General features: G+C 68.1%; 57 protein-coding genes and 2 riboswitches (1 of these 59 running past the window's edge). Of the genes, 6 read left to right on the forward strand and 51 right to left on the reverse strand.

Annotation, left to right across the window (positions count from 1 at the left end):
* The 15 genes from VGT00_11020 to cobU form a co-directional block, all read right to left on the reverse strand.
* Positions 1-204, reverse strand: a 204-nt coding sequence (locus VGT00_11020) for an ATP-dependent metallopeptidase FtsH/Yme1/Tma family protein (protein ID HEV8531938.1), incomplete at its 3' end; no start/stop codon positions are given.
* 57 nt (positions 205-261) lie between these two features.
* Positions 262-786: a hypoxanthine phosphoribosyltransferase gene (hpt, locus tag VGT00_11025; protein HEV8531939.1), complete on the reverse strand. Its 525-nt coding sequence runs from the start codon at positions 784-786 to the stop codon at positions 262-264.
* A 4-nt stretch (positions 787-790) separates the two neighbouring features.
* Positions 791-1,513 carry an SPOR domain-containing protein gene (locus tag VGT00_11030; GenBank protein HEV8531940.1) on the reverse strand — a complete coding sequence of 241 codons (723 nt, stop codon included), beginning with the start codon at positions 1,511-1,513 and terminating at the stop codon, positions 791-793.
* Complete coding sequence (gene argS / locus VGT00_11035) at positions 1,513-3,180, reverse strand: arginine--tRNA ligase (GenBank protein HEV8531941.1); 1,668 nt, start codon at positions 3,178-3,180, stop codon at positions 1,513-1,515. The genes VGT00_11030 and argS overlap by 1 nt, the downstream gene beginning before the upstream one ends.
* Positions 3,181-3,279: 99 nt before the next feature.
* Complete coding sequence (locus VGT00_11040) at positions 3,280-4,770, reverse strand: cobyric acid synthase (protein ID HEV8531942.1); 1,491 nt, start codon at positions 4,768-4,770, stop codon at positions 3,280-3,282.
* A gap of 24 nt (positions 4,771-4,794) precedes the next feature.
* Entirely contained in the window at positions 4,795-5,733 is a 939-nt protein-coding gene (gene cbiB, locus VGT00_11045; protein ID HEV8531943.1) for an adenosylcobinamide-phosphate synthase CbiB, read from the reverse strand.
* A gap of 11 nt (positions 5,734-5,744) precedes the next feature.
* Positions 5,745-6,563, reverse strand: a complete 819-nt coding sequence (locus tag VGT00_11050) for a TonB family protein (protein ID HEV8531944.1) — start codon at positions 6,561-6,563, stop codon at positions 5,745-5,747.
* Positions 6,560-7,213 (reverse strand): adenosylcobinamide amidohydrolase, encoded by a 654-nt coding sequence (locus VGT00_11055; protein ID HEV8531945.1) that lies wholly within the window; start codon positions 7,211-7,213, stop codon positions 6,560-6,562. The genes VGT00_11050 and VGT00_11055 overlap by 4 nt, the downstream gene beginning before the upstream one ends.
* Positions 7,214-7,223: 10 nt before the next feature.
* Complete coding sequence (locus VGT00_11060) at positions 7,224-9,023, reverse strand: TonB-dependent receptor (protein ID HEV8531946.1); 1,800 nt, start codon at positions 9,021-9,023, stop codon at positions 7,224-7,226.
* 182 nt (positions 9,024-9,205) lie between these two features.
* Positions 9,206-9,339: riboswitch (cobalamin riboswitch) on the reverse strand.
* Positions 9,340-9,374: 35 nt separating this feature from the next.
* Positions 9,375-10,184, reverse strand: a complete 810-nt coding sequence (locus VGT00_11065; GenBank protein ID HEV8531947.1) for an ABC transporter ATP-binding protein — start codon at positions 10,182-10,184, stop codon at positions 9,375-9,377.
* A complete protein-coding gene (locus VGT00_11070) occupies positions 10,181-11,200 on the reverse strand; it encodes an iron ABC transporter permease (protein ID HEV8531948.1) in 1,020 nt (339 codons plus the stop codon). The genes VGT00_11065 and VGT00_11070 overlap by 4 nt, the downstream gene beginning before the upstream one ends.
* Entirely contained in the window at positions 11,197-12,090 is an 894-nt protein-coding gene (locus tag VGT00_11075) for a cobalamin-binding protein (protein HEV8531949.1), read from the reverse strand. Before VGT00_11075 ends, VGT00_11070 begins: the two co-directional genes overlap by 4 nt.
* Positions 12,087-13,460, reverse strand: coding sequence for a cobyrinate a,c-diamide synthase (locus tag VGT00_11080; GenBank protein HEV8531950.1), 1,374 nt, complete (start codon positions 13,458-13,460; stop codon positions 12,087-12,089). Before VGT00_11080 ends, VGT00_11075 begins: the two co-directional genes overlap by 4 nt.
* Positions 13,457-14,515: a nicotinate-nucleotide--dimethylbenzimidazole phosphoribosyltransferase gene (gene cobT, locus VGT00_11085; protein ID HEV8531951.1), complete on the reverse strand. Its 1,059-nt coding sequence runs from the start codon at positions 14,513-14,515 to the stop codon at positions 13,457-13,459. Before cobT ends, VGT00_11080 begins: the two co-directional genes overlap by 4 nt.
* The gene (gene cobU / locus VGT00_11090; protein HEV8531952.1) at positions 14,490-15,086 is read right to left on the reverse strand and encodes a bifunctional adenosylcobinamide kinase/adenosylcobinamide-phosphate guanylyltransferase; all 597 of its coding nucleotides are present in this window, start codon (positions 15,084-15,086) and stop codon (positions 14,490-14,492) included. Before cobU ends, cobT begins: the two co-directional genes overlap by 26 nt.
* Positions 15,087-15,130: 44 nt before the next feature.
* A riboswitch (cobalamin riboswitch) is annotated at positions 15,131-15,262 on the reverse strand.
* 208 nt (positions 15,263-15,470) lie between these two features.
* Between cobU and VGT00_11095 the strand changes: the two genes are divergently transcribed.
* Entirely contained in the window at positions 15,471-15,890 is a 420-nt protein-coding gene (locus VGT00_11095; protein ID HEV8531953.1) for a hypothetical protein, read from the forward strand.
* A 226-nt stretch (positions 15,891-16,116) separates the two neighbouring features.
* On the opposite strand, the gene VGT00_11100 is transcribed toward VGT00_11095, so the two are convergent.
* Positions 16,117-16,614, reverse strand: coding sequence for a hypothetical protein (locus VGT00_11100; GenBank protein ID HEV8531954.1), 498 nt, complete (start codon positions 16,612-16,614; stop codon positions 16,117-16,119).
* A gap of 215 nt (positions 16,615-16,829) precedes the next feature.
* Positions 16,830-17,195 (reverse strand): RNA-binding S4 domain-containing protein, encoded by a 366-nt coding sequence (locus tag VGT00_11105; GenBank protein HEV8531955.1) that lies wholly within the window; start codon positions 17,193-17,195, stop codon positions 16,830-16,832.
* Between the two features lie 93 nt (positions 17,196-17,288).
* Between VGT00_11105 and VGT00_11110 the strand changes: the two genes are divergently transcribed.
* Together VGT00_11110 and VGT00_11115 are read left to right on the forward strand one after the other, a co-directional pair.
* The gene (locus VGT00_11110; protein ID HEV8531956.1) at positions 17,289-17,957 is read left to right on the forward strand and encodes a DUF3047 domain-containing protein; all 669 of its coding nucleotides are present in this window, start codon (positions 17,289-17,291) and stop codon (positions 17,955-17,957) included.
* Between the two features lie 28 nt (positions 17,958-17,985).
* Positions 17,986-18,387, forward strand: coding sequence for a DoxX family protein (locus tag VGT00_11115; protein HEV8531957.1), 402 nt, complete (start codon positions 17,986-17,988; stop codon positions 18,385-18,387).
* Positions 18,388-18,490: 103 nt separating this feature from the next.
* Here the strand turns inward: VGT00_11115 and VGT00_11120 are convergent, their stop codons facing one another.
* From VGT00_11120 to VGT00_11175, 12 genes are all read right to left on the reverse strand, one after another.
* Positions 18,491-19,255 (reverse strand): tetratricopeptide repeat protein, encoded by a 765-nt coding sequence (locus tag VGT00_11120; GenBank protein HEV8531958.1) that lies wholly within the window; start codon positions 19,253-19,255, stop codon positions 18,491-18,493.
* Positions 19,256-19,257: 2 nt separating this feature from the next.
* Entirely contained in the window at positions 19,258-20,757 is a 1,500-nt protein-coding gene (locus tag VGT00_11125; protein ID HEV8531959.1) for a hypothetical protein, read from the reverse strand.
* Between the two features lie 7 nt (positions 20,758-20,764).
* On the reverse strand, positions 20,765-21,421 hold the full coding sequence (locus tag VGT00_11130; protein ID HEV8531960.1) for a prepilin-type N-terminal cleavage/methylation domain-containing protein: 657 nt from the start codon (positions 21,419-21,421) through the stop codon (positions 20,765-20,767).
* On the reverse strand, positions 21,418-21,897 hold the full coding sequence (locus VGT00_11135) for a prepilin-type N-terminal cleavage/methylation domain-containing protein (GenBank protein HEV8531961.1): 480 nt from the start codon (positions 21,895-21,897) through the stop codon (positions 21,418-21,420). The genes VGT00_11130 and VGT00_11135 overlap by 4 nt, the downstream gene beginning before the upstream one ends.
* Positions 21,898-22,145: 248 nt before the next feature.
* A complete protein-coding gene (locus VGT00_11140) occupies positions 22,146-23,774 on the reverse strand; it encodes an ABC transporter substrate-binding protein (protein ID HEV8531962.1) in 1,629 nt (542 codons plus the stop codon).
* Between the two features lie 445 nt (positions 23,775-24,219).
* Positions 24,220-24,843, reverse strand: a complete 624-nt coding sequence (locus tag VGT00_11145; protein ID HEV8531963.1) for a histidine phosphatase family protein — start codon at positions 24,841-24,843, stop codon at positions 24,220-24,222.
* The gene (locus tag VGT00_11150; GenBank protein ID HEV8531964.1) at positions 24,840-25,619 is read right to left on the reverse strand and encodes a hypothetical protein; all 780 of its coding nucleotides are present in this window, start codon (positions 25,617-25,619) and stop codon (positions 24,840-24,842) included. Before VGT00_11150 ends, VGT00_11145 begins: the two co-directional genes overlap by 4 nt.
* 14 nt (positions 25,620-25,633) lie before the next feature.
* Positions 25,634-26,386, reverse strand: coding sequence for an adenosylcobinamide-GDP ribazoletransferase (locus tag VGT00_11155; GenBank protein HEV8531965.1), 753 nt, complete (start codon positions 26,384-26,386; stop codon positions 25,634-25,636).
* Positions 26,387-26,399: 13 nt separating this feature from the next.
* On the reverse strand, positions 26,400-27,923 hold the full coding sequence (locus tag VGT00_11160) for an acyl-CoA carboxylase subunit beta (protein HEV8531966.1): 1,524 nt from the start codon (positions 27,921-27,923) through the stop codon (positions 26,400-26,402).
* An 18-nt stretch (positions 27,924-27,941) separates the two neighbouring features.
* Complete coding sequence (locus VGT00_11165; GenBank protein ID HEV8531967.1) at positions 27,942-29,162, reverse strand: sigma-70 family RNA polymerase sigma factor; 1,221 nt, start codon at positions 29,160-29,162, stop codon at positions 27,942-27,944.
* Between the two features lie 62 nt (positions 29,163-29,224).
* Positions 29,225-29,701 (reverse strand): type II 3-dehydroquinate dehydratase, encoded by a 477-nt coding sequence (gene aroQ / locus VGT00_11170; protein ID HEV8531968.1) that lies wholly within the window; start codon positions 29,699-29,701, stop codon positions 29,225-29,227.
* 21 nt (positions 29,702-29,722) lie between these two features.
* Positions 29,723-30,361, reverse strand: a complete 639-nt coding sequence (locus tag VGT00_11175) for a lysophospholipid acyltransferase family protein (GenBank protein HEV8531969.1) — start codon at positions 30,359-30,361, stop codon at positions 29,723-29,725.
* Between the two features lie 35 nt (positions 30,362-30,396).
* Here VGT00_11175 and VGT00_11180 point away from each other — a divergent pair, with 35 nt between their 5' ends.
* Complete coding sequence (locus VGT00_11180; GenBank protein HEV8531970.1) at positions 30,397-31,134, forward strand: glycerophosphodiester phosphodiesterase family protein; 738 nt, start codon at positions 30,397-30,399, stop codon at positions 31,132-31,134.
* 4 nt (positions 31,135-31,138) lie between these two features.
* Here the strand turns inward: VGT00_11180 and VGT00_11185 are convergent, their stop codons facing one another.
* The 7 genes from VGT00_11185 to VGT00_11215 all read right to left on the reverse strand — a co-directional run bounded on the left by VGT00_11185 (position 31,139) and on the right by VGT00_11215 (position 40,616).
* The gene (locus tag VGT00_11185) at positions 31,139-31,546 is read right to left on the reverse strand and encodes a TraR/DksA family transcriptional regulator (GenBank protein ID HEV8531971.1); all 408 of its coding nucleotides are present in this window, start codon (positions 31,544-31,546) and stop codon (positions 31,139-31,141) included.
* A 320-nt stretch (positions 31,547-31,866) separates the two neighbouring features.
* Entirely contained in the window at positions 31,867-33,252 is a 1,386-nt protein-coding gene (locus tag VGT00_11190) for an MFS transporter (GenBank protein HEV8531972.1), read from the reverse strand.
* A 232-nt stretch (positions 33,253-33,484) separates the two neighbouring features.
* Entirely contained in the window at positions 33,485-35,437 is a 1,953-nt protein-coding gene (gene acs / locus VGT00_11195) for an acetate--CoA ligase (GenBank protein HEV8531973.1), read from the reverse strand.
* An 83-nt stretch (positions 35,438-35,520) separates the two neighbouring features.
* The gene (locus tag VGT00_11200; GenBank protein ID HEV8531974.1) at positions 35,521-36,924 is read right to left on the reverse strand and encodes a sigma-54 dependent transcriptional regulator; all 1,404 of its coding nucleotides are present in this window, start codon (positions 36,922-36,924) and stop codon (positions 35,521-35,523) included.
* On the reverse strand, positions 36,921-39,938 hold the full coding sequence (locus VGT00_11205; protein HEV8531975.1) for an ATP-binding protein: 3,018 nt from the start codon (positions 39,936-39,938) through the stop codon (positions 36,921-36,923). Before VGT00_11205 ends, VGT00_11200 begins: the two co-directional genes overlap by 4 nt.
* Positions 39,935-40,138, reverse strand: a complete 204-nt coding sequence (locus VGT00_11210) for a hypothetical protein (GenBank protein HEV8531976.1) — start codon at positions 40,136-40,138, stop codon at positions 39,935-39,937. The genes VGT00_11205 and VGT00_11210 overlap by 4 nt, the downstream gene beginning before the upstream one ends.
* 187 nt (positions 40,139-40,325) lie before the next feature.
* Entirely contained in the window at positions 40,326-40,616 is a 291-nt protein-coding gene (locus VGT00_11215; GenBank protein ID HEV8531977.1) for a virulence factor, read from the reverse strand.
* 88 nt (positions 40,617-40,704) lie between these two features.
* Here VGT00_11215 and VGT00_11220 point away from each other — a divergent pair, with 88 nt between their 5' ends.
* A complete protein-coding gene (locus VGT00_11220) occupies positions 40,705-42,549 on the forward strand; it encodes a uroporphyrinogen decarboxylase family protein (protein ID HEV8531978.1) in 1,845 nt (614 codons plus the stop codon).
* 86 nt (positions 42,550-42,635) lie between these two features.
* On the opposite strand, the gene VGT00_11225 is transcribed toward VGT00_11220, so the two are convergent.
* The 11 genes from VGT00_11225 to VGT00_11275 all read right to left on the reverse strand — a co-directional run bounded on the left by VGT00_11225 (position 42,636) and on the right by VGT00_11275 (position 53,016).
* A complete protein-coding gene (locus VGT00_11225; GenBank protein ID HEV8531979.1) occupies positions 42,636-43,028 on the reverse strand; it encodes an RNA-binding protein in 393 nt (130 codons plus the stop codon).
* 148 nt (positions 43,029-43,176) lie between these two features.
* Complete coding sequence (locus VGT00_11230) at positions 43,177-43,392, reverse strand: hypothetical protein (protein HEV8531980.1); 216 nt, start codon at positions 43,390-43,392, stop codon at positions 43,177-43,179.
* 5 nt (positions 43,393-43,397) lie between these two features.
* A complete protein-coding gene (locus tag VGT00_11235) occupies positions 43,398-43,808 on the reverse strand; it encodes a hypothetical protein (GenBank protein ID HEV8531981.1) in 411 nt (136 codons plus the stop codon).
* A gap of 96 nt (positions 43,809-43,904) precedes the next feature.
* Positions 43,905-45,491, reverse strand: a complete 1,587-nt coding sequence (locus VGT00_11240) for a D-aminoacylase (protein HEV8531982.1) — start codon at positions 45,489-45,491, stop codon at positions 43,905-43,907.
* A complete protein-coding gene (locus VGT00_11245; protein ID HEV8531983.1) occupies positions 45,484-46,830 on the reverse strand; it encodes an amidase in 1,347 nt (448 codons plus the stop codon). Before VGT00_11245 ends, VGT00_11240 begins: the two co-directional genes overlap by 8 nt.
* A 24-nt stretch (positions 46,831-46,854) precedes the next feature.
* Positions 46,855-48,696: a bifunctional homocysteine S-methyltransferase/methylenetetrahydrofolate reductase gene (locus VGT00_11250; GenBank protein ID HEV8531984.1), complete on the reverse strand. Its 1,842-nt coding sequence runs from the start codon at positions 48,694-48,696 to the stop codon at positions 46,855-46,857.
* A 1-nt stretch (position 48,697) separates the two neighbouring features.
* Positions 48,698-49,261 carry a shikimate kinase gene (locus tag VGT00_11255; protein ID HEV8531985.1) on the reverse strand — a complete coding sequence of 188 codons (564 nt, stop codon included), beginning with the start codon at positions 49,259-49,261 and terminating at the stop codon, positions 48,698-48,700.
* 38 nt (positions 49,262-49,299) lie between these two features.
* Positions 49,300-50,040 carry a vitamin B12 dependent-methionine synthase activation domain-containing protein gene (locus tag VGT00_11260; protein ID HEV8531986.1) on the reverse strand — a complete coding sequence of 247 codons (741 nt, stop codon included), beginning with the start codon at positions 50,038-50,040 and terminating at the stop codon, positions 49,300-49,302.
* Positions 50,037-50,963 (reverse strand): homocysteine S-methyltransferase family protein, encoded by a 927-nt coding sequence (locus tag VGT00_11265; GenBank protein HEV8531987.1) that lies wholly within the window; start codon positions 50,961-50,963, stop codon positions 50,037-50,039. Before VGT00_11265 ends, VGT00_11260 begins: the two co-directional genes overlap by 4 nt.
* A complete protein-coding gene (locus VGT00_11270; protein ID HEV8531988.1) occupies positions 50,963-51,625 on the reverse strand; it encodes a corrinoid protein in 663 nt (220 codons plus the stop codon). The genes VGT00_11265 and VGT00_11270 overlap by 1 nt, the downstream gene beginning before the upstream one ends.
* Positions 51,622-53,016, reverse strand: a complete 1,395-nt coding sequence (locus VGT00_11275; GenBank protein HEV8531989.1) for a rhodanese-like domain-containing protein — start codon at positions 53,014-53,016, stop codon at positions 51,622-51,624. Before VGT00_11275 ends, VGT00_11270 begins: the two co-directional genes overlap by 4 nt.
* A gap of 156 nt (positions 53,017-53,172) precedes the next feature.
* Here VGT00_11275 and VGT00_11280 point away from each other — a divergent pair, with 156 nt between their 5' ends.
* Entirely contained in the window at positions 53,173-53,937 is a 765-nt protein-coding gene (locus VGT00_11280; protein ID HEV8531990.1) for a 3',5'-cyclic-nucleotide phosphodiesterase, read from the forward strand.
* Between the two features lie 37 nt (positions 53,938-53,974).
* Here VGT00_11280 and VGT00_11285 read toward each other — a convergent pair whose 3' ends face one another.
* From VGT00_11285 to VGT00_11300, 4 genes are all read right to left on the reverse strand, one after another.
* Entirely contained in the window at positions 53,975-54,826 is an 852-nt protein-coding gene (locus VGT00_11285) for an alpha/beta fold hydrolase (protein HEV8531991.1), read from the reverse strand.
* A gap of 2 nt (positions 54,827-54,828) precedes the next feature.
* Positions 54,829-55,821, reverse strand: coding sequence for a D-cysteine desulfhydrase family protein (locus VGT00_11290; protein HEV8531992.1), 993 nt, complete (start codon positions 55,819-55,821; stop codon positions 54,829-54,831).
* A gap of 89 nt (positions 55,822-55,910) precedes the next feature.
* Entirely contained in the window at positions 55,911-56,753 is an 843-nt protein-coding gene (locus tag VGT00_11295) for an LLM class F420-dependent oxidoreductase (GenBank protein HEV8531993.1), read from the reverse strand.
* A gap of 4 nt (positions 56,754-56,757) precedes the next feature.
* Positions 56,758-56,831, reverse strand: the final stretch of a protein-coding gene (locus VGT00_11300; GenBank protein ID HEV8531994.1) for a TlpA disulfide reductase family protein. Its footprint extends 1,000 nt past the window's final position; only the last 74 of its 1,074 coding nucleotides appear in the window; its start codon lies beyond the right edge, outside the window; its stop codon occupies positions 56,758-56,760.

The following is a 56,831-nucleotide window of genomic DNA, read 5'->3' on the forward strand; positions in this document are numbered from 1 at the left end:
GTTGCCGTCGGCGAGCTTGCCGCTCACGGACTTGCCGCGAATCAGGACCTCTTTGACCTCGCCCGTCTCCACCTTCTTGAGAAACTCGGAGAAGACCATCTTGTCGCGCGAGGGCTGGCTGGCCTGAAAGACGTTGAAGAGGACGATGACGATGAGGCCGATCACCATCCAGAGGGCGAGATTCTTGTAAAACGGCGAATTCATCGTGCCCCGAAGTATATCATAGCGATCAATCGTCGTCGGTCGCCCCGCGGGGAGTTTTTAGCCCTCCAGATCGTGGATTTCGGGCAGGTTCCGATACAGGCCGTCGACGTCGAAACCATAGCCGACCACGAAGCGGTCAGGAATGGCGAAGCCCACGTAGTCCAGCGGCACCTCGACCTGGCGGCGCTCGACCTTGTCCAGCAGGGTGCAGACCTGGAGGCTCCGCGGATCCCGCGTCTCGAGGTTCCGGCGAAGGTAGTCCGCGGTCTTGCCCGAGTCCACGACGTCCTCGACGAGGATGACGTTCCGGCCCTCGATGGAGCTGGAGAGGTCCGCGGTGAGACGGACCACCCCGGTCGAGCGCGTCGCCGAGCCGTAGGAGGACACGCCCACGAAGTCTACGGCGACGGGAACGGGGATGGCCCGGATGAGATCGGCCATGAAGATGGCCGCGCCCTTGAGCACGCCGACCAGGAGCGGGGTGCGCTGGCCATGCTCACGCCCGATGGCCCGGCCAAGCTCGGCCACCCGGGCGGCGATCTCCGCGCGCGAGACAAGCACCCGGCCCGGGCGCTGCGCCATGAGCCTACTTGGGCGCGACGAAGGCAGCCACCGAGCGCTCGGCGCGCATCCGGTCGGCCATGCGCTGGGCCTCGGCTTTGCTCTTGAACGTGCCCACGCGAACCCTGAAGCGGATCTGTCCGTCCTCGCCCGAGATCTGCGTGACATAGGCGTCGAAGCCCGCCTGGCGGAGCTGCTTCTCGAGGCCATCGGCCTGCACGCGAGTCTTGAAGGCGCCCGCCTGGACGGACCAGGGCCCCGACGCCTCCGCCGCGGCTTTGGCCGTCTCCGCTCCGGATTTGGCCTCCGTCGGCGCGGGCTTCTCGACGAGAGTCTCTTCGTGACTCGTGGACCGGCTCGGGGGGGGCGGCGATGGGATGGGTTCGGCTTTCGGAGTCACCGGCGCGGCCACCGTCTTGGCCTTGTCCTCGTGGCGCGGCGAGGCATGGGCATCGGCCCCGCTCCGACCCAGGGGCGCGGTCAGCGTTTGGTAGAAGGTGAGCTTCTGATCCACCGACGGCACCGGCTCGACATCGGTGCTCGATAGTCCGCCGCGCTTGCCGGGCGGGATGGTTTTCCTGGCGCCCGCCTCGGCGCTGGCCGTCATGGCGGCGGGTCGACTCCACTGACGGCCCACCAGCACGCCCAGCGCGAAGGTCAGCCCCATGATGAGGGCGCTCGCCGTCAAGAGGGCGATCCACTGGGCCCGCCCCGGCCCGTGTCTCCCGCGTCCCCTCTCGCCTCGCATTACATGCTCTCCGGCGCGGAAACGCCGAGAAGACCGAGTCCGTTGCGGACCACCTGCCCCACCGCGGCGGCCAGGCCGAGACGCGCCAGGGTCAGCTCCCTGTCCTCGGTGATCACGCGGTGGGCCTTGTAGTACGGGTGATAGAGACCCGCGAGCTCGGTCAGGTAGTACGCGACGCGGTGGGGCTCGCGGGCATGCGCGGCCCCCGCCACGAGGCTCGGGTACTGGAGCAGGCGCTTGATGAGCCGCTGCTCCTCGGGCAGGCCCAGCCGCCGGAAATCGACGTGCTCCCACGGAGGAATCACGAGCGTCTGCTCGGCCGCGGTGCGGAAGAGGCTGGAGACGCGCGCGTGAGCATACTGGACGTAGAAGACCGGATTGTCCGCCGACTGCCTGGTGGCCACCGCGAGATCGAAGTCGAGCGGGCTGTCGTGGCGGCGCGTGAGAAAGGTGAAGCGCGCGGCGTCACGCCCCACCTCCTCGAGCAGCTCGTCCATCAGCACGAATTCGCCGCGACGCTTGGACATGCGCACGGGCTCGCCGTCGCGCAGAAGGGTGACGAGCTGGACGACGAGGAACTCGAGGCGGTCCGGCGGATGTCCCAGCGCCTGCATGGCCGCCTTCATCCGTGGGATATGGCCGTGGTGGTCGGGGCCGAGGAGATCGATGACGACGTCCGCCTGCCCAAACTTGATGAAGTGATGGAACCCGATATCCACCGCGAAATACGTCAACTCACCGTCAGACTTTCTCAGCACGCGGTCCTTGTCGTCTCCGAAAGAGGTCGAGCGGAACCAGAGGGCCCCGTCCTGCTCGTAGGTATGGCCGGCCGCCGTGAGGGCCGCGATGGCCCGCTCGGGCAGCCCGGCATTCCGCACATCGCCCTGCTCATGCCTCCAGCTCTCGAAGCGGGTGCCATAGGATTCGAGCACCTGACGCTGGCCCGCCACCATGCTGGCGACGGCCTGGCGCCCGAGGAGCTCGACACGCTCGGCCTCCGGCCGGTGCGCGACGGCACGCATCCCCGTGGCATCCGTGGCGAGCCAGTCCTTGACGAGATCCACGAGGTATTCGCCCGGATAGGCGTTCTCCGGCAGCTCGACGGTCTCGCCGAGGGCCTGGCGGAGCCGCACGTCCACGGAGCGCGCCAGGGCCTCGAACTGATTGCCGGCGTCGTTGACATAGAACTGGCACTCGACGGCCATGCCCTGTGAGCGCAGGATCCGCGCGAGGGCATCGCCCACCGCCGCCGCGCGGGCATTGACGATGACGAGCGGGCCCGTGGGATTGGCCGAGACGAACTCGAGGAGGCCGCGCCCGCTCGTGGCCGTCTGACTCGTGCCGTACCCATCCGCGGCGGCGAGGATCTCCTTGAGGGCCTCGGCGCACCAGTCCGACGCGAGCGACACGTTCAGGAATCCCGGGCCCGCCGCCTCGAGCTTGGAGACCATCGGGCTCACCGGGAAATTCTTTCTGATCGCCTCGGCGATCTCGCGCGGCGCCTTCCGGGCCGGGCGAGCCAGCGCCATGGCGACATTGGTGGCGTAGTCGCCGTGAGACTCCTCCCGCGGCACTTCCCAGATCATGTCGTCCGGCACGGGCAGCCCCGCTTTGACCAAGGCGTCTCTGAGCAGCTTCGACAAGAGTTCCGTGATTGAGTTCTGCATTCCCGGTCCGTTAAGATACGAATCGCCGCACGTGGCGGCGCCGATTCATCGTACAACGCGGGTCCAGCCGGGCGGCCAGAAATTAGAGGGCGAAAAACATCAAGAGACTCCCGAGAGCCTCAATAGCTGGTAGACCGCGCCCATGTCGAGCGCTTTCCGCAGGGTCTCGGCCAGGCGATCATATCCGGCTTCCCGCCGCGACCGGTGATCACGTCCTGTCGTCGTCCCGCCCGGAATCGCTCCCGCCCACTCGAGAATGCTCCGGCGAGCGGCGCCCACCTCGAGAAGGCCGTGAAGATAGGTCCCGCGCACTCGCCCGTCACGCGACACGGCCCCCTCCGGCACCCCGCCCACGACGCAGAAGGGCGCGACATCACTCTCGATGCGCGTTGCGCCCGCGTGGATCTCATACGCCTCGAAGTCGGGTCCATCGGGCAGGAGCCTGGCCTTAACGCGCCGCGTGACCTTGAGAGGCTCGAGCGTCGTACTGAGCGGGAGCAGCGCGAGACCCGCCTCCGTGCCACCGCTCTCGACGCCGTGCGGATCCGCGACCATCCGCCCCAGCATCTGGTAGCCGCCGCATATGCCGAGCAGCGCTCCGCCGCCACGGATATGCGCGGTCAGCGCATCACCGAAGCCGCGCGACTTGAGCCATCGCAGATCCGCGATGGTGTCCTTCGAGCCCGGCAGGATGACGAGCGCTGCGTCGGAGATCTCGACGGGACTCCGTGCATAGACCACGCGCACGTCCGGCTCGGATTCCAGGGGGGCGAAGTCCGTGAAGTTGGCGATGTGCGGCAGCCTGACTATGGCCACGGTGGGGATCACTGCCGGCCCCACGGCCCGCGGAAGCGAGCGTCCCTCCAGGGCGACGGAGTCCTCTTCCGGCAGGGCAAGGTCAGGGAGGTACGGGACTACGCCAAGGACGGGCCGGCGAGCTCGCCGCTCCAGGTCGCGCAGGGCGGGAGCCAGGAGCTTGGCATCGCCGCGGAACTTGTTGACGACGAAGCCCGCCACGCGCCGACGGTCGGGAGGCTTCAGGATGGCCATGGTCCCCACGAGGCTCGCGAAGGCCCCGCCCCGGTCGATATCGCCCACGAGAAGCACGGGCGCCTTCGCCATGGCCGCCACGCGCATATTGGCGAGGTCGCGACGCATGAGATTGGGCTCGGCGGGGCTTCCCGCGCCCTCGATGACGACGACGTCGGACTCGCGCGCGAGCGTCGCATAGCTCGAGCGGACGGCCGGCCAGAGCCGCCCCGCTTGACGGTAATACTCCCGGGCGGGCATGTCTCTGAGCGCCTTCCCGAGCAGAACGACCTGGCTCGTCGCGTCCGCGCGAGGCTTGAGGAGAATGGGGTTCATCTCGACCCGCGCGGGCACCCGGGCCGCCTCGGCCTGCATGGCCTGCGCCCAGCCCATCTCGCCGCCATCCATCGTCACGTGGGCATTGAGCGACATGTTCTGCGACTTGAAGGGCGCAACGCGAAGGCCATCCTGGGCCAGGAGCCGGCACAGGCCGGCCGCGAGCACCGTCTTGCCCACATGCGAGCCCGTGCCCTGGAGCATGATCGCCCGCGCGCGAGTCATCTTAGCCTTCTTGGGCTCGCCATCTCAGGATAGCCATCGCAGCATCAGGAGGCTCACGCACAGCCACACGCCCGCGGCGCCCGCGAAGACGCGCACCGCGCGGTCCATGGCCGCGACATCGGGAGGCGGGCCGTCGCCCAGCCGGTAGTGTCCGAGCTTCTCGAGGGTGACGCCGAGCGCGCCCGCCATGGCCGCTATGGTCTGCCCCGCATTGGGGCTCGCCGTGAGGCCACCATCTCGCCGCATCATTCTCCACGCTCCCCGCGCGGACTCGCGGCCGAGCCACGCCCCCGCGCAGAGGGCCAGCGCCCCCAGCCGCGCGGGAATCCAGTTGAGCATGTCGTCGAGGCGCGCGGAGGCGCCCCCCAGCTGCTCGAGCCGCCCTTCGCGATAGCCGATCATGGCATCAGCCGTGTTGACGGCGCGGTACAGCCACGCACCGGGCAGTCCCGCCACGAGATAGAAGCAGAGCGGCGCCGTCCAGCTATCGGTGAAATTCTCGGCCAGCGATTCGACGGCGGCGCCGGCCGTGGCGCCCGCATCAAGATCATCGGTCCGACGGCTGACCAGATGGACGCCGGCGGCGCCCCGGGCCGCGGCCAGCTCGCCCTCGGCGAGCGCGTCGCGCACCTGCCACACGGCGGCGACCAGACCGCGGATGGAGAAGGCGCATTTGAGCAGCCATGCCTGGGCGCCCAGGGCGAACGGCCACCACAGGAGATTCGTGAGCGCTTGGGCGAAGAGCGCTCCCATGATGGTCACGACGCTGACCGTGACGATGAGGAGGACGCCATAAAGGGCCAGGAAATCGCGCGGCAGGGGCTCGGCCCATGACCGTCCGAGCGAGATCAGCTTGCCTATCCACGAGACGGGATGGAGCCGGTTCGGCGGGTCGCCGAGCAGCAGATCAAAAGCCACCGCGAGCAGCAGGACGGCTATGGAATTGACGAACGGGAGACCCATGGCCGGGGCATTCAACGGAGCTCGAAGATCACGGGCAGCCGGACGCGGAGAGGGCGTCTGGGAAGGTGCTCGGGCATTGGCACCGACGGCACCCGGCGAACGGCCTCGATCGCGGCCTCGTCGAGCAGCGCATGGGCCGATGAGGTGACCAGGCTCACGGCACGAACTCGCCCCGTGGCATCGAGCAGCACCTCGAGCTCGACGCGGCCGGAAAGCCCCTGACGTCTGGCCGCCAGCGGATAGACGACATACTCCTGGATGAGCTGGCGGAAGCGCGCGAGGTATGGCCCGAACTCGGCGGGCGGATCACCACGATCGGGCCCCGGCCCCGCCAGCGCGAGGGGTGAGCCGGTGGCGCCGCCGCCCGGCTGTCCTTGACGCCCCGGCGCGTTGCTCGTCGCCCCTCCGCTTGCCGTCACGCTTGCGCCTGAGCTCGCGGGTCCGTCTGGGCTCACCCTCCCGGCGGGCGACGCGGGCGCCGCCGACTCGATGCTCGGCGCCTCCTGGGAGAGGGGCCGCGGCGGCTCGGGCATCGGTTGAAGCTCAGGCTCAGCCACGGCGGCGGGCGCCCGCGGCGGCGGGGGGGACGACGTCGCGCGCACGCGCGGACGCCGTGCGTGTTCCAAATCGGCGGGGAGCGCCGCGGGCGCGCGCGGCCGGTCACTGCCGGGCACGCCGTCGGACGACATGGCGTGCGCCGCGCCGCCGGTCAAGTCGATGAAGAGAGGCTGCGGTTCTCTCAGGCCCGCGGCCAGCACGAGCACGGCGCCCACGGCGACGGCGTGAAGCGCTGCGGAGCTTGCCAGCGTGGCGAGCCGGCGCACATTCACCGGTTGCGCTCCTGCCAGCCGCGAATCCCCGCCGTCAACGCCTTGTACGCGGCCTGGGCTATGCTCCAGCCGAGCTCGGAGGCCGGCCCACCGAACCGGATGCTAGGGCCCCGTCCCGTGGCCGCGATGACGACGGCGTCGGTCGAGGTACCCGTGGCGAGCCGGCCCGCGGCGTCCCGCAGACCCGCCTCGTGGAGCGCCAAGGTCTTGACCTCGGTCGCCGTCATCACGGCGTTGACGAGGGCGGGCGGATCGGGATTGCCGTCCACCACGACGATGGTGTTGATGGTGCCCGGGGCCCAGACCTGGATGGGCTCGTGTCCGGCCGCCATGCGGTTGCTCAGGCCGACCGTGGACACGGCAAGGGTGGCGATTCTGGCCCCGCTCTCCTCTCCCGTCGTGGCGAGCTCGGTCCACGCTCCCGTCAAGAGCCCGACATAGGGCTCGGGCACGGAGGCCCCTCGGGCAAAGGCCTCCAGCATCGCGGCGGGGTCGACGCAGAGATCGTGCTTGGTGACGTGAAGGTTGATGATGGCCCGGGCGCTCTGGAGGCCGCCACCGTGCACGGCCGACGAGAGCGCGAGCAGCGGGCGCTGGCTCGTCACCACCACGGCCACGCGGTCCATCCGAACGTCCAGGCCGTCTATCATGGGCGCCGACTCAAAAGCTGACCCGGAGGCCGGCGAGGAAATTGGTCCCGAGCGCGGGAAAGCCGCGAACCTCCGCATAGCCTTCGTTCAGGAGGTTCTGGACCCGCAGGATGAGATCCAGGCCCTGCACCCAGTTGTACTTCTCCAGCACGCGATAGGTCCCCCCCACGTCCACGCGCGTATAGCCGCTATTGTAGACCTCGCCGAAGGTCTCCCACTGCTGCGTGACGATGTAGACCTGGGTGAACAGGGAGAGGCGCCGGATGGGCTCCCAGGCGACGCCGATGTTCCACCGGTGCTGCGGCTCGCGGGGCAGCCACCGCCCGGTCTGAAGGTTCTTGGTGTCCGTGAACGTGTAGTTGATGGACCCCACCAGGTTGGGCAGGATGTCCACCTCGCTCGTGAACTCCACCCCCTCCGAGCGCGCTGCCCCCACGTTCACGGGGCCGCCGAAGGGCGCGGTGGGAATGGACACGCAGCAGGTGATCAGGTTCGTGAAGTCGTTGTGGAAGTAGGTCAGCCCGAGCCGGATCCGCCCCTGCCAGAGCGTCTGGTCCACCCCGGCGTCCCACGACATGCTGCGCTCCGGCTGGAGAGTGGGGTTGCCGAAGTCGGGAAAGAAGAGGTCGTTGAAGGTCGGCGCCCGGAAGCCCGTGCCCGCGCTCCCGCGAATGCGCGTGCCCGTCTCCTTGATCAGGAATGCGAGAGTGCCCCGCTTGGTCAGCGAGCTGCCGAAGACGCTGTCGTCCTCGTGCCGGAAGCCGCCTGTCACGAAGAGCCGGTCGAAGAAGCGAAGCTGCTGCTCGAAGAAGAAGGACGGCACGTGCCGGCCCGCCCGGAAGACGCCCTTGTTCTCGCCGTCCTCGTGGCGGTACCCGATTCCCCCTGTGCTCGTGCTCCAGGGGAACACGTGGATGGAGTTGAGCCACTCGACCTCGCGCCGCTCGACATTGATCTGGGCAAAGATCGGAAAATCGAAGGTCACCCCGGGGTCCACCGGATCCTGGAAGCCGACATTGTTCTGGTAGCGCGAGAGGCGCGCCGTGCTTTCCCACCAGGTCACCGGCCGCGTCTTGGCCTCGAGCAGCATGATGGTCGTCTCGCTCTGCTGCTTGGCGTTGGGGTTGATGACGGGATCGATCGGTTGAGGCCCCGGGAAGACACCCTTGACGGGCACGCCCGTGTCGCTCTTGTTGTAGCGGATGACGAAGGAGAGCGAGGAGTCGAAGGGCAGGGAGACGCCCACGCGCCCGTTGAGGGCATTGATGTTCGAGCCGTCGTTCTGGAACTGGCCATTGCTCTCGAGGTGCGAGGCGGAGAACGAGTAGTCGAAGATCTTCCAGGTGCCGCTCGCCTGCACGCGGGACTGGAGCGTGTCGTAATTGCCCGCCTCCCCTTGCACGGAGGCCTGGAAGGGCCCCTGGCCCTTCTTGGTAATGATGTTGACCACGCCGCCCATGGCATCGGCCCCGTAGAGGGTGGATTGCGACCCCCGGATGATCTCGATCCGGTCTATCAGGTCCGGCGAGAGGTCGGAGAGATCCACCTGGCCCAGAGTCGGGCTCTTCACGCGGACTCCGTCCACCAGCACCTGGACCTGGTTGGAATTGGCCCCGCGGATCGAGATGCTCGACGTCTTGCCGAGCGAGCCCGAGCGGCGGATGTCCACCCCGGGCACGTTCCGCATGGCCTCGTCCACCGTCGCGTAGTGATAGGTCTTGAAGTCGTTCTCCGTGATCACGCTGAGGGCCACCCCGAGCTGCGTGGCGGGTGTCGCCACCGTGGTCGCCGTCACCACCACCGGGTCCACCGTTTTCGTCTCCGTCTTTCTCTCCTCCAGCTTCGCTGCTTCAGGTTTCACTTCTGCCGGTTTCACTTCTTGGGCGGCGACCGGTAGCGCCGCCAGAAGCCACGTCAGCACCAGGACCTTGCTCGCGATTCGCATGACCGTTCCTTTTCTCTCGAAAGGATGTCTGTCGTGCTGTCGCGGCCAGGTTTCCTGACTCGTGGCTCATCGCCGTCGCCCAGCCTTCCCGGGACATTTCCCAGTGGCTTCCATACCGGCCGGGGCTTGGCTCCCCACTCACAGTGGCGGGACCGTGCCGGCTTCTCACCGGCTTCCCTGTGACCGCGACGCCTCACTTCGCCTTGCTTCCGGCTCTCACCTCCCGTCCGGCCAGAGCACGCTGACCGTGGGCCGGCGGGTGGTGGGATGCTTGTCCACCACGACGCGACAGCCGTACACGCGCTCCAGCGTCGACTCCTGCAGCACCTCCTCCGGCGCTCCCATGGTGACGGCGGCGCCCGACGACATGAGGAGCAGGCGGTCCGAGAGCTCGGCCGCCATGTTGAGGTCATGGGAGACGAGGAGAATGCCGAGCCCTTGCTCACGATGGAGCCGCCGCAGGAGGGCCACGCACTCGGCCTGGTAGCGGAGATCGAGGTGCGCGGTCGGCTCGTCGAGCACGAGGAGGCGCGGCTCCTGAGCGAGGGCGCGGGCCAGCACCACCCGCTGGCGCTCGCCCCCCGAGAGGCGGTCCAGCGTCTCCCCGGCGAGGGCGTGCACGCCCGTGAGCTCCATGGCTTCCCGCGCGATCCGGACGTCGGCCGGGCTCTCGAAAAAGCGGCCCGGAGCATGGGCGAAGCGTCCCATCAGCACCAGCTCCTGAGCAGTGAACGGGAAGCCCTGCGCCACGTCCTGGGGCACCACGGCGACCCGGCGCGCCACCTCGGCGCGGCCGAGAGACCGCAGGGCCTCGCCCTGGACATAGATCGCTCCGCGGGAAGGGGCGAGGACCTTGGAGAGGAGACGGATCACCGTCGTCTTGCCCGCGGCATTCGGTCCGATGAGCCCGAGCACCTCGCCGGGCGCCACGGCGAAGGACAGCTCCCGGATCTCGAAGCGACCGTGCCCCGGGGCGGCGGTCGGGTAGGTGAAGCCTACCCGGTCGAACTGGACGAGCGGCGTCATGGCATGATCCGTCCGACGCGTGAGCGCAGGAGATAGATGAAAAACGGCGCGCCGCAGAAGGACGTGATGACTCCCACCGAGAGCTCGGCCGGCGCCACCACCGTCCGCGCCAGTGTATCGGCGCTCAGGAGAAACACCCCGCCGCCCAGGGCGGCCGCGGGAATGAGCACGCGATGGTCGGAGCCGACGAGCATGCGCATGGCGTGGGGAACGATGAGCCCCACGAAGCCGATGGGCCCGACGAAGGCGACCACGACGCCCGTCAGGAGGGCCGCCCCCGCGAAGATCCGGCGCTTGAGCCGCTCGGCGTCGACCCCGAGCTCCTGGGCGCCCTCCTCGCCGAGGGCGAGGAGATTCAACGCGCGCGCCCGGCCGAGGACGAGCCAGAAGCCCAGAGCGACCGTTGCCCCGAAGACCCCGAGCGCGCCCGCGGGGATGGGCGCGAGATTTCCGAGCAGCCAGTGGATGACGCCGCCCAGGCGGTTGGTGTCGACCAGCGAGATCACCACGGTGATGGCCGCCGAGAAAAAGATGCCGACGATGACCCCCGCCAGCAGCAGGGTGTGCACGGGCAATCCGCCACCCGTGGAGGCGATCAGGTACACGGCGCTGCCCGCCACCACGGCTCCGGCAAAGGCGAAGGCCGTGAGCCCGAGCGCCTCGACGACACCCTGACCGAGCCCGGAAATCTGCGCGAGGACGACCCCGAATGCCGCGCCGGCCGAGACGCCGAGGATCGACGGCTCGGCGAGCGGGTTTCGCGTGAGGGCCTGAAAGCCGGCGCCCGCCACGGCCAGTGCCCCTCCGGCCAGCGCGGCGGCCGCGATACGCGGCAGGCGGATCCCGAGGATGACCACTCGCTCCGCGCCCTCCAGGGGCCCGCGTCCCGTCACGAGATCGACGATGACGCCGGGCCCGATGCGCGCACTACCCACGAGCAGCGAACCCACGGCCACCACGCCCAGGAGGAGCGCGAGCCCTCCACATACCGCGGCCAGCCTCGCCGGCCCCGTCATTTGCCGGAGGCCTCAGGCCGGAAGAGCTCAGGATGGATGAGCCTGGCCAGCGTCTCTATGCCGTCGACGAGGCGGGGGCCGTAGCGGTGCATGACACTGCCATCGGCCGTGTAGAGGCGCTTGCTCTTGACGGCGGGAAGGCTCTCCAGGCGCTCCCACTTGTCCCGCCCCACCGGCGTGCCGCCGCTGTGACTGGCGAGAACGATCACCTCGGGCGCGCGCCCGACCGCCGCTTCGAGGCTCATGCGCGGGTATCCCGCCCCCTGGTCGGCCGTCACCGACTCTCCGCCGGCCAGGGTGATGAGCTCGGAGACCAGGGCGCCCCGGCCCGGCACGATGAGCGGGTCGGGCCACAGGACATAGAGCACGCGGGGGCGCGGCCGGCCCGCGATGCGCTCGCCGACTGACTTGATTCGCCGCTCGAGGTCCGCGGTAACGGCGGAGGCCCCGTCCCGGTGCCCCGTGAGCTCGCCGAGCCCACCCACGAGCCGCAACACGTCTCCGACCGAGGACGGATCCACGAGATAGATGGGCAGGCCGAGCCGCTTGAGCTGATCGAAGGTCTCGGCGCGATTGCCCGACCGTGTCGCCACCACCAGATCGGGCTTGAGGGTGACCAGGGTTTCGAGGCTCGGGCTGATCATGCCGCCCACGCTCGGCTTGCGCTTGGCCTCGGCCGGGAAGTCGCAGAAGTCGGTGACGCCCGCGAGCGTCTCCTGGGCGCCGATGGCGAAGAGGATCTCGGTCACGCTCGGAACGAGAGACACGATGCGGCGCGGCGGCGCGGGCAGGGTCAGCACGCGCCCGGTCTGGTCCACGACTTCCAATCCCCATCCCGACCCCGGCACGAGCAGCAGGCAGAGCGCGAGCGCGCGAAGACTCGTCGTCATGCGCGGCAGGCCTCGACGAACCGCTCTGGAATCTCGGGGCACGAGGCCCAGTGCAGGTGCACGTAGCTCATCAGGGCACGCCCGACCATGTAGCCTTCGGCCTGCACCGGCGCGCCGGAGCCGTCATCGATTCGATAGACGCGCGCGACGGAAGCCGGGGGCGGCTCCAGCTCCGAGGCGTGGAATTCGTGGCCGCGAGCGCGCGTCCCGGCGGGCCCGATCAGGCTCGAGGCCGACGTGACGATCTCGCGATAGCCGAGACGGAGCCGTCCCCTGACCCAGCGAGCGCGCGCCGGCAGAAGCCCGGTCATGGGCCACGTGACCCCGTCTCCATCTTCGAGGGACTCGGCCAGGTACATGAGGCCGCCACACTCGGCGTAGACAGGCCGTCCGGCCTCGGCGAGCTTCCGGACGGCTTGGCGCATGACGACGTTGGCGCTCAGGCGCTCGGCATGGATTTCGGGATAGCCGCCCCCCAGGTAGAGGCCGTCTACTTCGGGGAGCGTGGCATCGTCCATCGGACTCCAGAATACGAGGTCGGCTCCTGCCCGGCGGAGGAGATCGAGATTCTCGGCGTAGTAGAACTGGAAGGCGCGATCGAGAGCCACTCCTACCCGCACCGGTCGCCCGGTGAGGCGAGGGCCCGCGGCCACTCCTCTCCGCTCGACCGTGCTCGTCGCGAAATTCACGAGGGCGTCCAGATCGAGCTCGCGCTCGACCAGCGTCGCCAGCGCCTCGCCCAACGCGGACGTGTATCCACCCTCGGCGGCCGTCACGAGGCCGAGGTGCCGCTCCGGCAGCGCCACCTCCGGCGCATGGGGCAGCCCCCCCAGGACACGCGACCGGCAGGCGCCCGTCACGGCTTGTCGCAGCCATTCGAGGTGGCGGGAGCCACCCACGCGGTTGAAGATCACGCCCTCCACGCGAAGATCGGGATCGAAGCGCTCGAAGCCCAAGACAACCGCGCCGGCGCTCCTCACGAGGGCGCCCGCGTCCATCACCAGCACCACCGGCGCCCCCAGCCACTTCGCGATCTGCGCGGTCGATCCCTCGTCGCTGCTGCCGTCGCGCCCGTCGAAGCAGCCCATCATGCCCTCGACGAGGGCCACGTCTGCGCCGGCGGCGTACCGTCCCACCGCGTCCAGCACGGCGTCGCGCCCGCACATCCAGCCGTCGAGATTGACGGCCGGCCGGTGGCTGGCCAGCCCATGAAAGGCCGTGTCGATGAAGTCGGGCCCGACCTTGAAGGCCTGCACGGTGAGACCGCGGCGGCGGAGCGCTTCGAGGAGGCCGAGCATCAGAGTGGTCTTGCCCACCCCGCTCGACACGCCGGCGACGACGACGACGGGAATGCGCTCGGAGAGGTTCATGGCGAGCGCTCGGAGACGCCGGCGGACTTGAAGGTGGCCATCTCGCCCAGAATCTTCACGGCCGCCCTCGCCAGGGCTATGCAAAGAGCCGAGCCCGTTCCCTCGCCCAACCGCATGTCGAGCTCCAGAAAGGGCTTGAGGCCGAGGGCATCGAGCACATGAGAGGCGCCGGGCTCGGTCGAGCGATGAGAGGCCAGCAGGTAATGCCGCGCCTCGGGCTTGAGCCTCACCGCGGCCAGGGCCGCCGCGCCCGTGATGAACCCGTCGAGCACCACGGGAATACGCAAGGCCGCGCCGGCCAGGATGACGCCGCACAGTCCGCCAATCTCGAATCCGCCGATCTTGGCCAGCACGTCGACACCATCGGTCGGATCGGGCCGGTTGACGGCGAGCGCGCGCCTGATGACGTCCACCTTCCTGGCGCGTCCCTCTGCATCCACGCCGGTGCCCGGACCCGTGACCGCCTCGGGGGGAAGGCCCGTGAGGGCGGCCACCACGGCGCTGGCCGCCGTGGTATTGCCGATCCCCATCTCTCCCGTCCCGATGAGATCGAGCCCGCGCGCGTGCTCGGCGCGCACGAGGCTCGCGCCTGCCTCGATGGCGCGCAGCGCGTCCCCGCGGCTCATGGCGGCGCCGCGGCTCATGTCGCGAGTGCCCGGCCCGACGGGCATGCTCACGAGCGACGGATGGGCGGGGAGCGGCCCGGCCACGCCAAGGTCCGCCACCACCACGGCGGCGCCCGCGTGGCGAGCAAGGACATTGACGGCCGCGCCTCCGCGGAGAAAGTTTTCCACCATCTGCGTCGTCACCACTTGCGGATACGCGCTCACTCCTTCGGCCACCACTCCATGATCGGCGGCCAGAGTGAAGATGACCGGCCGATCGACGGTGGGCGGGAATCTTCCCGAGATCTCGGCGAGTCGCCGCGCCAGCTCCTCCAGCCGTCCGAGACTGCCCGGTGGCTTGGTCAGCTCGTCGAGAGCCCGCTGGGCCTGGAGACCCGGCGCCGGATCCGGGATGCCGATGCGGCTAAGGAGACTCGAGAGGTCGGGCATCGGAGGGAGTCCGTGGCGCTCGGTCTTTGACGAGGAGGGGAATGCCGGCGACCATGAGGGTGACGCGATCGGCCGCGGCCGCGAGGCGCTGGTTGACGCCGCCCAGGGTGTCCTGGAAGCGTACGCCTATCTCCGTCGGGGGGTGGACGCCGGAGCCGACCTCATTGGACACGATGACGAGCGAGGCACGCCGCTCGCCCACCAGTCCCGCCAGCGCATCAGCGGCCGCGAGGACCTCTTCCGGGGCATCGCCCCGGAGCAGGAGATTCGACACCCAGAGCGTGAGGCAGTCGAGGACGATGAGGTCGACGCGATCGGTCAGGCTCCGGCAGGCCTCGGTGATCTGGTAGGGCTCTTCGACGGTGCACCAGCTCTTGGGCCGGTCCGCCTGATGACGCGCGATGCGCCGAGCCATGTCCCCATCGGCAGCCCGCGCCGTGGCGAGAAAGCCCGTGCGCGCCTCCGAGGCGGACCCCGTGGCGAGCTGGATGGCCTGGCGGCTCTTGCCGCTGCGGACGCCGCCGAGAATCAAGTCCGTTTGGTGGAGATCGGATTGACGGGTCGGGCTCACCCGGGTCCTCCCGCGAAGACCGGTTGCAGTGCGGGCGCCCGGGCAGGTCTCCTGGCTTTCGGATCGTCCTACTCCCCGCGCCTTCCCGGCCCAGAGCGTCACGGGCCAGTGGCTTCACGCGGGTTTCGTCCCCGATTACAGTGACGGGGTCGCGGCGGATTCGCACCGCCTTCCCTGGGGCTCGCACCTGGCGGGCCGCCCGGACGCCAATGACGCGGTGACCCTAGCAGATGAGCCGTACCAGGTCAATCGGAGCGGGCGCTGGGTCAATTTACTTTGCCCCAGTGCCGGTGCCCAAAACAGGGGTGCGCGGATTGTGCTCTTTGGACCGGTTCCCTATAATCCGCGGAGTACCCGGAACGCCCACCCAATGGAGGAATCGCGATGCTTGAGCCGCGTCACGCACGCCTTGCCATGACCGCCCTGATCGCCGCCCTGTTGCTCGGGGCCTGCGCCGAGTCTATCGTGCGCCCCTCCACGGTCGTGCCGATCCGGAGCTTCAGCCAGGTCGCGGGCAAGTGGGATGGGCTGGCCATTGGACCGAAAACGGCCGGCGATGCCAGCTTCTTCCAGATCACGATCGCTGGTGATGGCACCTATCAGGCGGGCACGACCCGTGGAATGGGCGTCTTTGCGGGAAGCGGCAAGCTCACAATCAAGGACGGCAAGCTGACCACGGAAGGCGACGGCGATTCGGCCACCTATACGCTCTACGAGTCCGGCGGAAAGCGCCTGCTGCAGCTGGACGGCGTCGTCAAGCCGGGCCGGGGCGTCACGGCCAACCTGACTCCCGCCAAGAAGTGATCTTCGAAGGCTGAGCGGTACGCCCCCCAGCCGCCCGGCGGGGACGCCTCCCCCGCCGGGCGGCTATGCGCGGCTTCGGGCTCTGCGCCCGCCTATCGTCTAGCCGTCTGTCCAAGTCATTCCCCTGTTCTCGCGCGCCGGAAAGCTCCGCTTCGAGCGCCGGCTTCGCCGGCGCAATCTGTTCGGGGGAAGCTTCGGAAGGGGGGCGGAGCCCCCTCCGAACTCTCTAGCCGGTATAGCCCCGCGAGCGCATGCAGCTCGCATAGGCGTTCCGATAGCGTTCGTCGTGCTTCTGGTTCTCGTTCAGGCCGTAGAGCGTACCGCCTCCCGCTCCCACGAGCCCGCCGATGGCGGCACCCTTGCCGGCGCCGGAGCCGCCACCTGCGATAGCGCCGCCCGCCGCGCCGAGGGCGGCGCCGGCGACCGCGCCGATAGCGCCGTCTTTGATCGTGTCGACCGTCTTGTCCCTATGCCCCGATTGTGTCGCTGCGTACTGGTTGCACGCGGCGACCGCCGACTGGGTGGGAACCGCCGACGCCGGTGGCGTCTCCGAGCTCGCCACGCGGGAGGCGGGGCGGCTCGAGGTCGTCTCGGTCACCTTCTTGTCACTGTCCTTGCCTGACCAGTTGGCCACGACAAGGCCCGTGGCCAGCGCGGTCACGATCACGAGGGCCATGCCGATGGCCGTGAGCTTCCACGGATTGTTCCAGCCGCCGTCAGCCATGCTCGCTCTCCTTCTCGTTGACTGCCCAGCTATTTGCCAGCCGCGATGGAAATGTCCTGAGCAGGCATCGCAACCAGGATGCCAGGGGCGTGCGTCGGGAAGGGAGCGGGAAAAGGTTTGAAATCTCAGGACTTGGGATCGAGTCTCCGTCCACGACAGGGACGGGAGAACGCGAAAGATTTACGGCCCCGCGTAATGCTTACCGGGGCGAGCCGTCAGAATCGATGGAGACGCTCGATGAGGCGCCGCTCGCGCTTGGTGGGGCGACCAAGGCCCTTGGGGCGGATGACGGCCGGCAGGACGCGGGCCTCGCGTGGCGGGGGCGGTGGAGTCAGATCCTCGTAGAGGAGAGCGGCTTGGGCGCCGGAACCTCGTCGATCCGACAGGGCGGAGACCCTGACGATTTTCTTGCCGCGCGGCAGGGTGATGCGCACGAGGTCTCCCGGCCGGAGGACCCGCGACGGCTTCACCGCCTGGTCATTCACGTCCACCTTGCCGCCGTCGCACGCGGCGGAGGCGAGCGTCCGGCTCTTGAAGAAACGTGCGGCCCAGAGCCACTTGTCCACTCGGAGATCCGCCATGATGCGCTTACCCTAGCACAGGGGGTGGGCTATACTCCCCCGGGGCGAGTCGTCCGTCGACGCGCAATCAACGACAGGAGACGCGGAGATACCATGCGACGAGGAATTGTCCTGGCCGTGCTGCTCGCCACGGCCTCGGTGGTCTGGGCTCAGGGGGCCCCGCTCGTCGTCGAGGACTGGGCCAAGCCGCCCGTCGGCCAGAAGGGCATACCCACGGGCTGGAAGGCCCAGAACTGGGGAAGTCCGAGCTACGACTTCGAGATCGTGAGCGAAGGCTCCCTGCGCCGCGTTCACATGAAGAGCAACGGCGACAGCTCCACCATCAACAAGGAAGTCAAGATCGACTGCAAGGACTACCAGATCTTGCAGTGGAGCTGGAAGGTCGTGGAGCTTCCCAAGGGCGCCGACGCTCGTAAGAAGGCGACGGACGACGAGGCCGCCCAGATCTACGTCACCTTCCCCCGCTTTCCTTCGGCGGTGCGGTCCCGCATCATCGGGTACATCTGGGACACGACGGCCCCGACCGGGAGCATGTTCAAGAGCCAGAAGACCGGGCTCGTCACCTACGTCGTCGTTCGCTCGGGTGAGGCTGATCTCGGCAAGTGGCTGACCGAGTCCCGCAATGTCTGCCAGGACTACAAGAAGATCTACGGCGAGGACCCGGACGAGAAGATCGAGGCAATCTCGATCGGCATCGATTCCGACGACACGCGCTCACGGGCCGAGGCGTACTTCGGCGAGATCGTCTTCAAAAAGTCCTGAGCGCAGGTCCCGACCAGGAGGACCCACGGTGGGCAGAAGCGGTCTGGAGGGATACGGGACGCTCGTGCTGCGCATTTTTCTCGGCTTCATCTATCTGGCGCACGCGTACCTGGCCGTCTACAAGATCGGTTTTCCCTCGGGGCTGATCGCCTACCAGCGCAGCGTGGGCATCCCGCTGCCCGAGCTGGGGGCCTGGTACTTGCTGCTCGCTCACGGGCTGGGCGGGATCTTGCTGATCCTCGGGATCCTGGTCCGCTGGGCGGCCCTCGCCAATATCCCGGTCATAGCGGGCGCCCTCTGGTTCGTCCACGCGAGTCAGGGTTTCTTCATCTTCGCGGGCAAGAACGGGTACGAGTACGCCCTCTTCGTTCTGGGGGCGACCATCGCCCAGGTCCTCCTGGGTCCCGGAGCCTTCACGCTCAAGAAGTAGGATTGATCTGCGGGGCGCGACTCGGCGTGAGTCGGATAGGAAGCGGGATCTTCGACCGGACTGGCTCCGCGCGCGACCGGACTGGCTCCGCCGGGGGCCGCGGCTATTGCTGTTTCGCTTGGGGTCCCGGGAACTGGTCGGGCGAGACCTTGCTGTTGGCGGGCCCCAGGGGCAGCTGGGTGACCTGGCCGGCCTCGATGCTCAGGGTCTGCTCCCATAGCTCCATGGCGGGGGCGCCGTCCTCCGCCTTGGCGACCAGGCGGTACTTGCCGGGCGCGAGGTCGCGGAACTCGTAGCGCTCTCCCAGCCGGAACGGGCGGGAGAGGTTGACGCTCTTGGTGTTCGGATCGTCGCCGGTCAGCATCACGCGGACCTTGATCAGCCGCTCGCGCGAATTCACGCCAGGCCATTCGAGCGTGCCCGCGACATTGCCCTTGGTGGCGGCCTGGGCGCGCGCGGCGCTCGCCGCATCGGGGCCGGCCGAGGCGACGGCGGTGGCCGGCAAGAGCCCTTCTCGCGCGAGCCACTGGCGCGCACTGCGGTAGTAGTCCGCGGTCTGATCGCCCCGCTTGACGACCCATTGAAATTGCTCGATGGTCTCGGCTCGCTTCCCCAGGTATGTGTAGGCCGAGCCCAGGGCGAACCGGAGCGCCATGTCATTGGGCTCGAGGGCCACCGCCTCCTGATACTTGGCGGCCGCCTTGGCGTGCTCGCCACGCTCCATCAGCTGATCGCCCTCGCCGCGCGCCACCACGGCGGGCGACACGCTGGGCGCTTGAGCCGGGCGGGCCGGCGCCGGTCCCTGCTGGCAACCAAAAACGAGCCCGACCGCCGCCAGCGCGAAGAGCAGCGAGTAGTCGGGCCGCATGCTCAATTCTCCCGCCACGAGATGATCCGTTGGTTATAGGCGGCCCGGAGGGCCATGTTGATGTTCTGGGTGCTGTTCCTGATGGCAAGGCCGAGGGACTGGTTCAAGAACTCGTAGTAGCCGTTGGCTTCGTTCCAGATCGCCTCATTCGAGATGAAGGCGCCGCGGATCTCCGTATTGCTGGTGGCGCGGAAGCCCGTGCCCACGTAGCGCCCCGTCACGATCACGATGCCGTCCCAGTAGAAGTCCACATTGCGGCCACCGATGGAGAGCCCGGCGCCAGACGTATTGACTGCCATGTCGCCGTCCTCGACCACGAGGATGCCTGCGCCTTTGATCGTGCCGAGCAGGTTGAGGCCCGTGAAGTTCGATGAGGTATCGAGCTCGCCGCGGAAGTACACGAGCTTGGGGTCCGAGGGCGAGCCCAGGTTGATCGTGGTGCCGATCGGCGGATTGCCGGGGCATCCACTCCCCAGGGTCGCGAGCGTCGGCGTATTGGCGGTAGCCACGGTACCGACAAGCCGGAGCGGACAAGCCAGGCTGCTCTGGATCACCGTCGTGGCCGGATTGGCGGCCAGCTTGTTGAGGAAGTTGAGCATGGTGGTCGGGGTCAGCGAGGCGTCGGGCGCGATGGTGGGGAGGCCACTCGTCAGCACGCCGGTGCTCTGGTGCTTGCCCTGGACCGTGGCCTGCTTGGCCGCGGTGTCGAACGCGCTCTCGGCTCGGGACTCATAGGTAATGCCTAGGTTGGCCTGAGTGCCGGGCTGGGTGGTGATGCCGAAGCGCAAGGGGCCCGTGCCCGTGGGGCCGCCGCCATTGGTGTCGGCGCGGACCCAGTCGCGGCCATCGATGGTCTGGTTGGCCCAAACGCCGTTCATGTAGGTATCGGCCTGCATGCCCGGCAGATTGGCGGCGCCGTTGACCACGAGCGTGTTTCGCGAGACGACCGCCGTGATCTGCCGGGTCGCCGTGCCGAAGCTGCCCGTGGCCGTGACGATCACGATGCCGTTGGTGTCCACGAACTTTCCTCCGCCGTCGACGGCAACACCGGTGAGGACCTGGTCACCCGCGTAGCCGCCCCCGGCGCCGATCGAATCATTCCTGAGCGTGACCGAGAAGGTCCCAGCGGTGGTGGTGAGCCCCGGCAAGGCGCCCGGCGCCGGCGAGTTCGGGCAGAAGGCGTTGTCCATCTGCGCCGCGATGTTCTGGCCGGCCACCGACGTGGCCAGCTGGTCGTCCGCGTTGTTCTGCACGTTGTCGGGGCCGGCCAGGAACTGGCTGAGGTCTTGGTCGGCCATGCAGTCGAAGGCCCACTCGATGCCGGCCTCGGCGAGATGCCTCGCTCGGGCCGTGTCCGAGAGGTTGCGGGACATCGTGGGCTCGACCGCGCCCAGGTTCAGCACGGTGAGCACCAGCATGGTCAAGATGAGTAGCGAGATCAGGGCGAGGGGCAAGGCCACGCCGCGCTGGTCCCGCATCAGGGCTCGAAGGGAAGTGATCATAGAGTCCTCACGCAGTCGGTCGGTTGCGCAGGCGCACGCGGTTGACCATGGTCACCTGCGGCTGGCCGGCGCTCTGTTGGGTCGTGATGGTAATCGTCACCGTACGGATATTCGCGGCGGCGATGGCCACGTTGTTGTCCTGATCGAGATAGGTGAAAGCGAGATTGATAATGCCCGCCGCCACCACCACCGCGGCACCGTCTACCCCGATCTCCTGGCGGGTGAGCTGCCCGGTCCCCGGGGTATACGTGTAGACGATCTGCTCGCCGCGAAGGGCGCCCGTGATGGGATCCGTCACCGCGACCGCGGTGATCGCGGCGCTCCCATCCCAGTCGTTCTGGATGGTCAGCGACGTCGCCGTCTGCGCCGTGATGGCATTGAAGACATAGTTGAACGGCGGGCACGGGACCGCGGGAGCGCCGGGGCAGGTCGGCCCGCTCGGCAGGTAGCCGGCCTGCCGGATCTCCTCGATCATTCGCTCCAGGCTCATTCGCGCATTCTGCTGGGCGTCCTGCTTGGCCGCCGTGGTCGCGGCGCTCTGCTGCCCGACGAGGAGGAGGCTGAGGACGCCGGCCATGACGGTTCCCATCAGGGCGCAGACAACCAGCAGCTCGGTCATGGTGAACCCGCGGTCATCTCTGAGCATCCGCCGCAGAGGGTTCATGTGTGGTTGGACACCAGGGTGGAGATCCGGACGCTGCGCTCGGCCGCGTTCAGCACGCCCCAGGACACGATAGGTCGGTAGAAGACCTCGACGTCGACGCGCTTGCGCGCGATGGCCCCGCCCACGACAAAGTCGGTGATGGTCACCGTGCTGCGGTAGCCGGGGGCACTGGGGATGCTGCTGTAGGCCTGAGCCGGGAAGCACACGCCCGTGACATTCGCGAAGCCCATGCACGCCGTCAGCGAGTTGCCGAGCGCGGCGGCCTTGACCTGCTCCATTCGCTGCTCCGCGAGGAAGGTCGCCGTGGTCTGTTGCCGGCCGGCCTCGACGCCCTCTATGGCCATGTCAAATCCGGCGCCGACCGCGAGGAGGCCTATCCCGATGATGACCACGGCGGCCAGGAGCTCGGCCACGGTGAAGCCGGCCTGGTTGCCGAGGGCTTGTCGTATCCTGGTTCCGTAGCTTTGGGTGTCCATGTCGCCGCATGAAGACTGAGCAAGCGAAGTGCCACGGCGGCCGCCCAGAGCGACTCTCGGCTATCTATCGGAACTTCTTAGAGGAAACCGGATATCTGACCTCGCGAAATGGGCGCGAAAACCACCCAGATAGTGGGCGGGTGGACCGTCCGTGACACTTGGCCGCCCAGGACTGTCAACTGGGCGGAGGGGGCCATCCTGACCGCGGGCGGTGGGGAGGGCCGGCGGAGCCCGTCCGGGGACGCCGATTACCGGTCGAGCCAGACCACTTCGAGCTGCGCGCCCCGGTCGAAAGAATTCTTGCAGCCGTAGTTCTTGACCCACGGCGCCCAGGACGACACGTTCTTCGGGTAGGGCGTGTAGACGTAGTAGACCTGGGCCGCGGCATGCCGCTGGATGTCGTCGATGATCTTTTTCCGGGACGAGCGGGCCGTGTAGCGCCGCTGCGCATCGAGGAGGCCGTCGAGCTGGGTGTCCGACACGTGGCTCCGGTTGTTGGGCTGACCGGTGCGGAAGAAATTGAAGAGGTAGCCGTCCACTTCGGTGAAGAGCGACGACGGCCCCCAGGAGACCTCGTCGAACTTTCCGAGGAACGACCCGCGGATGTAGTTGCCGTACTCTTCGTTGACGATGGAGAGCTCCACCCCGATGTGCTTCAGGCTCGAGGCCAGAAGCCCGAGCTCCTCGACATAGTCCGTCCCATAGCCGGGCCAGTTGGTGCACTTGACCCTCATGCCATGGGGAAATCCCGCGTCCGCCAGCATCTTCTTCGCCAGCCCCGGGTTGTGGTGGAGCCACTTCACCCCCTCGCCCAGCTCGCCCGCGGGCAGCTTCCACTCGCGCATGGGCGCCGGCACCGGCCCCGGATCTTCCCAGCCCTGCCCCTCGAGGTGCTGGGCCACCCACTTCTTTCGATCGATGGCGAGGGAGAAAGCCTGCCGCACGCGCGGGTCGCTCCACGGCGCCTTGTCGGTGCGGAAGGCGAGGGTCCGGTTGGCGAGCCAGTCCCAGAACGCCACGGGGTAGGTCGGATTGGATCTCCGGAACGACCCGATGTCCGCGCGGGGGACGCGCCCGTCGTAGAACGGAATGTCCACCTGCCCCGCGCGGAAGAGCGAGAGCTGGGTCGCGCGGTCCTTGACGAACAGCCACTCCACGCGGTCGAGATAGGGCCGTCCCTTGCCGTAGTACCTCGGATTGCGCGCGAAGACGGCCTTGAGCCCGGGCTCGTAGCGCTCGAGGACGAAGGGACCGCACCCGATCAACGACTCGGCGGCCCTGAAGTCGCCCATCTTGTCCTCGACCTCGGGGGGCAGGATGCAGCTCCACGGCTCGGCCTGATTGTGGAGGAAAGGAGCGAAGGCTTCCGTCAGGGTCACGCGAACCGTGTGCGAGTCAGGCGTCTCGATTCCTTCGACCCGGCCGAGCAGATGGCCGTAGGGCGACTTCCGGAGCGCCCGCTCCATCGAGTACTTGACGTCGGAGGCGACGAGCTCGCGCCCGTGGACGGGAGACCTCGCCTCCCAGCGGACGCCTTTGCGCAGGGAGATCGTGTAGACACGCCCGTCCTTGGAGACGGCGGCCTTGGTGGCCAGATCGGGCACCAGGGTAAAGTCCGATGGGCCGTAGGGGGCGCCGTTGACGAACTTGAACAGCGTCCGGCGCACGAACGAGGACACGAGCTGCGTCTGGTAGGCGACGGTGATCTGGGGATCGAAGCTCGGAGGCTCGACGCCGATATGCTTGAGGATCCCGCCGCGCCGGGGCCGCCTCTGGGCAGCCGCTTCTCCGGGCCGCAGGGTGACGGCGGCCGCGGCTCCTCCGACGAACCGGAGGAAATCACGTCGCCCGACGAGCGCGGCGGCAGCCTGATCCATGACATCCTCTCGGAAGGGTCGTGAACGGTCGCGAACCGCGGCAGTATAGCAGGTCCCCGCACGACCAAGCAGCGCGGCGAACTCCTGCGCCAGCAGTCCGCCTTGTCGTGACAACACGAAAACTTCGACTCGCGCATTCCCGGGCGGGTGACGCCGGCAGGGATGCCCTCGGGAGCGAATCCGACGAGCCGTAGCGCGCCCCGAAGCGCAGGGCGCCTCCGCCGCGCGAGCCGTCCTGCGCAGCAGGGCGGCGAGCGCAACCCCCGTCTCGGGGGATGGGGGGCAGGCGGAGGCGCCCGAGCGAGGTGGCGCGCGAGGCGAGGAGGTTGAGCGAGCGAGGGCATCCCTGCCGGCGTCGCCCGCCCGCCGCCACGAGCAGGCACCCGACCGGCGCCGATTCGGTGGAAACAGGATGAGCCACTAGCCTCCCGCGAATGGGTGTTTGTCAGCCGCTGGCCAGAGGCTCGCGATGGTTGAGGAGCCGCAGCAGCCAGCGGTCGCCGGCCGCCTCCAGAACGGAGAGCGCGGCGTAGTCCTGTCCCAGCATGAGAATGCGCTCGAGGGGGAGGCCGAGGGCTCGGCAGAGGACGATGCGGTTGGGACCGCCGTGCGCGACCACCAGCACGCTTTCCCCGGCATGCCGCGCGGCGATGGCCTCGAAGGCGGGCCACGCGCGGGCCTCCACCTCGGCCAGGCTCTCGCCCTCCGGAAACTGAAAGCGCCCGATATCGGCCATCCACGCCTCGAAGGCCACCGGCTCGCGCGTCCGGATCTCCTCGGCCGTGAGGCCTTCCCAGCGTCCCATCGAGAACTCGCGCAGGGCGCGCAGAGGCTCCACCCCGATCCCGTGGGGCGCGCACACGATCTCCGCCGTGCGGCGGGTTCGCACGAGGTCACTGGAGTACGCGGCGGCCAGGGAGGTGCCGGCGAGGCGGCGGGCGAGCGCGGCAGATTCGGCTTCGCCGCGCGGAGACAGCGGCACGTCGAGGTGTCCGATGAAGCGGCGGCTCTCCGCGCCGACCACGCTGCCGTGGCGGGCGAGGTAGACGGTCGTGCGCCCCGGCCTCATATCCGACGGCCGGAGGGCTTGGCTTCGGAGGCCGCGACCAGCCGGAACGATCCCGCCTGGAGCAGCAGGGCCGCCGCCATGGCCGCCCCGAAGGCGGCGGCGAGACCGACGTGCACGACGAGCAGGCCCAGGACAAAAAAGAAAGCCGCGAAGGAAAAAAGACCGAAGAGCAGGCCTCTCAGAACCTGCACGGCCGGTCCCGGCCCCTGCAGCTCGTGCGCGAAGACGGTCAGGATGGCCGCGTAGACGGGAAAGGTCGCGAGCAGCCCGCTCAGTCCGGGACCCAGAATCGGCGCGAATCCTGTGAGCAGCAGCACGATGGCCGTGGTGATCACCATGCGGGCCGGGATATCCCAGGCGGGAAGCGGCGTGGCGTGACGAGCATCCTCGCCCCTCGGCATCAGACGGATCACCACCCCCAGCGCGAAGATGGTGACGGGAAAGAGCACGATGAGGCTCACGTGCGCGCCCTGGAACGCCGTCCCCACGACCGCGAAGACACCGATGCCGACGAGAAGGGCCAGCGGCCAGGGCACCCGAAACGCGAGCCGGCCGTAGCCGAGACAGAAGCCGGCCTGGGCAATGGTCCCCGCCATCGAGCCGACGGCGGCGGCCGCCGCGAAGGCCGCGCCGTGATCGATCACGAGGAAGAATGCCACGGGCCCCGAGGTGAGGGGCAGCCCGACGATCCAGCCGCTCACCCCCTGGCCCCATCGGCGACCGGCCAAGCTCGCCGCCCCGATGAGCGCGGGCGTCATCACGAGCTTGAGGGTCAAGCTCTCTCCGGGCGTCATGGGATCACGCGGAGGTGCATGAGGGCCGCGGCGGCGACGAGGGTGGCCAGCTCAGCGATCTCGACCGAGGACCCGAGGGCGTCGCCGGTGAGACCACCCAGGCGAGAGGCCAGAAAGACCGCCCAGATCAGGACCGCGCAGAGCGAGAGGCTGAGCAGGAGAGCACTCCAGGGACCAAGGAAGCACCCCGCGAGCGCCCAGAGCCAGACGAGATGCGCGGGCGCGGCCCATCGCGACAGTCCCGCCTGGAAGGAGGCGCCCATTCCCTGCCCCGGGGTGGCCGCCGGAAAAAGCGGGGCGATGAGGAGCGGCCCGAGCCGGCCAATGACGGGCGCGATCAAGAGCACGCCCGTACGCCCCGGCCATGACAGGGCGACCAGGGCCGCCGCGGAGATCAGGAGATGCAGGACAAGCCCGACGGCGCCGAAGACCCCGAGCCGGCTGTCCCGCATGATGGCCACGCGCTGGTCCGTGTCTGTCCCCGCGAGGCCATCGAGAGCATCGGCGAGCCCGTCGAGATGGATGCCGCCCGTGAGGATCTTCCAGAGGGCGAGGAGCAGAAGTCCCCCCAGGAGCGGCGGGAAGGCATAGGAGAATGCCCGGTCGGCGCCGACGAGGAGGGCGCCCAGAGCCAGCCCGATGGGGGGAAACCACCAGGCCGCGCGCCCGAAGGCCTCGTCTCCCGTGGCCTCGCGCCCTGGCACCGGCACGATGGTCAAGAACCTGATCGCGAGTATCAGGTACGCCACGCGCCGATCCGCGTCAGACGGGAAGTACCGGGTTCCTGCGCGCCGGAAACTCGAGCTGCTTGGAGGCCGCGTACTCGAGCCGCTTCATCAGCTCCCCCCGCAGCTCCGAGCCCGCGATGATGCCGTCCACCAGCATCTCGGAAGCGAGCTTGTAGATGTCCACGTCCCGCACGTATTCGTCGCGCTTCCCCTGGACGTAGGCCGCGCGCTCGCTCTCGGGCAGCTCCATGATCTTGTTGTAGTAGACGGCGTTGACGGCGGGCTCCGGGCCCATGATGGCCACTTGCCCTTGCGGCAGCGACAGGGCCGCGTCCGGCTCGAAGGCCGGGCCGCACATGGCATACAGTCCGGCGCCATAGCACTTCCGCACGACCACGGAGATCTTGGGAACGGTGGCCTGCGAGGTGGCGAAGACCATCTTGGCCCCGTGACGGATGATGCCGGCGCGCTCGACCTTGGTACCGACCATGAAGCCCGAGACGTCGGCGAGGTAGACGAGGGGGATATTGTACGCGTTGCAGAGCCAGATGAACCGCGCTCCCTTGTCCGCGGAGTCGACCATGAGCACCCCGCCCTTGACTTTCGGCTGATTGGCCACGATGCCGACGGCGCGCCCGCCGATGCGTGCGAAGCCCGTGATGATCTCCCGGGCGAAGAGGCGCTTGATCTCGAAGAACGAGTCCGCGTCCACCACCCGCTCGATGAGCTCGTACATGTCGAACCACTTGCGCTGGTCGTACGGGACGATCTCCTCGATGGAACGGCCGGGGGCGGCCGCGCGCGTCTCCACGGCCCCCGGGCGCTCCCGATAGGACTGCGGCATGAAGGCGAGATAGCGCTTGGCGACCTCGATGGCCTCCTCGTCGGAACCCGCGAGGACGTCGCCGCATCCCGATACGGAGCAGTGCATGCGGGCCCCCCCCAGTTCCTCCAGCGTGGTCTTCTCGCCGATGGCCATCTCGACCATGCGGGGAGAGCCGACGTAGAGGCTGGCCTTGCCGTCCACCATGATGACGCAATCCGTGAGGGCGGGCAGGTACGCGGAGCCGGCCGGCGAGGGACCGAACAGGATGCACACCTGCGGGACCACTCCGGAGAGCTGGACCTCGTTGTAGAAGATGCGACCGGCGTGGTAGCGTCCGGGAAAGATCTTGATCTGCTCGGAGATGCGCCCGCCCGCCGCGTCCACGAGGTAGAGGAGGGGGAGCTGAAGACGCTGTGCGCGTTCCTGGATGCGCACGATCTTCTGGACGGTCTTCTCGCCCCAGGAGCCGGCCTTGACCGTGTAGTCATTGGCCATGATGCAGACCGGCCGGCCCTCCACGGTGCCCACGCCCGTGACGACGCCGTCCGCCGGCGTCTCGGCCTCCTGACTGCGCGCGAAGAGAAAGTCCTCCTGGAACTCGGCGCCGGGGTCGAGGAGAAGCTTCAGGCGGTCGCGGACGAAGAGCTTGCCTTCGTCCTTGAGCTTGTCTCGGTGCTTGAGGTGGCCCTGCTCGATGCGGGCACGCTCCCGGAAATAGCGCTCCTCACTCACCGCCGGGCTCCTTCTCGCTCACTTCGCCGCGGGCACGGCGGGGACGGGATCGGCCCAGATGATGAAGATGAGCGCGTTGGGACCCTGACGATCTCTCACAACCATCCACGGAGTTCCCGGCCCGGCAACCACGTTCATCGTCACCTCGGACTTTTCTCCCTTGAGCAGACGCACCTGCATGCGCACCGACTTGCCCTGGAGGTCCCTCGGCGTGACTTCCAGCCAGCGATCGCCCGGGGCGGGGAGGCGCTTGGACGCGCCAAACTCGACGTCGACCTTGTGATGGTCGAGCGGCGTGTAGTCCCTGTATGCGAAGGCCTTGCGCAGCCGCGGCACGATCTGCTTGAGCCGCTCGTCCATCTGCGCCTCCGCCGGCGCCGGCGCGCCCGCGGGCGCGAGGCTCTGCTTTCCGGCGGGGGTGCCGGGCGGCGCGTTCGGCGGCGGTGGATTCGACGCCTGAAGGACCCTCACCTCGAAGTGCACGGTGCCCTTGGCGGTTGCTGGTGCGGGGGCGGGGGCGGTTGCGGGTGGTGGCGCCGCGGGCGGCGCCTGCGCCGCGGTTGGAGCGACGAGGCCCGCCGCGCCGAGCAAGGCGGCCAGGCAAAGGACAACGGCAAGCATGGGCCCCAGCACGGTGCGCAGGCGCTTGCGCGCGTTGTGAAGCCTCGACATCACGGTGCCGATCGGGCAGTTGAGCACGGACGCGATCTCGCGGTATGACAGTCCCTCGACGTCACTGAGCATGATAATGGCTCGCGCGTTGGGCGGCAAGGAGTCGAGCGCCTGACTGATGCGCTGGCGGCGCTGGGCTCCTTCCGTCACCTCGTCGGGTCCCACGCCGGGATCGGCCGCCGTGCGCTCCCATTCCTCCTCCGGCACCGGCTGATTGCCGAAGGCGCGCGCCTGCGCGCCGCGCGCTCGGAGCCGATCGGTGGCCACGTTCATGGCGATGCGAAAGAGCCAGGTGTAGAAGGCGGACTGACCGCGAAAGGATCCCAGCGACTGGAAAGCCCGCACGAAGGCGTCCTGAGCGCAATCCCATGCCTCCTCGCGATCGCGGAGCACCTGGTAGGCCAGGCGCCACACGCGCTGCCGGTATTTCTCCACCAAGGGCTCGAAGGCCTCGACGTCACCGGCCCGGCATCGCTCGAGGAGCGCACGCTCATCGATATCGGTCGGGCGAGAAGGTGGCCCGGCGTCCGGAGGCGTCGGAGGAACGGTAGGAGGCGTCACGGCCACGCCGGGCAGCCACCGCGCGTCCCGGTCTCGAGCCGGTTAGACGCGGGGACGCCGACCCTCATTCACCGTGCGCGGCGGGCCGGCCGCCCCGTCGCCGCCTCGAGGGCCGCGTCCAGCCCGAGCAGGTAACTCACCGGGCCAAAGCCCGAGATCTGCCCCTGGGCGGCCGCGGCAATGACGGAGTGGCGGCGGAACTCTTCCCGGGCGTGGATATTGGAGAGGTGGACCTCGACGACGGGCACGGGCACCGCGGACACGGCATCGCGCAAGGCCATCGAGTAGTGGGTGAGCGCGCCCGGATTCATCACGATGGCACCGAAACCCTCGCGGCCCGCGGTTTGGATCCAGTCGATGAGCTGCCCCTCGTGATTCGACTGGCGGCAGACGGCCTCGACGCCGCGCGCGCCTGCGTGTCGCTGGATACGCTGGTCGAGCTCGCGAAGCGTCGTGCGCCCGTAGACGGCAGGCTCACGCGTGCCCAGGAGATTGAGGTTCGGCCCGTGAAGCACGAGGATGCGCCGGGCAGCGGGACGTGCCATGGCGCGAGAAGTATACACTGATCACTGCGGGTCGACCGCGGACTGGCTCGGTCCGGGCGGCAGGGGCGCGGCGATCGCCGCTCGCACGCTCCGCAACAGCGCCTGGGCGGCGGCACGCGCGTCGGGGGACGTGGGAGGCTCGACCACAGGATGATAGATGATGGTGAGCCGTCCCGGGCGTGGCAAGACGCGTCCCGGGGGCCAGGCCTCGTGGCCGCCAAGGATGGTCACGGGCAGCACGGGGACTTTGAGGGCGCAGGCGAGCCGGAAGGCTCCGGGTTGGAAGCGCTGGAGAGATCCGTCGAGGCTCCGGCCCGCCTCCGGAAAGATCATCACCGCGGCTCCCGATCCGAGGATGCGGACGGCCTCTCGCGTCGATCGGGTGTCGGTGGTCTTGAGCTGTACCGGGAAGGCGCGAAGGCGGCGGATGAGCCACGCGAGCCCGGGAATCTCGAACAGCGCGTCCCAAGCCATGAAGTGGACAGGGAAGCGGATCGGGATGCACACGAGCACGGGATCGGCAAAGGTCAGATGGTTGGGCGCGATGACCAGGGGGCCGCCCGGCGGGATATGCTCGACGCCCTCGAAGCGCACGCGCCAGTAGAATCGCGCCAGGAGCCACAGGAAGGGACGAAAAACGTCCAGCACCGGCGTGCGCACGCGCCGAGTGTGCCATGGAGGTCATGAGGGAGACAATGGAGAGCCGCCGGCCCGCCCCTCTCGTGGTCGCCCGCGGTGGCGCCGCGGATGCAGCCCCCGCCCATACCATCGCGGCCCTGGAGGCGGCGCTCGACGTCGGGGCCGACGCGCTCTGGCTGGGGATCCAGCTCTCGAAGGACGGCCACCCCGTGGTGTTCGGCCACCCCCTGCTCGACCGGGTCACCGACGGCCGCGGTCGAGTCAGCACGCTGACCGTCCGCGAGCTCAAGCGTCTGGACGCCGGGGGCTGGAAGGCTCCACGCTTCCGCGGCCAGCGGATCCAGACGCTCCCGGAGGTGCTCGAGCGCTTCCGAGACCGGACGCGCTTCTGGCTCGAGCTCACGAACATCGCGGAGGCTTCCCCGACCATCGAGGAGAAGGTGATCTCGACGCTCGAGATCTACGACGCCGTCGCCGCGTCGGTGGTGGCCGCCGCGGGGCGCGCGAGCCTCACCCGCATCCGGGCATGGAGCGCCGAGGCCAGGCTGGCCGCCGTGTGGACGAGAGGCACCCTCGAAGAGACCATCCGCGAGGCGGGCGTGGCCCAGGCGCTGTGCGCGGAGGGTCGGCTGATCACGGAGGACGCGTTCGCCCGCATCCGCGCGGCGGGCCTCGAATGTCATGTGCAGATAGACGATGAGCCGGCCCTCGCGGACCGGCTCATCGTCTATGGCGTCGACGGAATCATCACCAGCCGGCCCCAGCCGTTACTGGCGCGGCTGGGCCGGCGGTAAGCGGTTACTCTTCCTCGGGCTCCTCGCCGTCCAGTCCAGCGCCCACCGCCTGGAGATGCCGGGACATGCGCTCGATGCGGTCCTGGCAGCGCACACAGGTACGAACCTCGGGCATGGCCCGAAGCCGTGCCGGCGCGATGGGCTCGTCGCACTCTTCACACGTGCCGTAGTCGCCGCCACGAAGGCGCTCGAGAGCCTCGGCGAGGCGGTTGGCACGCGCGACCAGGAGACTGCGGGTGGCGAAGTTCATCTCGCGGTCTTCATTGACCTGGATGACGTCGACTTCATCGGCCAGCTGCGTGTCACCCACCCGGCTCATCACGTCCACGGACAGGACCGGGCCGCCCATGTGGCGGAGCCGCTCCACCGTCCGGCTCAGTTCCGACTCCAGCCTCTTCTTGACCTCGTTCATGTCGGTTCTCCCTCCTGAGCGGTGACCGTATAGCCTTCCCCGCTCGGCTTGCCGAGGCATTGCTGCAAGCCGCATGCCTTGCCTGGCATCGAGAGAGACGCGCGAAAAGGCCAAATATTCGGGTACAGAGGGGCCGATGAAGCTTGCTTTCGGGCAAAGTGCCAGGATTCGATGGGAAAAAGGGTCACCTCGACCGCCAAAATTTGGAGCGTGACTCAGGATGAGGCATCCAAGATGGGAAAAGGTGGGGCCCGGACAGACTGAGCCCCGGGAGCCAATGGGTCGGGCTCCCGGGGCTCGGTGCGGCTACGTGGATCGGATCAGGAAGCCGCCCGCCCAGCCCTATGCGATGACTGGTGCAGGGTCGCAGACCCCTCCGCCCAGATGCTGTTCTTCCGCGTCTCGGGCATCAGGAACAGGGCGAGCAGGAACATGACGGCGGGAAGCGCGATGGGATAGACCAGGGCCCAGAGCAGCGGGTTGCTGGAGCCCGATTGCACCGCGCCCGCGTACGCCGCGGTCGTGATGATGGGCACGAGACCGCCGCCCCAGCCGTTGCCGATGTGATAGGGCACCGACACCGAGGTGTAGCGGATGCGCCCGGGGAAGAACTCGGCCAGGAACGCCCCGATCGGGCCGTAGGTCATGCCGACGTAGTTGACCAGGATCACCACGATGAGGATGGACATCGGGTAGTTGATGCCTGTCTTGGGATCGGCGTAAGTGCCGAGGGCGGTGTAGAGCGGGTAGTACGTGATGGAGGCCAGAGCCATACCGCCGAGGATGATCGGCTTCCGCCCGACCTTGTCGGAGAGCCAGCCCCAGAAGATGAGGGTCGGGGTGGCGATCAGCAGCGCGATGGCGATGATGTAGCTCGATGACAGCACGTCGACGTTCTTGACCTTCTGGAGGAAGAAGAGCGCCCAGAACTGGCCGCTGTACCACACGCACCCCTGCCCCAGCACGACGATGCTGGCGACGATGATGTACTTGATGTTCCTGCTCATGAAGGCCTCGCGCCAGGGATTCGTCGTGGTCTGTCCCTTCGCCTTGATGTCCTGGAAGACCGGAGTCTCGGCGAGCGTGAGCCGGATATAGATCGCGATCGCGACGAGGAGGAGGGAGATGAGGAACGGTACCCGCCACCCCCACTCGGCGAAGGCCTCGGCACCCACGTAGCGCTGGGTGCCGAGGATCACGGCCAGCGATAGGACGATGCCGAGGGTGGGTGAAGTCTGGAGCCAGCCCGTGTAGTACCCGCGATGCTTGTCCTCGATGTGCTCGGCCACGTAGGTGATGGCGCCGCCGTACTCGCCACCGAGGCAGAGACCCTGGATCAGCCGGAGGGCGAAGAGGATGAAGGCCGCCGCGAGGCCGATCTGGGCATAGGTGGGGACCATGCCGATGACCGCGGTCGAAACTCCCATGCCCGTCAGCGTGACGATGAACGTGTACTTGCGGCCCACCTTGTCGCCGAGCCAGCCGAACACGAAGGCGCCCAGCGGCCGGATCAGGAAGCCGACCGAGAAGATGGCCACCGTGCTGAGGAAGGCCGCCACCGGGTGGCTCTTGTCGAAGAACTTGACCGCGAGGATCGAGGCCAAGCTTCCGAAGATATAGAAGTCGTACCACTCGATGATGTTCCCCACTGATGCGGCGACCACGACACGACGCAGCTCTTTGCCCGTAATGTTAAGTACCGCCATTGGCCTCCCCTATCTTCAGTGCTCTCTCCTTGGCTTCAATAGAACCCTCGGGGCCCCGCTAGCCGAGAGGACTCTCCCTTCAAATCGAAGTCACGGGACCGACGGAACGATCTAAGCATCCTCGGTGCCAGGAGGGCATGCGGGCTAACTGCCGGAAAAAAAAGAACCAGCATCGCTCATCGCGGCGCCGGGTTTGGCAAACTTGCCGCGCGATCTTGGTACGGAAACCCCGCTACTCCTCCTCCCCGTATTGATCCTTGAGGCGCGCGACCACCGCCGGATCGGCGAGGGTGGTCGTGTCGCCCAGCGCCTTGCCCTCCGCGATGTCCCTCAAGAGCCGCCGCATGATCTTGCCGCTGCGGGTCTTGGGCAGGTCGGCGGCGAAGATGAGATCGTCGGGGCGCGCGAGGGCGCCGATTTTCTTGGTCACGTGCCCCTTGAGCTCCTCCATGAGCTCCTTCGAGCCCGTGGTGCCGTCCTTGATGGTGACGAAGGCGGCGATGGCCTGGCCCTTGATCTCATGCGGCCGGCCGATGACGGCGGCCTCGGCAACCAGCGGGTGGTCCACCAGCGCGGACTCGACCTCCATCGTGGAGACTCGGTGACCGGAAATGTTCATGACGTCGTCCACTCGGCCGAGCAGCCAGAAGTAGCCGTCCTCGTCGAGCTTCGCACCATCGCCCGTGAAGTAGATACCGGGGTAACGGCTCCAGTATTGCGCCTGGTAGCGCTGCGGGTCGCGGTATATGCCGCGGAGCATGCCGGGCCATGGCTTTTTCAGCACGAGATAGCCGGCCTTGGCGGGGTCGCCCTTGTCGTTGAGCACCTCCGCGAAGATGCCGGGAAAGGGCTTGGTGGCCGAGCCGGGCTTGAGGGTCGTCACCCCGGGCAGCGGGGTGATCAGGATGTGACCAGTTTCCGTCTGCCACCACGTGTCCACGACCGGACAACGGCCGCCGCCGATCACCTTCCAGTACCACACCCAGGCCTCGGGATTGATGGGCTCCCCCACGCTGCCGAGCAGCCGGAGGCTCGAGAGGTCGCAACGATTCGGGTACTCGTCGCCCCACCGCATGAAGGTACGGATCGCCGTGGGGGCGGTGTAGCAGATGGTGATGCCGTGCTTCTCGATGATCCGCCAGAAGCGGTCCTTGTCCGGGGTATCCGGCGTTCCCTCGTACATGACGGTGGTGGTGCCGTTGGCGAGCGGCCCGTACACCACGTAGGAATGGCCGGTCACCCAGCCGATGTCGGCGGTGCACCAGAAGACGTCGGTGTCATGCAGGTCGAAGACCCACTTGGTCGTGGCATAGACGCCGGTCAGGTAGCCGCCCGTGGTGTGCTGGATGCCCTTGGGCTTGCCCGTGGAGCCCGATGTGTAGAGCAGATACAGCATGTCCTCGGCGTCCATCTTCTCGGGAGGGCAGTACGCGTCGGCTCCCTTGACGAAGTCCTCCCACCAGATGTCGCGGCCGGCCTGTATGTTGATGGCCTGGCCGGTGCGCTTGAGGACCACCACGGTCCTGACGTCGGGGCACTCCTTGAGCGCCTCGTCCACGTTCTTCTTGAGGGGGACATGGCCCCCGCGGCGCCAGCCTCCGTCCGCCGTGAGCAGCACCGTCGACTGCGCATCGTGGATCCGCTCGCGAATGGCGTCCGGCGCGAAGCCTCCGAAGATGACGCTGTGGGGCGCGCCGATGCGCGTGCAGGCCAGCATGGCGATGGCGGTCTCGGGCACCATGGGCATGTAGATCGTCACCCGGTCGCCTCGCTTGACCCCCGAGCGCTTCAACGCGGAGGCGAAGCGATTGACCTCCCGGTAGAGGTCCCAATAGGTCAGCGTTCGCGTATCACCCGGCTCCCCTTCCCAGATCAGGGCCGCCTTGCTGCGACGGGCCGTATGGATATGGCGGTCCAGGCAGTTGTAGGAGACGTTGAGCTTGCCGCCCACGAACCACCTGGCGTAGGGGGCCTTCCATTCGAGCACCTTTCGCCACGGCTTGAACCAGTCGAGCTCGCGGGCAAAGCGCTCCCAGAACTTCGTGGGGTTCTTCGCCGCCTCGGCATAGACGGCGGCGCGATTGACGTTGGCGCGCTTGGCGAACTCCCTGGGCGGAGGGAACTTGCGCTTCTCCTTGAGGAGAGCCTCGATGGGCGCACTGCCGGTCACGCTCTTCGTCGCCATAGACGTGCCTCGCGTGGGTGATGATGTCGAGCGGTCGGCGCGGCGTCGCGCCCGCTATCTTCTAAACCAAGTCCCCGCGGACTTCAAGTGGCGTGCGGGCCGCCCTCGGCGGGCTCGGCCGCTTGGCGCCGCAGCCCGTACCGCGTCATCTTGTCCGAAAAATTCTTCGGGTCCATGTCCGCGTGCTTGGCGGCGGCCGTGAGCTTGCCGCCATGGCTCTCGAGGAGACCCCGCACATAGGCCCGTTCGAATTCCTCCACCACCCGAGCCTTCGCGTCACGGAAGGGCAGCGAGAGATCGACGGGCGCATGCGCACCGCTCGAGGCGGCGAGAAAGCCGTCAAGCCCCGTCAGCACTTCGCTCCGCGACACGATGACCGCCCGCTCGATCACGTTCTCGAGCTCCCGCACATTGCCCGGCCAGGGATACCGGATGAGGGCGTCCAGGCTCTCCGGGGCGACGCCCTTGAGGCTCTTCTTGAGCCGACGGCCGGCCTCGGCGAGGAAGTGCTGGGTCAGGAAGGGAATGTCCTCGGGTCGCTCGCGGAGGGCCGGCACGCGCACGGGGAGGACGGACAGCCGGTAGAAGAGATCGCGCCGGAAGGCGCCCCGCTCGACTTCGGCCTGGAGGTCCTTGTTGGTGGTGGCGATGAAGCGGACGTCGATGTCGACCGGCCGGTCGGCACCGACCGAAGTGACCTTCTTCTCCTCGATGGCGCGCAGGAGCTTGCTCTGGAGATGCAAGGGCATCTCGCCGATCTCATCGAGCAGGAGGGTGCCGCCGTGGGCCATTTGGAAGTGGCCGCGCCGGTGCTCGCTGGCCCCCGTGAAGGCTCCCTTGCGCGAGCCGAAGAGCTCCGACTCGAAGAGCTCGGCGGGGATGGCCGCGCAGTTGACGGCCACGAAGGGGCGATCGCGGCGCGCCCCCGAGAAGTGGACCGAGCGCGCGAGCAGCTCCTTGCCCACTCCCGTCTCGCCGTGGATCAAGACGGTCGTGTCGAGGTCGACCACGGAGCGGAGCACCTCGAACACCGCATGCATGCCCGCGCTCCGGGCCACGATGTTCCGGAAGGTGAATCGCTCCTGGTTGCGCCTGATGGACCGGCGGTTGGCCGACTTGAGCGCCTGGAACTCGATGGCGCGACGGATGACGAGCAGGAGCTCGGGCGCCTCGAATGGCTTGACGAGATAATCCTCGGCGCCGAGTCGCATGGCCTCCACGGCGGACTCGATCGATCCATACGCGGTCATCACGACCACGGCCAGGTCGGCATGCTCGGCCTTGACGTGTCGAACCAGTCCGACGCCGTCCAGGCCGGGCAGGCGCCGGTCCGTCAGCACGAGGTCCACGTCCTCGGCCTTGAGGGTGTCCAGAGCTTCCTCGGCGCTCTGCACGGGCAGGACCTCGTAGCCGGCGAGCTCGAGGGTGCGATGCAGCGGGCGCAGAAAGACTTCGTCGTCGTCGACGAGCAGTAAACGCTGCTTCACAATGTGCCTCCGGCAAGGGGTTGAGCCAGCCCGACGGCCGGCAGGGAGATGCGGACGCGGGTGCCGCGTCCGGGAGCGCTGTCGATCACGATCTCGCCGCCGTGGAGATCCACGATCTTCTTCACGATGGACATGCCGAGCCCGGTGCCGGAGGGCTTGGTCGTGAAGAAAGGCAGGAAGATCTTCTCGCGGTCCTCCGGCGCGATGCCCACGCCGTTGTCCGCCACCTCGACGGTGGCACGGTCGTCCTCCACGAAGAGATCGACGGTGACCTGACCGCCGGGCCGCTGAGGGTCGATGGACTCGAGGGCGTTCTTCATCACGTTGGTGAACACTTGCCGGAGCTTCTGGCCATCGGCGGCCGCGGCGGCCTCACGCTCCACGCGGCCGTAGGCGACCTCGATCCCGCGGGCCCGCCCCTCCGCCGCCATGGCTTCGACCACGGGGTCGAGGATACGGACGAGCTCGTACTCCCCACGCTCGAGCTGGGTATCCCGCGTGAAGTCGAGCAGGCTATTGATGATCCGCTCGATCTCGCCGATCCCGGACAGGATGGACCGGGCCATCTCCTGCGACAGCGTCCCCCCGCCCCAATCACCGGAGGACAGAAGATTGGTGGCCATCTTGATCCCGCCGAGCGGATTCCGGATCTCGTGGGCCACCCCGGCCGCCATCTCGCCGAGAGAGGCGAGCTTCTCGCGCTGGATGAGCCGGCGCTGGGTCTCGGCCTGCTCCGTCAGGTCCCGCAGAACCCCCACCGTCCCGATGGTCTGCCCACCGGCGTCCACGATGCCGCGGACGGAGAGATAGGCGGGAAAGGTCTGCCCCTTGGCCGTCCGGCCCGTGACCTGTCCGCTCCACCCTTGCCCGGCTTCGACCGCGCGGGCAATGGCCTTGGCCGCACGCTCCCGATCCTCGGCGCCAAGGAGGTCTTGAAGCCCGAGGCGTCCCACTCGCCGCTGGGTATAGCCGAGGAGCCGATGGCCCGCCGGGTTCATCGTCATGAGCCGGCCATCCACGCCGGCCGTGACGATGCAGTCGTCGACGCTCTGGACCACGGAGGCCAGGAGCCGCTCGCCGCGGCGCACCTCCTCTTCGGTCAAGCGCAGGGACTGCTGCATCTGCTGGAAGGAGGTGACCAGCTCCTGCGCCTCGTCCTTGGAGATCGTGAAGTGATCCTCCACGATCATGCGGGCCGCCGCCGCGCCCAGGGAAGCGGCGAGCAGGCGCTCGAAGCGGATGCGGAGCTCGAGGAGCTCGGGCACCGTGAGCTCGGAGGGCGCCTTGCCGCGGAAGAGCTCGCGCACGAGGGGCTCAGCTTCCTCGGCGCCCACATATTGGTGCACGAGCCGTTCGATCTCCGTGGCGGACAGGATAGCCGGCGCGCCCGCCGGGTGCTTATCCTCGCCCGCCGTCCCCACGAAGGCAGCCGCCTGGGAGCGGTCGTCGGCGTCCTGCTCGGTCAGGAGCGACACGAGGACGAAGAGCCCGACATTGACGAAGAGCGACCAGAACACCCCATGCGTTGTCACGTCGAGACCGGAGAGGCCGAAAAGCGCGGTGGGGTTGAGCCACTGGAGTCCGAACGGCCCGTCGGCGAGGACGGAAGGAGGCACGAGCCCCTCCTTGACGAGGGCGGGGATGATCAAGGTGTAGAACCAGAGCGCGAAGCCCGCCGAGATCCCGGCCGCCGCGCCCTTTCGGTTGCCACGCCGCCAGTAGAGCCCCATCAGGATGGCGGGGGCGCACTGGCTGACCGCGATGAAGGAGAGCAATCCCATCTCGACGAGCAGGAGCTGGCCCCGCTCCATGCGCGCCCACGCGAAGCCCAGGCCGACCACCGCGAGCATGGCCATGCGCGTGTAGAAGAGGGTGACCCCGTAGATGTCCTCCATGCGCCGGCGACGCAGCAGCATGGGCAGGATGACGTCGTTGGTGATCATCTTGGACAGCGCGAGGGAGTCGACCACGATCATGGCGGTGGCGGCCGAGAACCCGCCGAGAAAGACGGCCACCGAGATCACGTGGCTGTCGAAGTGTAAGGGCAGACGGAGGATGAAGCTATCCGCCTGCGCTCTGGACTCGGGAAAGACGAGAAGCCCGGCGAACGCGATGGGAAGCACGAAGAGATTGATCAACAGCAGATAGAGCGGGAAGGACCAGGCCAGCGCGTTGACGTCCCGCTCACGAGGATTCTGCACGACGAGCACGTGAAACTGCCGGGGCAGGAACATGACCGCCATCATCGAGATCAGCAGCATGGCCGTCCAGCGCGCGTAGGAGGCGGTCTGCGGCTGGTCGAGGGTGAGCAGACTCGACCAGGAAGGGTCGCGGGCAATGCGCCCGAAGATGTCTCCGAGGCCTCCGAAGAGTCCCCAGGTGACCCAGATGCCGACGGTCAGGAAGGCGACGAGCTTGACCACCGACTCCACGGCCACCGCCGTCATGAGGCCCGTCTGCTGCTTGGTGAAGTCGAGGTTGCGCGCGCCGAAAAGGATGCCGAAGAAGGCCAGGGTGACCGCCACGAGCAGCGTCGGGTCGAACACGTCCAGCACCGAGCCCTCCTGCATGATCAGGCTGAACGTCACCGACACCGCGCGAAGCTGGAGGGCGATGTAGGGAATCATGCCCGCCACCACGAGGAGCGCCACCAGGGTGCCCAGGTTCGCCGACTTGCCGTAGCGGCTCGAGATGAAATCCGAGATGGAGGTGATGCGCTGCTCCTTGGAGATCCGCACCAGCTTGCGCAGGACAACGGGCCAGAGGAGGGCCACGAGGGCGGGACCGAGATAGATGGTCAGGAACTCGAGTCCCCGGTTGGCCGCGAGCCCCACGCTGCCGTAGAACGTCCACGCGGTGCAGTAGACGGAGGCCGCGAGGACATAGGTGATGGTGCGGATGCGGCCACGTCCGAGCCGGGAGGCGAAGGCCTCGCCGACGGAGGCGACGAGGAAGAGGAACAGCAAGTAGCCGAGGACGATCGCGAGCAGGGTGGGCTGGCTGAGCCAGCTCACTCGTCGTCCTCCTGGGCCCGGCGGCGGATCGCGACGGCGACGAGCACGCCCACCATGATGCCCCAGACGGAGAAGAGGTAGACCACGAGGGCCGGGACTCCCCCGACGAGCACCGGACGATTGGCAATCGTGAGCAGAGGCCAGATCAGCAGGGCCCCGAAGAGGAGAAAGCACGCGGCGAGAAGTTCCTTGGCCTTCATTGGCCCGCGGGGATTATAGGCGGTCAGCGAGCCCGAGGCAATCCGCGGACAGACAGGCCCGTTAAATAACTCGGAGGGGGGCTCCGCCCCCCTTCCGAAACCTCCCCCCGAACAGATTGCGCCGGCCAAGCCGGCGCTCGAAGCGGAACATTCCTGCTCGCGAGGGTGAACTTACTTGGACAGACTCCTAGCTCGGTTTGGGCAGGAAGCGCTGCATCAGGAGGGTCTGGAAGCCGTCCTCGATGTCCGCCGCCACCGCCTGGGCGACCACCTCAGCCGGGCCGGGGCGCTCCTCCCACTCGCCCTGGCCCCAGCCTTCGAGGTAGGCCTCCTCCTCGGTCGCATTGTCTCTCATGGCGAGGGAGTCGATGAGGTCCTGGAACTTCTGAGACAGCTGGAGACGCACGGTTTGCTCGTCGTCGGCCGCTTCGACGACAGAAGGGATGTTCTTCCAGTGCACGATGCGGAAGCGGGCCATGGTCGGTGCGGCACATTCTATCGAAAAGACGCGCGATTGCTTGACAAAGGTATACCCCACCCCTAGGCTTTGACCGGGAGGCCCACCAATGATCGACACCAAGACGGCGGACAGGGAGCTTCAGACGTATATCCGCCCGCAGACCTTCCCCGTGGCCATTCGGATGCTCAAGCCCGGTGAGCCCATCCCGGAGCGTGCCAAGCGCCCGGCGCGCGACTTCAAGAAGCTCAGCATGTCCTGTCAGGTCATCGACATGTCGCGTCGATACGGCTGGATGATCGCCCTCACGCGCGAAGACCACATCTGCTCGCTCGGCATCACGGCCATCGGCTTCGACAGGCCGCTGCCCATCTACAACGTGGGCACCCTCTGCGAAGGCATGTACACGGAGACCAAGGAGGCGGGCCAGCGCTCGGAGGCCGCCATCGACAAGTTCTCCCCCGGCGAGTACGAGACCCTCCTCGTCGCCCCCCTCGATCGCGCGACCTTCGAGCCGCACGTGGTCTGTATCTACGCCAACCCCGCCCAGGTCATGCGACTGACCCAGGCCGCGCTGTGGAAGCGCGGGGGGCGGCTCGCCTCGTCCTTCGAGGGACGCGCGGTGTGCGCCGACATCATCGTGACGACCATGCAGACGGGCGAGCCGCAGGTGATCCTGCCGTGCTCCGGCGATCGCATCTTTGGCCAGACGCAAGACCACGAGATGGCCTTCTCCATCCCGTGGGCTCGCATGGAGGAGATCGTCGAAGGCCTACGCGGCACCCACAACGGCGGCATCCGCTATCCGATCACCCAGTTCATGGAGTACGAGGCCAGGCTGCCTCCGCGCTACATGGAGGTCAACCGGCTGTGGGACGTCGAGAAGGGCAAGGCGAGCCTGACCAACCGCGATCGCGTGGTGGCTGCCTACAAGCGCTCCTTCGCCGACCGCGTGCCCGTCTACCCCATCGTGGCGTCCTTCGCGGGCACCCTGGACGGGCTGAGCATCGAGGAGTACTGCACGAGTCCGACCAAGGCCATCACGGCCATGATGAACTACTACGAGCGCTATCAGCCCGATGTGGTCCTCGCCTACAACGACCTGGCCAAGGAGGCCGAGGCCTTCGGCTGCAAGGTCAAGTACTCCGACTACGTGGTGCCCTCGATCGAGGGACACGTGCTCGAGGACAAGGCCAACCTGGCCGCCCTGCGCATGCCGGATCCCTACAAGACGGCGCGCCTCCCCGGCTTCATCGAGCAGTGCGAGGCCCTCGTCAAGGCCGCCCCGCCCGCCGCCATGGGCGCCGTGGCCGTCGGCCCCTGGACCATCGCCATGCTCCTGCGCAATCCGGAGATGATGCTGCTCGACACCTTCGAGGACCCGAAGTTCATCCACGACCTCATGCGGGTGACCACGGACTTCTGCAAGGTGTGGGGGGATGCCATCGCCAAGACCAAGATCGGGCTCAGCTTCTCGGAGCCCACGGCGTCGATCAGCCTCATCTCACCCGACAACTACCGCGAGTTCATCGCGCCCTACCACAAGGAGCTGGTGGAGTACTTCAAGGCCAAGAAGGTGGGCCTGACCACCCACATCTGTGGCACGACCTATCCAATCTTCGAGGACATCATCGGGTGCGGCTTCACCACGGTGTCCTTCGACCTCGACCAGCAGTCGGATCCCAAGCTCCACGTCGACCAGCTCGAGCGCTTCGTGGAGATGGTCAAGGGCCGCGCCGTGGCCATCGGCAATGTGGACGCCACGCGCTTCGAGAAGAGCACCAAGGAGGAGATGGAGGCCGACGTCCGTCGCTGTATCGACGCGGCGGCCAAGCATTCGGGGTTCATCCTGTCGACGTCGTGCGAGATCCCACCGCGCTCGAGCCCCGAGATCGTGAAGTGGTTCATGGATGCGGCGCACGACTTCGGTCGCTACGAGAGAGTCCTCGGCTAGATCAGCTCAGCCCACGCGGGCGGCGGAAACACCAAGGGCGCGACGGGTGACCCGTCGCGCCCTTGCCACTCACGCCCGGAGTCGTCTCACCACTTGAAGGGCTTCTTCGAGGGCGGAACACCGTAGGCGCCGCGATCCCCGCCTCCGAAACCCCCGCCCCCCCGGCCGCCCCCCCGGCCACCACCCCCGCCTCGACCACCGCCTCCGCGCGGCCCGCCGCCCGAGCCGGGAGCCTTGGGCGTCGAGAGATTGACCGTCAGCTTGCGACCGTCGAGGTCCTTGCCATTCAGCTCGGAGATGGCGCGCTGCGCCTCCTCGGCCGTGGCCATCTCGACGAAGCCGAAGCCGCGGGACTGACCGGAGAACTTGTCGGTGATCACCGCCGCCGATTCCACCGTGCCGCACTGGGCGAAATATTCCCGGAGCGTCTCGCTCGTGGTCGAATACGAGAGCCCGCCGACGTAGAGTTTCGATGCCATCTGGATCTCCTTCTCTTGATCTTCCGCCTTGGTGCGCGCCCCAATACTCGGAAGAGCCAATATCGGAGGCGAGGGCGCCGGCTGCGGCGCTGACGGACTCAGTCTACACCATGCATGCGCGCGGCGGCCAGACGGGTTTCTCCTCCACTCATGGCGTCATCCAGCCCGTCGCGCCTGGATGGTGATAGGCGCCGTCGCGGGTGGAGTCCTGAGGTGTTGGCTCGGGCTTGAGGGTCTTGGTCAGTGGGTCGCGGTGCTCGATAACCCGAAGCGTGGCCTCCGTGGCGGCGAGCAGCCCAACCAGCGCGACGCTCAGTCCGAGCGCCGCGGCGAGCAGGACAAGCTTCCCCCGAACGTCGCGCATGGTCGCTATTGGCAGGCCGCCTTCACGGCGGCCGCCGCCCGTGCGGGTCGCGGCACGCTCACCCGCACCGGCCGCTCGGCCTTGGCCAGGAGCTCCCGCACGTCGAAGGGTTGTCGCACCACCCGGAATCCGTGAAGCTCGTACTGCACCTGCTCGTCCATCGCCCCGTCGGCATCGAGCCGGATGACCACGGGCACCCCGGGGATGACCGTGTCGAATAGCTTGGCCAGATCCAGGCCCGAGAGCCGCGCATGAGCCGCCTCGAGCAGAACCAGGGAGATCGGAGCATCGAGCAGGTGGCGAAGGCCGTCGCAGAAGTTGTCCGCGAAGCGAACCGCGATACCGTGCTTCAGACACTGGTTGCCGACCGTTTCGGCCAGGGCCTGATCCGTGTCCATCATCAGAATGCGTGTCATCGGGAATCCTTTCTTTCTCTGTGAAATAACGCACAAGTATAGCAGGTAGGGTGCCAGTAGACCAAGCTCTCTAAGTCTTTGGTTCCGCAGGGGTGTCTAGACGGGTCTCAGGACGCGGCCGGGCAGGTTGCCGGTATGCTCCCCATCCTTAATAACGGTGCGGCCATTGACGAGGACATGCGGGATGCCCGCCGCGTAGCGGTGAGGATCGTCGTAGGTCGCGAGGTCCAGGATGCGCTCGCGCGAGAAGGCCACGATGTCGGCCTTGGCCCCCTGCCTGATGACGCCCCGATCCCTGAGGCCCAGTCGCGCGGCGGGAAGCCCGGTCATCTTGTGTATCGCCGTCTCGAGCGAGAGCACGTGCTCGTCACGTGCGTAGCGGCCGAGCACCCGAGGGAAGGTGCCATAGCTCCGGGGATGGGGCTTGCCCTCGGCCATGGGACCGCTCGCCGCGAGCGACGAGCCGTCGGAGCCGATCATGACGCGCGGGTGGACCAGGGCACGGCGAAGGTCGGCCTCGTCGAGCTGGAAGAGAATGATATTGCCACGTCCTTTCTCTCTCTCGATCACATCGAAGGCGACCTCGACCGGGTCCTTGCCCCAGCGCTTCGCGATCTCGTCGAAGCGGAGGCCCTCAATTTCCGGACGTGACGGCGCGGAGGCGATCATGATGTCGCTCCACTCGAGGCCCCGGGCCAGGACGGGTCCCTGGGCCATGTCCGTCCGGATGCGCCCGCGCGTGGCGGGATCGCGGAGCCGGCCCAGCATGGCCTCGATGCCACCCTCGAGCACCCAGTCAGGCAGGAGCGTCCGGATGGTGGTGCTCGACGCGGTATATGGATAGACGTCGGCCATGACGTCGAGGCCTTCGGTCCGCGCGGCATCGATCAGAGCGAGGGCGTCGCTGACTTTTCCCCAGTGAGCGCGTCCCGCGGCCTTGATGTGGCTCACCTGCACCGACAGTCCGCCCTCCCGTCCGACGCTGATGGCCTCGGCAATCGCGTCGAGGAGGGTGGCCCCTTCACCGCGGATGTGGCTCGCATAGAATCCTCCCGCGGCCGCGGCGCCCTTGGCGATTTCCACGATCTCGGCGGTCTCGGCATAGGAGCCGGGCGCATAGATGAGCCCGGTCGAGAGCCCGCGGGCGCCGTCGGCCATGGCGGCCTCCATGAGGCCCCGCATCATCGCCAGCTCCTTGGCGCTGGGCGGTCGCCGGGCGAAGCCCATGGCGGCCAGCCTCAGGGTGCCGTGACCGATCAGCTGCGCGACGTTGAGGGCGAGCCCTTCGTCCTCGTAGCGGCGAAGGAAGTCCTTGACCGAGCCCCAGGAGAAATCCATGCCGGGCGGAAGGTAGAGGGCGAAGCCCCGCATGTCCTCTCTGAACTCGGCGGATACGGGAGCGGGCGAGAACCCGCAATTGCCCACCACCTCAGTGGTCACTCCCTGGCGGATCTTGGACTCCGCGCGCCGATTGCCGAAGAGCCGCCAGTCCGAATGCGAGTGCATGTCGATGAAACCGGGGGCTACCATGAGGCCGGAGGCGTCCAGGGTCTGTCCCGCAGGCTCGCGCGCGAGGTCACCCACCGCCGCGATGCTCTCGCCGGTAATGCCGACATCCGCGCGCACCGCCGGCGTCCCCGTACCGTCGAAGACGTGGCCGCCCGTGATCTTGAGGTCAAGCACGTGGCGCTTCCTTGAAGCCGATGGCGCGCTCACACCACGCCGCGGCGGCGAAGAGGCGCGCCTCTGACCACGGAGCCCCCGTGAACTGGAAGGCAAAGGGCAGTCCGCTCGGCGCGAGTCCGGTGGGGAGGGAGATCGATGGCATGCCGGCGGAGCTCCACGGCGCGCAGAAGGAGGCGTCGCCCGTGAAGGCCAGGCCCTTGGGCGCGGGGCCCGGCGCCGTCGGAGACACCAGCGCGTCGTAGCGCGAGGCGATGGCGGCCATGTCGGCGCGGAAGGCGCGGCGATGGGCCTGGGCGGCGAGATAGTCCACCGCCCTAACGGTTTGCCCGTCCTTGACGCGCTCGCCCAGGTGCACGGGATACTCGGCAGCGTGGCGCGCGTAGAGATCGCGATGGAAAGCGGCCGCTTCCGCGCGCATCACCGTGTCGCCCGCCTCGGGGAGACCCTCGAAGGAGACCGCGAGTGGCGCGTCGTCGACCTGGGCGCCTGCCGCCCGGAGCGCCTTGAGCGTGGAGTCGATCTGCGCGCGATTCTCGGGCTCGGCCCGGTCGACGAGCGCGCGCAGCACCCCGAGCCGAGGCGCGGCGGGGGACGCGACGGCGCCGACATAGTCGCCGATGGGCATGGCGACGGAATGAGGATCGGCGGCATCGTGCCCGGCCATGATGGCGAGGGCCAGCGCCGCATCCTCGACGGAGCGGCACAGGACGCCGACATGATCCAGGCTCCACGCCAGCGGCACCACGCCGACGGCGCTGATGCGCCCATGCGTCGGCTTGAAGCCCACGACGCCGCAGTAGGCGGCGGGCCGCAGCACCGAGCCCACCGTCTGGGTGCCCAGGGCGAGCGGGGCCATCCGGGACCCTACGACGGCTCCCGAGCCACTCGACGATCCGCCCGGCGTGTGCGCGGGATTCCACGGGTTCCCCGTCTCCGTCGGATCACGGAAGGCAAAGGCCGTCGTCGTGACCTTGCCGAGAATCACCGCGCCGGCCGCTCGCAGTCTGGCCACCGACACCGCATCGACGGTGGCCCGACGATGCGCCCACGGCCCCGCGCCGGCGGTCGTCACGAGACCCGCGGCGTCATAGATGTCCTTGAGGGCCACGGGGACGCCGTGGAGCGGGCCCATGAATCGCCCCTCGCGCGCCTCGATGTCCCGCTGCACGGCGACGCGCGCGGCGGCATCGCGGTCGAGATGCACCCAGGCCTTGAGAATGGGCTCGAGGGCGTCGATACGCTTGAGGCAGGCGGCCAGAAGATTGGAGGGCGACAGGGCGCCCGAGCGAATGCGGCGCGCCGCCTCGGCGGCGGTCACGTCATTGAGATCGGCCATGGAATCTCCTGCGTCGCGAGGTGACTACTGAAGCGCGTCCAAGACTTCGGCCACGACTTCGAAGCGCCCGAAGGAAGGCATGAGATAGGCACCGGCATAGTGGCCCCGAAGGTGGCGAACGAGCTCCTGCGCGGTCTCGATCCCGACGCGAAGGCCCCGCTCGCCCGCCTCGCGCATGCGTCCACGGACGGCGTCGGGAATGGTGATTCCCGGCACCTCGTTGTGCAGGAACTCGGCATGACGGGATGAATGCAGCGGCAAGAGGCCCACGACCACCGGAATGGGTGGGCGCGTGCGAGCGAAGAACCGCTCCAGCACCTCCAGATCGTAGATCGGCTGCGTCTGGCACCAGCGGGCGCCCGCCTCGGCCTTGGCGAGGAAGCGCTCCATCTCCCGGGCAGGATCGGCCGCCGCGGGATCGAGGGCCGCTCCCACGCAGAACGCCGTGGGCTCGCCGACGGAGTTGCCCGTGGCATCCCGTCCCTCGTTCATCTCCGACAAGATGCGGATGAGCCCGATGGCGTCGACGTCGAACACCGCAGTGGCGTTGACGTAGTCGCCGCCCCGGGGCGGATCGCCCGTCATGGCCAGGATGTTCCTGATATCGAGGGCGTGAGCGCCGAGCACGTCGGCCTGGATGCCCATGAGGTTCCGGTCGCGACTCGTGAAGTGCATGTTGATGTCCAGCCCCGTGGCCTCGCGCACGAGAATGGCCGTGGGCAGCACCGACATGCGCACGCGTCCGAGGGAGCCGTCGTTGATGTCCACGATCTCGACCCCGCGCTCCTTGAGGAGCTTGGCCCCCTGGACGAGCTTCTCGATATTGTGCCCGCGCGGGGGATCGAGCTCGACCGTCACGAGGAACTCCCCCGCCTCGAGCTTGCGCTGCAGCAAGGTCGGGGCGGCCGTGGTGACGAGGGCCGGCGTCTCGCGTTCGATCCGCGCGCGTCGTGGCGCGGCCGTCCGGTCACTCCGGCTCGGCACGTGGCGATCCACCGCCTCTCGCATGGCGCGGATATGATCGGCCGTGGTGCCGCAGCAGCCACCCAGGAGACGGGCGCCCGCTCCGATCATCCGCGCGGCGAACTCGGCCATGTAGGCGGGCGAGGAGACATAGATGAGTCGCTCGCCGATGCGCGAGGGCAGGCCGGCATTCGGCTGGATGCTCACGGGCAGCCCGCCCGCCTCGGGCAGCATCTGCTCGAGCACCTCGTACAGCGTGCTCGAGCCGACGGAGCAGTTGGCGCCGAGCCCCTGGATGGGCAGCTCGCGCAGCGTCCTCGTCACCTCGGCGGGTGTGCTGCCGAGGAACGTCACGTGATCCTGGGTAAAGGCTACCGACGCGATGACGGGCAGATCAGTGATGGCCCGGATGGCCTCGACGGCAAGTCTCAGCTCCTGGAGGTCGGAGAAGGTCTCGACCATGAAGGCGTCCACGCCGCCCTCCAGCAGCCCTTCGGCTTGCTCGGCGAAGGCGGCCCTCGCCTCCTCGCTCGTGATCGATCCCAGCGGGGCCAGGTACTTCCCCAGCGGCCCGATGGAGCCGAGGACGAAGACGTCGCGGCCCAGGGTCTCGCGCACGTCCCGCGCCAGCTTGACGCCTCGCAAGTTGATCTCGCGCACCTGCGCGGCGAGGCCGTGGACGCCCAGCTTGAAGCGATTGGCGCCGAAGGTATTCGTCTCGATCCAGTCGGCTCCGGCCTGGATGTACTCGGCGTGAATGCCCTGGACGATCTTGGGCTCGTTGACGTTCAGCACATCGAAGCAGGCATCCAGCGGCACGCCACGCGCATACAGCATGGTGCCCATGGCGCCATCGCCCAGCAGTGGATGCTTGGCCAGCCGCTCGAGGAAGGGCGCGCTCATCTCACTCAGAAATTGATCCCTCTCCCCCCTTGGGGGAGAGGGCAGGGTGCGGGGGTCGGGCCCGCACACGAAGCGCCCTGAGCACCTCCGCCGCGACCTGGTCGGGGTTGAGGCGCGTCGTGTCCACACTCAGATCAGCCTTGGCGTAGAAGGGTTGGCGGGACTTGTAGAGCGTCTCGATCTCCTCGCGTGTCTTGCCTTGGAGCATCGGCCGATCGCCGCTTCTGAGCGCTCGCTCGCAGAGTGTCGGGAGATCGCCAGACAGCCAGACGACCGTGCCCAGGGCCTGGAGAGCTTCCACGCGCCCCTCCTGGCACGGCAACCCGCCGCCCGTGGCAATGACCTCTCCACGCTTGAGGGCGAGAAGCCGCACCGCCTCGTCCTCGAGGGCGCGGAAGTGCGGCTCGCCCTTCACCGTGAAGATCTCGGGGATGGGGCGCCCCTCCTTGGCGGTGATCATGTCGTCGGTCTCGACGAAGCAGCGGCCCAGCCGCTTGGCCAGGAGCCTCCCGACCGAAGACTTGCCCGCTCCCATGAATCCCACGAGGATCACGTTGTCATCCATGTCACCGGCCATCGTATCACCGGAAGTCGGTGATATCCCTATCGGTGCACGGTGGCGACGGCAGGGGCGCGGCGGTAGGCGCAGTCGCGCATCCAGCAGCGCCGGCACTGGGTGAAGTAGTGGTCCACGCGGGCCTCGGGTCCGATGCCCACGAGGATCGAGATGCTCTTGCCGGGCGTCATGACACACGAGTCATTGAGCGTCACCCCGATGGGCTCGCCCGGGCAGAGGTGGAAGAGCGCGGCCTGCTCGGCCGTGTCCCAGCCCGCATAGCCAGGGCTGATTCGATTGGTGACCTTCAGGCCGGCGGGAAGCGCCGCCTGGCACAGGAGGTCATTTATGTATTCGGCCAGGCTCTCCACCGCCGCCGAGCCGACGCTGTCGAGCATCACGGCGAGCGGGAGCTCGCGCTCCTCCCAGAGCGACCGCACGCGATCTTCGATGGCGGCGCCCACCGTGCAGATCCCCGCCCCCACCGCCTCCAGCACGCCCCACAGCCTGCTGATCTCGGGGATGTGCAGATCTTCACCGCCCGCCTGGATCAGATCGAGCCCTTGCCCGGTCACCCCCGCCGCGCGGTAGACGAAGCGCGGATCCATGAGCGATTCGCCGAGGGCCAGTGCCTCGTCGAAGAGCGCAAGCACGGTTGCATCCGGGATGTCGCGGCCCTTCTTGTAGCCCTGGAAGCGCAGGACGTCTTGGGGATCTACGCGGAGGGACAAGCAGCGGCGGTCGAGGGTGACGGGAACGGGCGAGCGGACGTCGAGCGCCGCGCTCACGGCGGCGAGCGGCGGGAGCGCGCGACCTCGGCGATCAAGCGGATATGCTCCGGCCCCGAGCCACAGCAAGCGCCCACGATATTGCAGCCGGCGTCGAGCAGTGCCGGGTAGTCCTTGGCCATGGCCTCCGGCCCGAGCTCGTAGGTCGTCGTATCGCCCTTGGTGATGGGGAGCCCCGCGTTGGGATAGGCGATCAGCGGGGCCTCGGTGACCGCGCGCATCTCACGGATGATGACGATGGCGCGATCCGGGCCCCGACCGCAGTTCATGCCCACGATGTCCGCCCCCGCGTCGAGCAGAGTCCGTGCCACCTCGGCCGGACTCTCGCCCCACATGGTGCGGTCACGGTCGTGGATCTCTTCGTACTGGAAGAACATGGTCGCCATCACGGGCAGATCGGCGGCCGCCTTGCAGGCCTTGATGGCGCCGATGGCCTCCTGGGGAAACATCATGGTCTCCACCGCGAAGATGTCCACTCCGCCCTCGGCCAGGGCCTCGGCCTGTTCCTTGAAGGTGGCGAAGTACTCGTCGTCCGTCGCGACGTTGTCGCCCACGCCGTAGTCCACGGGCAGGCAGCTCGTGGGGCCGATGGAGCCCGCGACAAAGCCGCCCGACGGACACACCGAGCGGGCGAGCCTGGCACCCTTGTCGTTGAGCTCCCGGGTGCGATCGCCGATCTTATACTCGTTGAGCTTCAGACGCGTGCCGCCGAAGGTATTGGTCTCCACGAAGTCCGAGCCGGCCTTGAAATAGCCCTCGTGAATCCCGCGCACGATATCGGCGTGAGTGTCGTTCCAGAGCTCCGGGCAGCCGCCGTTGCTGAGCCCGGCCGCGAAGAGGGCCGTGCCATAGCCGCCGTCGAAGACGAGGCGCTCCCCCGCCTTGGCGCGCTCCACGATCTCCCAGCCGCGCGGCCGGGCCATCAGGTGGCCGCGGCCACGCCGAGAAGCTCCTTGGCGCGCGTCACCGCGATGGTCGAATCCCTGGCGTACCCGTCGGCGCCGATCTCGTCGGCATAGGCCTGGCTCACGGGGGCGCCGCCGATCATCACCTTGACGCGCTCGCGCAGCCCGGCCTTGGCGAGGGCGTCGATGGTGCGCTTCATGGCGGGCATGGTCGTGGTCATGAGGGCCGAGATCCCGACGATCTGGGCCCCGTGCTCCTCCACCGCGGCCACGAACTTCTCCGGCGCCACGTCGCGCCCGAGGTTGTGGACCTTGAACCCCGCGCCCTCGAGCATCATGGCCACCAGGTTCTTGCCGATATCGTGGAGGTCGCCTTGCGCGGTGCCGATCACGATGATCCCCAGCGACTGGCCGTCGCCCCCCGCCTTGGTGATGAGGGGCTTGAGGAGATCGAGCCCCGCGTACATCGCGCGCGCGGAGAGGAGGACCTGCGGCACGTAGTACTCGTTGCGCCGGAACTTCTCTCCGACCACGTCCATGCCCGGGATCAGTCCTCGGAAGATCAGATCCTTGGGATCCATGGCGAGGGCGAGCCCTTCCTGGGTCTTGCGGGCCACCGTGTCCTTGTCGCCCAGGATCAGCGCCCTCGACATGATCGGGTAGTCGAAGTCATCGCTCATGCGTCGTTCGTGGCTCCTCCGGGCTTGACCGTGGAATAGCCTGCCTTGACCCACTCTCGCATGCCGCCGGCCACATTGTAGCAGTCGGTCAATCCCGCCCGCCGGAGGGCGCTGATGACCGAGCTGGATCGGAGCCCGCCGGCGCAGAGCACGGCCTTGGGGCGATCCGCGGGCAGCTCACCCAAACGCGAGAGGGCCTGGCTCATCGGGAAATTGACGGCTCCCGCGATGTGCCCGTCGTCCCATTCGGTGGCTTCCCGCACGTCGACCACGACCAGATCGGGCCGCTCGTCCCGCATGGTGGCAAGATCGTGCACGGTGATCTGCGGCACGCTCGCATGAGGCAGCCCTTCGCTCTTCCAATCCGTCATGCCACGCTGGAGATAGCCGAGGATGTCGTCCATGCCCGCGCGTCCGAGCGCCTCGACGCTGCGCTGGAGGTCTGACGGGCCCGCGGCCACCAGGACGAAGCGGCTATCGACTGGGGCCATCATGGCCACCCGCGGCGCGAAGGGACTGCTCTCGATCCAGACATTGATGGCACCCGGAATGTGGCCGTCGCCGAACTCGGCCGGGCTGCGCACGTCGAGGATGACGCCCCCCTTGGCCATGGCCTCGCGCGCCTGCGCGGCAGAGAGCGGCTGAAACTCGCCCGTGGAGGGAAGGGCCTGGGCCCGGTTGCGCGCGATGATGCGGTCGAAGCTCGGCGGCTTCGGCGGCAGCCCCGTCATGAGCTCGCGCACGAAGGCCTCCACCGTTGCCGGCTGCAGGGCGGGGTTGAAGCGGCGCTCGAACCCGATGGTGGAGCCGGGCTTGGAGGACATCGCTCGCCCGCACGAAGACCCTCCGCCATGGGCGGGATAGACTTCCACGCTGTCGGGCAGCGTGAGCACGCGGCGGGTCAGGCTCTCGAAGAGATCGGCGGCTGCCCGCTCGCCGCCGAAGTCCGGTCGCCCGACGTCGCCCACGAAGAGCGTGTCACCGGTCAGGATGAACCACGGCTCTTCTCCACGCGACAAATCGGTCACGAGCAGGCAGACGCTGTCCGGGGTATGTCCCGGGGTGTGGATGACCTGCACCCGCACCGTACCGAACCGGATCTCGTCCCCGTGCTCGATCGGCGTATGGGGAAACGCGGCCTCGGCCGCGGGATGAATGTGCACCCGGGCGCCGACCTTTGCGGCCAGGCTCTGGTTGCCCGAGATATGGTCGGCGTGGACGTGGGTGTCCACGATGTGGGTGAGCTCGAGCCCCTTGCGCCGGGCCCACGCCGCGTAGTCGTCGACCCGGTCCCGGGCGGGGTCGACCACGAGGGCCTGCCCCGCCTGGCTGCAGGCGATCAGGTAGGAGATGCAGCCGGCATCCTCGTTGAGGATCTGCTGAAAGATCATCGGTCGCATCTTCCCACACGGACTCACCACGACGCAAGGTGGCCTTGGATAAGGCTTCTGGAAGGACGATTGTGGGTAACTTGACCCAGAATCGGCTGGTAGACTAGACTCTGCGGAGTTTAAACTCGGCCCTACGGGAGGCTATCGGCAGTCGCGATGAAGATCAAAGTCCTTGGCTCGTTCGGAAGCGAGGGGCAGGGACAGCGACCCTCAGCATTTCTCGTAGACGACAAGGTCCTGGTGGACGCCGGCACCGTCGGGGGCGCCCTCACGCCCGCCGAGCAGATCGAGGTCGAGTACGCGCTGGTCAGCCACGCCCATTTCGATCACATCGCCGGCCTGGCCTTTCTTACCGACACCTTGGCCATGATCGCGCCCGAGCGTCGGGTGACCGCATGCAGCATCGGGCCCGTGCTCGACAGCCTTCGAACCCATGTCTTCAATGACGTGGTCTGGCCAAATTTCGCCAATATCCCCGATCCGAAGAATCCCGTGCTGGCCTTCCGCACCCTCGCCGAAGAAGGCGAGGCGCGAGTGGGCGAGCTCTGGGTGACCCCGGTGCCCGTGGACCATACCATCCCCACCACGGGCTTCGTGGTCCACGACGGAGAGACGGGCTTCGTGTTCAGCGGGGACACGGGGCCGACCAAGCAGATCTGGAAGCTCGCGCGCGAGATGCGAGGGATCAAGGCGGTCATCGTGGAGACGTCCTTCCCCAACCGAATGGACGCGCTGGCGAAGACGTCCGGACACCTGACCCCGGAGATGCTCAAGCGCGAGCTCGACAAGGCGCCTCCGGACATTCCCGTCTGGATCTACCACGTCAAGCCGCAGCTGTACCAGGAAACCGTCGAAGAGCTCGCCAAGATCGACTCCACCCGCATCCACATCCTCGAGCAGAGCAAGACCTACACGCTGTAGTCCTTACACTTCCGCCGTCTCTGGTCCCTGCCCCCGCTCATCCACGGGAGGCGGGCTCGAAGAGAAACTCCGTCAGGTAGGTGTTGACGGTGGCCGCGTGCTCGATCTGCGGGAAGTGCCCGCACCGGTCGAGCCACTTGGCGGTGGCGAGATCGAGTCCCTGGCTCACCTGCCGTGCGTGGGCCAGCGGGATGACGGCGTCCTGGAGCCCGTGGACGAGCAGGATGGGCCGCCGGAACCTGAGCAGTCCCTCCCGGTAGAGCTGGGTGTGCTCCGTGAAGTCCTCCCGGACCGAGCGCAGGAGCGAGAGGTAGGCTGCCCGGCCATCGAGAGAGGCGCGGACCGCGAACTCGTGCTCCACGAAGAAGCGAATCTCCTCGGGATCGGGCGAGACGAAGCAGCGCTCGAGCGCCGTCGCGCAGATCCCGCGCGTGATGAGCCTCGAGAGAAGCTCGCCGATCCCCGGCAGGGACAGCGTCCGGTACACCCACGAGGGCCGGAGGGGAAACCCCGGCACGGCGGAGGCGAGGAAGGCCAGCCGCTCGACGCGGGCCGGGTGAGCCACGGTGAAGCGGGCGGCCACGGCGCCGCCCATGGAGTGGCCGACCAGGCGCACCTGCTCGAGGCCCAGCTTGCGGAGGAATGCCTCGAGGACCTCGGCCAGGAAGGTCAGGGTGTACGCGCGGCGGGGCTTGCCGGATTTCCCGAAGCCCGGCAGGTCCAGGGCGATCACCCGGCCGTGGCGTCCCAACTCGGGGATGGTATGGCGCCAGGACTCGGCAAAGCCGCCCAGGCCGTGGAGAAGCACGGTAGCCGGCCCCTGCCCCTCCGAGAGGTAGTGCAGAAGAAGCCCGTCGAGCTCGCCGCCCGTGAGCCGGAGGTGCGCCACGGTCAGGAATCGAGGAGTCGCGTCAGCGCGTCGCGGAACGGAAAGACACTGAAGATACCGCCGGTGTGGATGAAGCAGACACGCTGGCCGAGCGCCTTGGGGTCGCGCTCGAGCGTGTGGAGAAGCCCGCCGAAGGCCTTGGCCGTGTAGACGGGATCGAGCATCAGGCCTTCCTCACGCGCCAGACGGATCACGAGGGAGAGCTCCGCGTCGTCCACCCCGGCCCGTCCCATTCCCTGGTAGCCGTCCAGAAGATGGATGCTCTTCGGCACCTCGATGGCGAAGCCGAAGCGACGGATGGCCTTCCCGATGGTGTCGCTGACATAGCTGCGCACGCGCTCGGCCGGGAACGCGATGGGGATGCCCACGATCTCCGAGGGCAGCCCGGCGAGCTGCTTGCCCATGAGGAGCCCGGCCTGGCTGCCCCCGCTGAAGCACGTCAGGGCCACCGTGTCGAAGCGCGGCGCCCCGTGGGTGATCTGCTCCGCGAGCTCGACGGCGCATTCGAGGTAGCCGAGCGCCCCCAGCTCGTTGGAGCCGCTCTCGGGAATCACATAGGGCTTGCCCCCGACGCGCCGGACGTCTTCGGAAATCGCTTCGAGGGTGCCCGCGGCCTGGCGGAACTGGTCGTCGGTGAGATACCGCACCTCGGCGCCCAGCATCCGGTCCAGGAGGAGGTTTCCGTCATAGGTATCGGGCCGGCCGCCCTTGACCGCGAGGACGGCACGGAGACCAAGGCGCGCGGCCACCGCCGAGACAGCGCGGCAGCAGTTGGACTGGAGCGTCCCGATGGTGATGAGGGTGTCGGCGCCCTGGGCGAGGGCATCGCCGACGAGGAACTCGAGCTTGCGGACCTTGTTGCCGGATTCGAGGAGGCCGGTCAGATCGTCACGCTTGACCCAGAGCTCGACCCCCAGCCGCCGCGACAGCCGCTCGAGCTTCATGACCGGCGTGGGCGCCAGGGCCAGCTCGATTCGCGCGGGCGTGATCGTCACGCTTCCAATCCTAACACCGGCGCCTATGAATGCCGCATTCCCGGCAGCGGCACGAGGCGGCCACGGAGCTGCAGGTCGAGGACGGCCCTCTAGCCCACCTTCTTCGCCACCGCCGCGTACTGATCCAGCAACGGCAGCACGGTGCCGGCCAGCGCGGACGGGACGAAGAAGACCACGCGTGCCACGCCCATGTCGCGCCACCCGGCGAGCTTGCCCTCGTCGGGCCGCACCCCGAAGAGCGACACCGTCACCGTGGCCGGGTCGCGCCCGGCCTTTTCCGCGCGCTGGCGCAGATCAGCCATGGCTTCATCCAGAGGATCGCGCCCGATGATGGGCATCCAGTGCCCGTCGAACTCCGCGGCGCGCTGACGCGCGTGCGGGCCGCTGCCTCCCATGAGGATGGGCGGGTACGGCTTCTGGACGGGCTTGGGGTATGACCAGAGCTTGTCGAAATTGACGTACTTCCCGTGGTACTGCGCCTCCTCCTGCGTCCAGATCGCCTTCATGGCCGCGATGCGCTCGCGCAGGATCTTCCAGCGATCGCTGAACGGCGTCCCGTGGTCCTCCATCTCCTCGGCGTTCCAGCCCCCGCCGATGCCGAAGAGGACGCGCCCCCCGGAGATGAAGTCCAGGCTCGCGACCTCCTTGGCGAGAATGATGGGGTCGCGCTCGATCACCAGGCAGATGCCGGTGCCGAGCATGAGGGTCCTGGTCACCGCGGCCGCTGCGCCCAGCGCGACGAAGGGGTCGAGCGTGTGCCAGTAGTCGCGCGGGAGATCGGCCCCGCCGGGCCATGGGCTCTTGCGGATGACGGGGATATGCGTGTGCTCGGGGAGCCACAGCGACTCGAAGCCGCGCGCCTCAAGCTCGCGGGCCAGAGCATCCGTGGGGATCGCATAGTCGGTCGGGAACATCGCGACGCCGTATTTCATGGGGTCATCCTCCGAGATCGAGCGGGGTGTAGTACGGGCGGCCGCCGAGGGCCTTGACCTCTTTCTGGAAACTGGTGC

The sequence above is a fragment of the Candidatus Methylomirabilota bacterium genome, from assembly GCA_036002485.1.
Lineage (GTDB): Bacteria > Methylomirabilota > Methylomirabilia > Rokubacteriales > CSP1-6 > AR37.

Bases quoted from the DNA above. Each gene is read 5' to 3' on its own strand.
- VGT00_11120 (HEV8531958.1), bottom strand. From the start codon at position 19,255: ATGCGGCCCGACTACTCGCTGCTCTTCGCGCTGGCGGCGGTCGGGCTC.
- VGT00_11255 (HEV8531985.1), bottom strand. From the start codon at position 49,261: ATGGATGACAACGTGATCCTCGTGGGATTCATGGGAGCGGGCAAGTCT.
- cbiB (HEV8531943.1), bottom strand. From the start codon at position 5,733: ATGGGTCTCCCGTTCGTCAATTCCATAGCCGTCCTGCTGCTCGCGGTG.
- VGT00_11135 (HEV8531961.1), bottom strand. From the start codon at position 21,897: ATGGACACCCAAAGCTACGGAACCAGGATACGACAAGCCCTCGGCAAC.
- VGT00_11080 (HEV8531950.1), bottom strand. From the start codon at position 13,460: ATGAACCTCTCCGAGCGCATTCCCGTCGTCGTCGTCGCCGGCGTGTCG.
- VGT00_11225 (HEV8531979.1), bottom strand. From the start codon at position 43,028: ATGGCATCGAAACTCTACGTCGGCGGGCTCTCGTATTCGACCACGAGC.
- VGT00_11270 (HEV8531988.1), bottom strand. From the start codon at position 51,625: ATGAGCGATGACTTCGACTACCCGATCATGTCGAGGGCGCTGATCCTG.
- VGT00_11295 (HEV8531993.1), bottom strand. From the start codon at position 56,753: ATGAAATACGGCGTCGCGATGTTCCCGACCGACTATGCGATCCCCACG.
- VGT00_11145 (HEV8531963.1), bottom strand. From the start codon at position 24,843: ATGAGGCCGGGGCGCACGACCGTCTACCTCGCCCGCCACGGCAGCGTG.
- acs (HEV8531973.1), bottom strand. From the start codon at position 35,437: ATGGCGACGAAGAGCGTGACCGGCAGTGCGCCCATCGAGGCTCTCCTC.
- VGT00_11245 (HEV8531983.1), bottom strand. From the start codon at position 46,830: ATGGCCGATCTCAATGACGTGACCGCCGCCGAGGCGGCGCGCCGCATT.
- VGT00_11140 (HEV8531962.1), bottom strand. From the start codon at position 23,774: ATGGATCAGGCTGCCGCCGCGCTCGTCGGGCGACGTGATTTCCTCCGG.
- VGT00_11040 (HEV8531942.1), bottom strand. From the start codon at position 4,770: ATGACTCGCGCGCGGGCGATCATGCTCCAGGGCACGGGCTCGCATGTG.
- argS (HEV8531941.1), bottom strand. From the start codon at position 3,180: ATGCAGAACTCAATCACGGAACTCTTGTCGAAGCTGCTCAGAGACGCC.
- VGT00_11265 (HEV8531987.1), bottom strand. From the start codon at position 50,963: ATGGCCCGGCCGCGCGGCTGGGAGATCGTGGAGCGCGCCAAGGCGGGG.
- VGT00_11180 (HEV8531970.1), top strand. From the start codon at position 30,397: ATGGAGAGCCGCCGGCCCGCCCCTCTCGTGGTCGCCCGCGGTGGCGCC.
- VGT00_11100 (HEV8531954.1), bottom strand. From the start codon at position 16,614: ATGGCTGACGGCGGCTGGAACAATCCGTGGAAGCTCACGGCCATCGGC.
- VGT00_11210 (HEV8531976.1), bottom strand. From the start codon at position 40,138: ATGAAGGCCAAGGAACTTCTCGCCGCGTGCTTTCTCCTCTTCGGGGCC.
- aroQ (HEV8531968.1), bottom strand. From the start codon at position 29,701: ATGGCACGTCCCGCTGCCCGGCGCATCCTCGTGCTTCACGGGCCGAAC.
- VGT00_11110 (HEV8531956.1), top strand. From the start codon at position 17,289: ATGCGACGAGGAATTGTCCTGGCCGTGCTGCTCGCCACGGCCTCGGTG.
- VGT00_11125 (HEV8531959.1), bottom strand. From the start codon at position 20,757: ATGATCACTTCCCTTCGAGCCCTGATGCGGGACCAGCGCGGCGTGGCC.
- VGT00_11130 (HEV8531960.1), bottom strand. From the start codon at position 21,421: ATGAACCCTCTGCGGCGGATGCTCAGAGATGACCGCGGGTTCACCATG.
- VGT00_11220 (HEV8531978.1), top strand. From the start codon at position 40,705: ATGATCGACACCAAGACGGCGGACAGGGAGCTTCAGACGTATATCCGC.
- VGT00_11280 (HEV8531990.1), top strand. From the start codon at position 53,173: ATGAAGATCAAAGTCCTTGGCTCGTTCGGAAGCGAGGGGCAGGGACAG.
- VGT00_11215 (HEV8531977.1), bottom strand. From the start codon at position 40,616: ATGGCCCGCTTCCGCATCGTGCACTGGAAGAACATCCCTTCTGTCGTC.
- cobT (HEV8531951.1), bottom strand. From the start codon at position 14,515: ATGCCCGACCTCTCGAGTCTCCTTAGCCGCATCGGCATCCCGGATCCG.
- VGT00_11095 (HEV8531953.1), top strand. From the start codon at position 15,471: ATGCTTGAGCCGCGTCACGCACGCCTTGCCATGACCGCCCTGATCGCC.
- VGT00_11070 (HEV8531948.1), bottom strand. From the start codon at position 11,200: ATGACGGGGCCGGCGAGGCTGGCCGCGGTATGTGGAGGGCTCGCGCTC.
- VGT00_11275 (HEV8531989.1), bottom strand. From the start codon at position 53,016: ATGATCTTTCAGCAGATCCTCAACGAGGATGCCGGCTGCATCTCCTAC.
- VGT00_11185 (HEV8531971.1), bottom strand. From the start codon at position 31,546: ATGAACGAGGTCAAGAAGAGGCTGGAGTCGGAACTGAGCCGGACGGTG.
- VGT00_11190 (HEV8531972.1), bottom strand. From the start codon at position 33,252: ATGGCGGTACTTAACATTACGGGCAAAGAGCTGCGTCGTGTCGTGGTC.
- VGT00_11105 (HEV8531955.1), bottom strand. From the start codon at position 17,195: ATGGCGGATCTCCGAGTGGACAAGTGGCTCTGGGCCGCACGTTTCTTC.
- VGT00_11055 (HEV8531945.1), bottom strand. From the start codon at position 7,213: ATGATAGACGGCCTGGACGTTCGGATGGACCGCGTGGCCGTGGTGGTG.
- VGT00_11250 (HEV8531984.1), bottom strand. From the start codon at position 48,696: ATGAGCGCGCCCTTCCTCGAGCGGCTGGCCAAGCATCCACTGCTGGGC.
- hpt (HEV8531939.1), bottom strand. From the start codon at position 786: ATGGCGCAGCGCCCGGGCCGGGTGCTTGTCTCGCGCGCGGAGATCGCC.
- VGT00_11230 (HEV8531980.1), bottom strand. From the start codon at position 43,392: ATGCGCGACGTTCGGGGGAAGCTTGTCCTGCTCGCCGCGGCGCTCGGA.
- VGT00_11030 (HEV8531940.1), bottom strand. From the start codon at position 1,513: ATGCGAGGCGAGAGGGGACGCGGGAGACACGGGCCGGGGCGGGCCCAG.
- VGT00_11235 (HEV8531981.1), bottom strand. From the start codon at position 43,808: ATGACACGCATTCTGATGATGGACACGGATCAGGCCCTGGCCGAAACG.
- VGT00_11075 (HEV8531949.1), bottom strand. From the start codon at position 12,090: ATGACGACGAGTCTTCGCGCGCTCGCGCTCTGCCTGCTGCTCGTGCCG.
- VGT00_11065 (HEV8531947.1), bottom strand. From the start codon at position 10,184: ATGACGCCGCTCGTCCAGTTCGACCGGGTAGGCTTCACCTACCCGACC.